The following is a 57,671-nucleotide window of genomic DNA, read 5'->3' on the forward strand; positions in this document are numbered from 1 at the left end:
TTTGCCCTGTTGCGGTTTAGTTTTATGCCGAAGATTGCCGAGCGCATAAATAACAATGAAATTTCTGCCGGTGTTATGCTTGCTGCCATGTCGATTGCCGTGGGTATTCTGAATGCCGCTTGCATGACTTATTAGGAGTTTTGCGATGAGCCATTCACAAAAACGTTCTAAAAGTATTCATCTGCATCAGTTACGCAAAGCTTTTGCATTAAAACCGCTGGCTGTGGGTGTAGCCGGAATTATGCTGACCGCCTGTGGTGGCAGCCGTGAACAGTCAAACATTTACGTATCGCCGGAAGATTGCCAGCAGGATAACCCGGAAGCGACCGGCCAGTGCCTGGCGGCATACGAGTCTGCGCTTGAGGAGCATAATCGCACCGCACCTAAATTCGATACGCAAAATGATTGTGAATACGAATTTGGTAATGACCGCTGTCAGTATGTACAAACATCATCAGGCAGCTTTTTTATGCCCTTTATGGCCGGTTATATGGTAAGTCAGCTGCTGCAGCCGCGACCATACTATTCGCAACCCCTATATACCTCCTTCTCGCCTTATTCACCGTTCCGCTCCCGCTGGGTTACCTCAAACGGCTATGTGTTTGACGGTGATATCAGAAGACGCTCTTATAATGCCCCGTCATCGGTATTTGAGAAAAAACCAACCGTAAATCGCACCATTAAACGCGGTGGGTTCGGTAGCAGCGTGCGGGCAAAATCGAGCTGGGGCAGCTCAGGAAGTAAGTCTAAGGGCTGGGGCGGCTAGCATGTTCAGAATGGCCAGTCAGCCGCGTCACAACTGGCAACAGTTAGCGGCTGAATATGGTTTTCATTTTCACACCATGTACGGCGAACCCTACTGGGATGAAAGTGCTTACTATCAGTTTACCCTGCGTCAAATCGAGCAGGACATTGAAGATCCCAGTGCCGAATTACACCAGATGTGTTTGCACGTGGTGGATAAGGTGGTTAATTCTGAGGCATTGCTCACCCAGTGCCAGATCCCCCAACCTCACTGGGATCTTATCGCCTCAAGCTGGCGTGAAAAGCAACCTTCTCTTTATTCGCGACTGGATCTGGTTTACGACGGTAAATCTCCCGCCAAGCTGTTAGAAAACAATGCCGATACCCCCACTTCCCTGTACGAAACCGGTTTCTGGCAATGGCTATGGCTGGAGAACCTGGTGGATGCCGGCCAGATTGCCCGCCACGCCGACCAGTTTAACTCCTTACAGGAGAAGCTCGTTTACCGGTTTGAGCAATTAAGACAGCAATACAATTATCAGCGTATTCACTTTAGTTGCTGTGAAGATTCGGTAGAAGATCGCGGCACCGTGCAATACCTGCAGGATTGTGCCAGTGCAGCGGGTATAGACGCACCGTTTTTGTTTGTTGAAGACATAGGCCTTAGCGACACGGGCTACTTTACCGATTTGGACGACAACGCTATTACCCATTGTTTCAAACTGTACCCCTGGGAGTTTATGCTCCGGGAAGAGTTTGGCGATGCCCTGGAAGCAGCTGATGTAGGCTGGCTTGAACCGCCGTGGAAGTCGGTGTTATCCAATAAGGCGTTGCTGCCGCTGTTGTGGCAGGAGTTTCCCAATCACCCTAACCTGTTACCGGCATTTTTTGAGCAGGATAAGCATCGGGCCACCGGCGGCAAGTGGATTAAAAAGCCGTTATTTTCCCGTGAAGGGGCTAATATCTCGCTGCTTAACGACGATGATTCACCAACTACCCTATCGGATGGGCCATACGGTGAAGAGGGGTTTATTCTGCAACAGTACCATCCCCTGCCCCGCTACGGCGATCAATACGTATTGATTGGCAGTTGGCTGGTAGACGATTTGCCGGCTGGCATTTCCATTCGGGAAGACCGTTCACTGATTACCCAGGACTTATCGCGCTATTTGCCGCACATTATTTTATGAGACAATTTACCTTATCCCAGCAACTCAGAATTTTAGGCGTATTGGCCCTCGGCCTGCTAGGCACCGAGTTTATTAATTTATTGCTGTCTAACTGGTTAAATCAATTCGGTATCCGGCCGCGCGTTCCTAGCAACCTGCCGGGTATTTTTCTGGCCCCCTGGCTACACGCCAACCTCACACACTTTGCCAGTAACTTTTTACCTTTATTACTGTTTATGTGGCTGAGTATGCAATGGGGCAAGCTGACCTTTCTGAAGTCAACGCTGTTAATTTGGCTTGGCGCCGGCCTGTTGGTGTGGTTATTTGGTCGTAATGCTATGCACATTGGTGCCAGCGGCATTGTTTATGGTTACCTTGGCTTTCTCATCCTCGGCGGCTTTTATAGCAAAAAATTACATTTATTAATTATTTCGGTAGTGATAGCCGTGCTATATGGCGGTATGATATTCGGCGTACTGCCCTTACAGCGATTTGTTTCTTTTGAATACCACCTGTTTGGTTTCATTATGGGCTTACTAAGTGCTCACCTGTGGGCGAAATCCTCTTAATATCAGGGCTTGTAGCCTGCTATTGTAAGTAAAGAAGTTATCTTATGTCAGACAGCACACAGTCAACCGCTAAGCCTCAGAATCAGGGGTTTCTGCCTAATCTGGCATTTAACATTGTCATCCCGGTCGTCCTCATGAGCTATGCCAGTTCGGAAGAGTATTTAGGTCCGGCCTGGAGTATTGTGGCAGCATTGAGCTTTCCGCTGGGCTATGGCTTATGGGATTTAAAGCAAAGCGGCAAGGTTAATGGCTTTTCTGTGCTCGGCATTGTCAGTGTGCTACTGACCGGCGGGATCAGTTTATTAAAGTTACCGGCGGAATATATTGCTATAAAAGAAGCAGCTATACCAGCTCTCATAGGCATAGCTGTGCTAGTAACCCAGGCAACAGAAAAACCGCTGGTAAAGATGCTTATTCTTAACGATCAGATCATTAACTGGCCGAAATTGAACGAAGTGCTCGATCAGCAGAATAAACAACCGCTGTTTAAGGAAAAAATCAGGCACTGCTCTTACATTGTTGCCGGTTCGTTTTTCTTATCCTCTACGCTTAACTACATTCTTGCCAAGGTAATTCTGGTGAGCGAACCGGGTACCACTGCCTATACAGAGGAGTTAGGGCGGATGACTGCATTGAGCTACCCGGTCATTGTTATCCCCTCTATGGTGTTGCTGATTGCTGCATTGTGGTATCTGTTCAGCCAGATTGGCAAAATTACCGGTGAGGATATCGAGAGCTTTATTAATCAGTAGTGAAAGGATAAAGGTGCGAATCATTACCATTAAGGCAAAGTGTCACAACTCCACCCCGCGCTGAATTACTGCTCGATAGCTTGCTTCAGCATCGGTTAATAAACCCGCTTTATTGTCACTATGGCTACAGGCCCCTGCCAGTCATACATCGCCTTACTCAAATCGGCCTCACCATGGATCCCGGCAGACGGGAAAATATAGCCTTCACCCAAATCCGTATCGGAAAATGCTTCACCGGAGCAGGTCGGCCCCGGAATAAATGCACATTCTTCCGAGTTAGTTTCGGTACCGGCGTCGTACGCCATGGCCAGATAGGTTGTTCGTGCCCGCATGCCTGAAGGAAGGTCAATAGCCTGAGCCGCATCGATATTATCGTTGGTGGGTAATAACATGGATACCAGACTCAGTTTATTTTTACCACCACGGGCGTCAATGGAAACTGTCACCGACTCGCCAGGGCCTAACAAACCTTCTGAGCTAACCGTTTGAAAAACCCCATTCGATGCATCCAGCTCAGCCTGCAACCCGGCAGTGTCTCCACCTTCCGCTACTCGCCCCAACGCTTCTGAAGCTGGCGCTCCCAACTCAAATAAGCTCACCCGTTTGTTATGCGTAGCCAATAAGAATGGTGTAAAACTAATTCCAGAAGTGACATTCTGAATAGTCACCTCATAGGTTTTTGCAGCGGCCATAGCCGGTGCGGTAAAAGCCAGTACTGCAGGTACCATCAATGAAAACACTATTTTTTTCATTTTCTTTTTCTCCGTAAAAGTCAGTAAATAGGAGGTTTAGCATGAAACCGCATCGACTCCTCCCCCTCGGAGGAAAAGACTAGAAGTTTTGTTTCACACCGAAATCACGGAATTATCACGAAATGATCACGGTTGAATAGTCATCACCTGAGCTCTGGATATCACTGCGAACCGTTTTCTCCGACATTTTCAGAGTCGACATAAAAAGCGAAAAAACTAACGAAAATAGTAACTTGACACCTGGTGTCGTATTGGTAACGTAAGCGTTACGGGTGTATAACGTCAGGAAAAGGGGCAACTCCTGTTAGCTTTAAATCGAGCCAACGGAGACCCTCAATGCAATTGAAAATTAACGCAAATAAACTTAAACAGCTCAGAGAAAGCCGCTGCTGGTCTCAGCAACAGCTTGCTGATATGTCGGGGTTAAGTTTAAGAACCGTTCAGAGAATTGAAGCAAAATCAGTGGCGTCACAGGAGAGTGTAAAATGCCTTGGCGCCGTGTTTGATATCGCAATTTCCGAGCTGTTTGCTGACGATGTGTTAACTGACAATCCGGCACCTGATTCTTCGCAACCCGACAAGGAAGCACTCTCTGCTTCCTCGTCGATTGAAAATGACCACAATAAATCCCTGCAAACTGAACAAGGCAAGCTGGAAATCAGAAAGTTACATATCGCGTTCTGGATTGTACTCGCCAGTCACCTGTTCGGTTTTTACGGTATTTTTAGCGCCTTTGGCGAACAACGCATAGATGAATCCACATTTCAGCTGTTGAAAAATACGGTTTCCATTGCGCTGGTCATTTCCGCTATCGTTTATTTCTTTAAGCATAATCGCCTGAAGAAAAAATACGGGCTTGGCTCATCTTTACTTTAAACCACCATTAACAGGCAGACTGCCGAATTGCTGCGCGCTTTGCCGTAGAAGGAAGAAAGATGAACACTCAACCACTTAGCGTAAAATCGTTAGTTATCGCATTCTTGATGTATGTTGTTACCACAGTCATTCTGGCTGTGGTGCTGTCGGTATTTTGGCAATCCGGTATTGATACCTCCGCCTACTCGCAGCAGCAATTAATCGACATGGCAGCGCAGTCAAAGCTGTTGACGGTCGGCTCAATGGTTATTGGCAGTACGATGGCGGTAATTTGCGCCTATTTTATTACCCGACGCACCGGTAGTGACAGTTATAAGCATGCTAAGTATTTTGCCGGAATACTAACCCTGTATGGCATCTTAGGCATTTTCCTGCATCCCGAACACCACGTCATTCAACAGGCTGCCAAACTACTCGCACCTCTACCTTTGTGCTTACTCGGCGCCTGGTTTGCAATAGCAAAAACGAATAACAAACACGATAAAATCTCGCACGAAGCGTGCTAATAAAGAAAAATGACGAACAGGTTCCTGTTCGTCATTTATTAAAGGCTCTAAGATTTGCCGCTGAAATAGCTATGGATTACTCACAGCGCCAGTCGGTTTCAAAATCGCACTGGCTTTTTTCTTCTTTAGGAGCCGGTGTGGTTTCTGTTTTCACCACTGGAGCGCTCTCAGGTAACAAACCGAATAACTTTTTGGCGATATCGGTATTGTCGTACTGCCCGTAAAACTGATTGCTACCAGCTCCGAATGCAAATACTTCCACATCTACCCCAGTATGACCGGAGGTGGTCCAGCCGGTATTTGAGCGGATATCGAGTAGGGTCTTGATACCAGCGAATCGCGCTTTAAGGTCGTCCTGTTTTGCCAGTTCTACTACCTGCTGTGATTCTTTTTCGTTTAGCTCAAAGCCCAGTGCGTCACTAACATACGTTACGGGTGAATCCACCTCGGTTATATTCTGGGCGATGGTTTCCGGCGACTGTTTTAGGTTTTGCAACCACTCAGGTGCCCAGCGATATTCACCACGCGCACCAATAGTTAATCCACCTGTACTGTGATCTGCAGTGAGAACCACCAGCGTATCCGGGTGCTCTTTCACATAGCTAACCAGATACTCCAGCGCAAGATTCAGGTCGTGCATTTCAGCCATTGCTGCGGCAATATCATTAGAGTGGCCAGCCCAATCTACCTGACTGGCTTCCACCAGCAGAAAGAAGCCCTTATCGTTTTCTAAATGCTTGATCGCATGCTCAGTAAGATAAGCCAGACGATTTTTGCGTAGATCATCAAGAGCCCAGGGCAGGCCTACTTCGGCAAAGAGTCCCAGCACATTTTCGCCGGCAGGCAGCGTGGCAAGTTTGTTGTAAGTATCCACATAAGCATAGCCCGCATCGATAAATTCGGCGGTAACATTGCGATCTTCTCGCTCAAAATAGCGGGTGCCGCCGCCCAGCATCACATCAGCAACAAACTGACCATTGATTCGATCTTCAAAGAAGCTGTCAGCCAGTTCATTATAATTCTGGCGGCTTTCATTATGCGCAACATAAGAGGCTGGCGTGGCGTGAACAATTTGCGATGTTACGGCTACACCAGTGCGCATCCCTAATTGTTTTGCCCGTTGCAGAATAGACGTTACTGGCTTTTTGTTTTTATCAACGCCAATGGCACCGTTATAACTTTTGACACCCGAGGCAAGCGCTGTTGCAGAAGCGGCCGAATCGGTTACAAAACCAGAAACCTGATCAGGATAAGTACTGGCATTACCCACAAAAATATCGTCCAGCACAACACCTTCCACCTCTGGCGTGTCGGGATTGTCACGGAAATTGCGATAAGCAGTGGTATAGGCTGGCCCCATGCCGTCTGACACAATCATAATGATATTTTTTGGCGTTGAGGGAATTTGTTTCTGAGTAGAAGCGGTATCGGCAGTATTCACGCAAGCCGACAACGCAAACGTTGCGGCCACTGCCACAAGCAATTTCTGTCGCACGATAGGTTCCTTTTTGTAATCTTAATATATCGCAGTGTATCGCTGCTATCTTACATCCGCATGAAAAACCGATAAGATGTTAAAACAACAGGATAATCATATCTTATGCAGAGTATACCGTTATCCGTTCCGGATGCCCATGCACCGGCCAACCGTTTACAGCAACTCCCGCATACGTTGCTGAACCACGTCGACCAGCATGTCTGGCTGAAATTTAGAAATAAAACGGTTACACCCTACTTTTTCAACCATGGCCTGATTAAAGCTGCCGCTGAGCGACGTGTTCAGCGCAATGAATAAGTCTGCCATGCGCGGATCGGCGCGGACTTCCGCTGTTAACCGATAGCCATCCATCTCCGGCATTTCGGCATCGGTAAACATCATTAAAATCTCATCGGTAACGGTTTTACCTAAATCAGCCCATTCTTTCAGCAATCCCAGAGCTTCAGCCCCATTGTGGCATTCAAGAATGTGCAACCCGAGTTGCTCAAGGGTATCGCGGATTTGCTTTCGGGCCGTTGAAGAGTCGTCCACGATCAATACTTTTCGCCCTTTCAGGTGCTCGACAACGGCCTGATCGAGGATTTCTTCAGAGATAGACACATCATATTCAATGATTTCGGCCAGCACTTTTTCCACATCGATAATCTCGACTAACTCTCGTTTACCCTGAATATCAATCTGAGTGATGGCGGTAAGAAAGTTTGTCTTACCGATGGATTTGGGCGGCGGCTGGATATCTTCCCAGGATGTATTAACGATACTGACGACATCACCAATCATAAAGCCCTGCACTGAGCGGTTGTATTCGGTGATGATAACATTGCGATCCGTGTTCCCATTCTCAGTGCTCACAGGGCGCATTCTAATAGCCTGCCGTAAGTCTATTACGGGGATCGTCAGCCCGCGGTAAATCGTTACACCCCGCAGATTACCATGGGTTCCCGGCATCATATTCATCTTCGGCACCGTGATGACTTCCTTAACCTTAAACACGTTGATAGCGTAGGTATGACGGGTTCCTAACCTGAACAACAATAACTCCAGGCGGTTTTCACCTACCAGCTTAGTTCGCTGATCAACTGACGAAAGTATTTCACTCATGATAAATGGCCTAACGAATATCCTTTCTTAATAATAGATTTTTTTTACTCACTTTGCGCGGAAAATCCTTAGTAATCACACTGTTCAGATTTTGCACATCAAACATTCACAGGGATTATTACGATAATGAGGATTATATATTTCTGTTATTGAGCTCACCGCTCTAGGATGAAATGGAAGTCGATGACAACCCAAGGGTGTTATCAGCAAAAGATTCATTCTATTTTCGGGAAGGAGAGACAGTCATGTCAGAATACCAAAATGCAATCGATCAGGTTGCCACGCTTAAGAGTCAATATAACGGTACTTGGGATGCCATCAGTCCAGATTTTGCTGCACGTATGGTTGTTCAAAACCGCTTCAAAACCGGTTTAGACGTTGCTAAGTATACGGCAAAAATTATGCGTCAGGACATGGCCGAGTACGATGCAGACTGTACTCAATACACGCAATCTTTAGGTTGCTGGCACGGGTTTGTTGGTCAGCAAAAAATGCTGTCTGTGAAGAAACATCAGGGCACTACCAGTAAGAGCTATCTTTATCTGTCTGGCTGGATGGTTGCCGCACTGCGTTCTGAGTTCGGTCCTCTGCCGGATCAGTCAATGCACGAGAAAACCTCAGTTGCATCATTAATCGAAGAACTGTACACCTTCCTGCGTCAGGCTGACGCACGTGAACTGGGTGACCTGTTCAAGCAGTTAGATACTGCTAAAGCAAATGGTGGCGACGTAGCTGCTATCCAGGCGCAAATCGACAACTACGAAACACACGTTGTGCCAATCATTGCCGACATCGACGCCGGTTTCGGTAACGAAGAAGCCACTTACCTGCTGGCTAAAAAGATGATTGAAGCGGGTGCGTGCTGTATCCAAATCGAAAACCAGGTATCTGATGCCAAGCAGTGTGGTCACCAGGACGGTAAAGTAACTGTTCCTCATGAAGACTTCCTGGCGAAAATCAACGCGGTTCGTTATGCCTTTTTAGAGCTGGGTGTAGACGATGGTGTTATCGTTGCTCGTACCGACTCTTTAGGTGCTGGCCTGACGCAGAAGATCCCGGTATCTACCAGCGAAGGTGACCTGGCTTCTCAGTACAACGCGTTCCTGCAAACTACCCCGGTTAACTCGGTAGCAGACCTGAACGAAGGTGACCTGGTACTGAAGCAAAACGGCGAACTGGTTAAGCCTGAGCGTCTGCCTAACGGCCTGTTCCGCTTCAAGCCTGACACTGGCGTAGCGCGTTGTGTACTGGACTGTATCACCAGCCTGCAAAACGGTGCAGACCTGCTGTGGATTGAAACTGAAAAACCACACGTTGGTCAAATCGGTAACATGGTTAACCAAATCCGCGAAGTTATCCCGAATGCGAAGCTGGTTTACAACAACTCGCCTTCATTCAACTGGACACTGAGCTTCCGTCAACAGGTATTTGATGCATGGACTGAAGAAGGTAAAGACGTATCTGCCTACGACCGAAATAACCTGATGTCTGCAGAATATGATGAAAGTGAACTGGCCGCCGAAGCAGATGCGAAAATCCAAAGCTTCCAGGCTGACGGTGCTCGTGAAGCCGGTATCTTCCACCACCTTATCACACTGCCGACTTACCACACTGCTGCGCTGTCTACTGACAACCTGGCAAAAGGTTACTTCGGTGAAGAAGGTATGCTGGCTTACGTTAAAGGCGTACAGCGTCAGGAAATCCGTCAGGGGCTGGCGTGCGTTAAGCACCAGGCAATGGCCGGTTCTGACTTAGGTGATACTCACAAAGAATACTTCTCTGGTGAGCAGGCACTGAAAGCGAGTGGTAAAGACAACACCATGAACCAGTTCGACTAATTCGACTCATTCCCAACTGAAACAAGTCGATTCGTGTTAAGCCTCCTTCGGGAGGCTTTTTTTATGCCCGTGTGAACTGAAATATTGGTGGTTCTATCGGTTTTATTCACCATAATTATTTATTTTCAACCATTCACAAAACACATCCACTCATCCAAAAAACCACATTCAACAATAATTTCAGTTAGTTAACCAAGAAACAACAATAAAGCACTACGACCAAAGGCCTATCTGACAAGCACTCAGACTATGAGTATAATAGCGGCGTTTAATAAAACTAATACAGGCTATTACAGTTATGAATATTGCAAAGGTTGATTTGAATTTATTGGTGTATCTGGATGTCCTTTTGCGAGAAGGCAGTGTTACCCGCGCCGCAAATCAGCTCAGCATTACCCAGCCGGCAATGAGTAATGGTCTGAAACGCCTGCGTGATTTATTTAAGGATCCGCTGTTGGTACGCACCAGTGACGGCATGACGCCCACCAAGCGAGCGCTGGAACTGCAACCGGTGATCCGCGATGTGCTTAGCAAACTCGAAAGCTCAATCCAGCCGGAAACCGATTTTAACCCAGCCACCAGTGCACGAACTTTTCGCATCATGACCAGTGACTATGCCGAATCGACGCTGCTACTGGAACTTCTTGGCAGGCTGGCCGACTGCGCACCTAATATTACGCTGGATTTAATTACCCCCAGCGACGTGACCTTCCACGATGTGGAACAGGGCAAAGTGGATATGGCCATAAACCGCTTTGACGAATTGCCGCTGTCATTCCACCAGAAAGTGATTTGGTACGATAACTTCGCCTGTGTAATGAATAAAAAGCACCCGCTCGCCAGTCATTATGATTTAGAAACCTATCTGAAAGCGCAGCATATCTGGGTCAGCAAAACCGGCTTTGGTGTGGGCGTCGGTATCGACCCCAATGAAGTACAAAAACTTGGCTGGGTTGACGCGGAGCTCACCAAACTGGGCAAACAACGTGATATCCGGGTATTTACCCGTCACTATCACGCCGCCCTGCAAATTGCTAAACGCCAGAGCCTGATTGCGACACTGCCCAGCAAAGCCGCCAAGATATTTACTGATGATCCGGATATTGTACTGCGCGAGCCACCGTTTGATATTCCGCCCATTGCGCTCAAAATGGCCTGGAGTGCCCTACTTCATCATGATGCCGGGCATATCTGGCTGCGTCGCCTGATTGGTGATGTGGCGGCCGAAATGCAATAGCTCACCTGATACCCTATTTAAGCAGTTTACCGGCGCAATGCCGGTAGACCCTGCTCAGTCAGCCCACCAGTTATTCACACCATTTATGGCAACAATAAAAACCATAAACTAAAAATTTACCTCGCATCCCTCTAGACTGGGGGCTACTAACCGTAGACAGGGGACTTCTATGCAGGATTATATTCAGCGCGGCCGAATGCAGGTTGCGACGATTTTAGACAAGTTTATCAATGAGCAAGCATTACCTGGCTCCGGCGTTGAGGAAACTGGCTTCTGGCAGGGCTTCGAGGCCATTCTGGCTGAGTTTGTCGGGCAGAACAAAGCTTTGCTGAACACACGTGACGAGCTGCAAGCCAAAATTGATGATTATCATAAAGCGGGCAATTCACCTACCGGCGCGCAGTACAAAATGTTTTTACAGGAAATTGGCTATTTACAGCCAGAGCCTGAAGACTTCTCCATTGAAACCGATAACGTGGACGCCGAAATGGCTACCATGGCTGGTCCGCAGTTAGTGGTTCCCATTAACAATGCCCGCTATGCACTTAATGCGGCAAACGCCCGCTGGGGCAGCTTGTATGATGCCCTGTATGGTACTGATGTGATCAGCACCGACGGCGGAGCTGAAATCAGCAAAACGTTTAATCCGGTACGTGGTGAGAAAGTCATTCAGACTGCCCGGGAATGGCTCAACACCATGCTGCCATTATCTACCGGCAGTCATCAACAGGCCGTTGGCTACGCCATAGATGGCAATAACATAGCTGTAAAATTATCTGACGGTTCTGTTTCCACGCTGGCAGACAACAGCCAGTGGCAAGGCTATCAGGGCAATGCTGATGCACCTACAGCACTGTTATTTGTGCACAACGGCTTACATTTTGAGATCCAGATTGACGATTCGCATCCTATTGGCAAAACCGACCCGGCGGGTGTTAAGGACATTCTGGTTGAAGCAGCCCTAACCACCATTATGGACTGTGAAGACTCTGTTGCCGCGGTAGATGCTGAAGATAAAACCCTGGTCTATTCAAACTGGCTGGGGCTGATGAAAGGCACGCTGAGCATCGAGATGCAAAAAGGCGATAAAACCTTTGAACGTAAAATGAATCCGGACCGGGAATACATCTCGCCAACCGGCGCTAGTTTAACTTTGTCGGGCCGTAGTCTGATGTTTGTGCGCAATGTTGGGCATCTGATGACCAACGACGCCATTTTGTTCGACGGTGAGGAAGTTCCGGAAGGTATTATGGATGGGGTAATCACCTCACTGATTGCCAAGCATGACCTGTTAGGTAACAGCACCTTTAAAAATACCCGTACTGGCAGTATCTATATTGTTAAGCCCAAAATGCATGGCCCTGACGAAGTTGCTTTCAGCAACGCGCTGTTTGGCCGCATTGAGGAAGTGGTTGGTCTAGAGCCTTTTACCCTTAAAATGGGTATCATGGACGAAGAGCGCCGCACCAGCGTTAACCTGAAAGCGTGTATTGCTGCAGCCAAACAACGCACAGTTTTCATTAATACCGGCTTCCTTGATCGCACCGGTGATGAAATTCATACCTCAATGCTGGCAGGGCCCTTCGCCGATAAAGCCAGCCTGAAAGCCATGAAATGGATCCAGGCTTACGAGAAAGCTAACGTAAGCACCGGCCTGGCCTGCGGCTTATCTGGCAAAGCTCAGATTGGTAAAGGCATGTGGCCGATTCCGGATCAAATGGCGCAGATGATGGAAGCGAAGATTGGCCATCCGAAGTCAGGCGCAAATACGGCCTGGGTGCCCTCGCCTACTGCTGCTACCTTGCATGCGCTTCACTACCATCAGGTTGATGTATTTGGCCTGCAAAAAGAGCTGGCAAGTGAGCGCTTTGACGGGATTGATGACATCATCACCCTGCCGTTACTCGAGGATCCTTCATCACTTACCGCAGAGCAGATCCAGCGCGAAGTAGACAACAACGTTCAGGGCATACTAGGCTATGTAGTACGCTGGGTTCACCAGGGCGTTGGTTGCTCCAAAGTACCGGATATCAATGATGTCGGTTTAATGGAAGACCGCGCGACGCTGCGTATTTCCAGTCAGCATCTTGCTAACTGGCTGGCTCATGGCATTATCTCTGAAGAGATGGTAAAAGCCTCGCTGGAACGCATGGCCAAACTGGTTGATGAACAAAATGCTAACGATCCGGAATACATTGCAATGACCCCGGATACCGCCAATTCAATCGGCTTCCAGGCGGCCAGTGAATTGATCTTTAAGGGTAAGGAACAGCCCAGTGGTTACACCGAGCCTTTATTGCATCAAAAGCGCAAGGAAATGAAAGCGGCACTGCGAAACCGTTAAGCATTCCCCCCTCCTTATCTGTAAAGCAGGCCTGAGGCCTGCTTTTTTATTTCAAGCCAGTGAATAGCCCTGGGCAGGTTTATTTCATTCCTGAAAGAAGGTTAAAAATCCAGCGTTATTAGTAAATTGGTATATGCTAATAACATCGGAAATTTTTTTAAGACACTATGGCAACACAACAAATCGTGCCCATTTTCTCAGGTGGTGGTACCCGACTACTTGCCCACATTGGTATCCTCAAAGCATTGCAGGAATTAGAAGTAAATTTTAATTCATTAGTCGGGATTTCCGGAGGCTCTATTGTGGCTTCATTGCACAGCTACGGGATGTCGAATAAAGCGTTATACGATCTGGCTGTAAATACCGACTTCAGACAATTCCGCGACTTTTCAATCCTCAGATTATTGCGCCATGGTGGCCTGTCATCCGGGATTAAATTTGAGCAATGGATGGATCAGCAACTCGATGGCATGACCTTTTCTGAAGCGCCCATCCCGCTGCATATTCTGGCCACTGACGTTAATGGTGGCGGGCCAGTAATATTCAGCAAGGAAACCAGCCCGAATATGAAGGTTTCACATGCCGTGCGCTGCTCAATGTCTATTCCGCTTTTATTCAGTTACACGGTATATGAGCAACACTTACTGGTGGATGGTGCGATATTATCTGAAGATGCGCTATTCAGGGACTGGCAGCAGGATGGTACCCCGAACATCTGTTTCCGACTTCGTAGCGAAGCCCGTGAACAGCCGTTTAATCCTAAACGCCGGTTTATGTTACCGCAGTACATAGGCATGCTTATTCGCACCTTTATGACTGCGCTGTCGCGTGAATACGTCCACGCAGAACACTGGCACAATACTCTGGTGATTAATACCGGTGCCGCTTCATCGGTAGATTTTGATATGTCTTGTGAAGACAAACTATCTTTGTATAAACAAGGCTATGAAACGGCGATGAACTTCTTACCGGTCAAACTCAGCAAACTCAATACGTCTCGGCCGGGCACCGGCTAATACTTTTCGCCCGGCTCACACCTTATAATATTCACGATACCATTTAACGAATTCGCCAATCCCATGTTCAATGCCAATCGATGGACGGTATCCGGTATCTTTCACCAGGCTTTCCACATCGGCATAGGTGTCGGGAACATCGCCTGGTTGCATGGGCAGTAACTCTTTATTGGCGGTCATTCCCAGCGCCTTTTCCAGAGTTTCAATGAAGTTAAGCAGATTCACCGGATTTTGTGCACCGATATTATACACCCTCCATGGCGCCTTACTGGTAGCCGGGTTAGGTGTAGTACCCTGCCAGCTTTCATCGGCCTGGGCGGGGCGGTCCAGCGTTCGGATAACGCCTTCCACAATGTCATCGATGTAAGTGAAATCACGGCGGTGGTTACCGTAGTTGTAAACCTGAATAGTTTCACCGGCCAGTATGGCTTTGGTAAATTTAAACAGAGCCATATCCGGTCTGCCCCAGGGTCCGTAAACGGTAAAGAAGCGCAGACCAGTGGTAGGCAGACCATACAGGTGACTGTAGGTGTGAGCCATCAATTCATTGGCTTTTTTGCTGGCGGCATAAAGACTTACCGGGTGATCAACATTATGCTGTTCTGAAAATGGCATGGTTTCATTCGCACCATATACAGAACTGGAAGATGCATAAACCAAGTGCTCCACCTGATTATGCCGGCAACCCTCGAGTATATTCATAAAGCCAACCAGGTTGGCATCAACATAAGCATTAGGATTTTCGATGGAATAACGCACACCAGCCTGGGCGGCAAGATGTACTACGCGGTCAAACTTCTCACAGGCAAACAGTTCCGCACACACATCGCGTTCTTCGACACCCATTTTCTGGAAGCGAAAACTACCGGCGAATTCGGCAGAATCTAGCTGACTTAGGCGGCCATACTTCAGATTAACGTCGTAATAGTCATTGATATTGTCGATTCCGACAACATCATCTCCACGTTGGGCCAGGTATCGGCTTACCGCTGAACCAATAAACCCGGCAGCGCCGGTGACTAAAACTTTCATGTAATTCTCCGCTTGATAGTAAGTTTCGACTTATCGCTTGAAGGCGGCGCCTAAATCGACCGGCTTTGCATCTGCCGTGGAGTCACCCCGAAGCCAGTTATATACGCCCAGCCATAGTTTAATGGAAAAATGCTTAAGCAATACTTTGAGTGGCATTTTCATACTATGACCGCGCACAAAAACAACAAACCTGGCAAGACCCGAGCGTACAGAGTGTAATGCAGGATGTTCCGGTATCAAAGCGTATTTATAAATTCGTACCAACAGTTGCAGCTTACCGCGCTTTAACCTTCCCTCAGGAGGCTTAACCGGATAAGTACTGCCAAACCAGGTATTTAGCAGAGTCACTACTACTTTTAACTCTGTCTCGAAATGACTCTCAGCGGCCAACTGCTCAACCCGCTGCCAGAACGCGTCACTATCATACTGTTGAGCCAGGCACTTTAAATCCACCATGTCGCGGAAACCATAAACGACTTCTTCATTTAGCATCAGGTGAATAATGCTATGCATAAACATTGCAGCAGGTTCCAGTGTATACAGCCCGCACTCCTGAAGCTGCACTCCCTGCCAAAACTGTTCCAGCGGCGGAGCCTTGCCACTAATAGGCAAGAACAGATTGTGGTGTAGATCGAGCACCGTTCCTCGGGTGAGATGGTAGAGAGGCGGAATTTCGTGAGCATATTCACGATAATACTTATCGTCGTACTCCGTGATAGTTTTGTGATACCAGAAGTTATTCAGCAGTGTCGTTTCACTGGTTGCCAAATCCCCCTCTTTAACCAACAAATCAATATCCGAGCATAACCGGCCCTGTGCGTTGTTTGTTGCCGCAACAATATATGCCGCCCCTTTCAGGAAAACCGGTGTCACACCCCGTTCTATTAACAAATCATGAATTTCCTGTCCTTCATGGAACACCTGGTCATTTTGTCGCTGGGCATAAACCATGGCGGCGCTCAGATGAGCCCGGACCTGCTCTGGAATACTGTCCCACGCTTCTGAGTCACGCAAAACAAAGGCTAAATAAGCCTCTAGACGTGAAGTTTTCAGCACAAATAACAGGGATTCCCACTCTTGTAGTGAGAGATGGGTAAGCCGCTCAGGCGAATTAATCGCTTGAACAAGGTTTTCAAAGCTGAATTTATTCGCCATGCCCTACGACCTCATCCAACAAGAATTCATCCATAAAGTCGAGGTTACTATAGTGCACTTCAAAAACCTTAACTTTATCAATCAAGCGCCAAACCGTATCGAAGGCCTGATAGCCTAATACATGATAATTAAAAGCATGCTGGCATAATTCTTCAAACACCTGCGATTCAGCGATGGTGTAGTATTGCTCTTCTGACAAGTTGCCGTCGTACTTGGGAAATACTATCCCCGCTATTTCGACAGGCTGTAAGCGGGAATAGTCCGCCCAGGTCTGGAACTTAGCATGAGCTACATCACCTTTCGCCGTATCACTGCATACCCTGGTAATGGTCGCGTCGGGCTTCCAGCCTCTTACCAATTCAATAGAACGGTTTTTAATACACGCCGGCCGGTAAAGTGGCTCTGCGGTAAGTGAATCGGTATTGATGACTGCCATTTCATCAGAGTAGAGCTTCCAGCCATTAATAGCGAGCCAGCAGGATAAGGTACTTTTTCCCGAACCAGGGAGTGCCGGAAATAACACCGCTTTATTGTTCTTTACCAGGACCGCTGAATGCAGCAGCAGGTGGTTGAAGTCATGCGTGGCCAGACACCAGTTAAGCCCCCACTCCAGCAGCGCATAGGCCTGGGAAAAGGGTAAGGGTTTAAATGGAATTTGCGTATTACTTTCGAATACTATTTGCGGCCGAAGATATTTACGGACAATGCTACCCGGAGCAAGGCTTACTGTGAAATCAGACATTTCTTTTGGCTGACAGTCACCGTAAATTTGATTGAGAGCAGGGCTTATTGAAGATGGATAGTCGTTTAGTTTCGCCTGGAACAGGCCCATATTGATAAAAAATGGCTTCACACGCGTACCAATAAACCCCGTGCTTCGAGCTCATTAACTATGGCCAGTTGCCCATCATGAAAATGGTCAATGAATTCATCGACTGACATTTCATCGGATGCTTCAACTAAGTTAACAGCGCGTTTTAAAGATTGGTGAACAAAGAAGGTATCACATGTCCGGGCTGAAAAAAAAACCAACCCGGACATATCGCTGAAAGAGCGACAATGGACGTTTTCCGAGAGCCTGACTACTTGCCCTTCCATGGCTTACCCAGTTCAGGTAGTTGGGCAAGAGGCGCTGAATACGTCGCTAAACTCAAATTCAAATGTAGATTGAATAATCTGGCTATGACCATCGGTGTAACCCAACTGAGAATCAGTTAATTCCGCACCACCATTTTGCTTAATTTGAACCAGTTGAGCCATAACAATTTCAGCCGTCTCCTGAGCTGCACTATGGTTCAGCGGTAACGTGACGCCGTTATACAAGCCAAAGTAAACGTTCATATAAACGATAGCTGTATGGCGCAGAATGCTCTTTCTGCTGTTCGGTACGCCTGTACCTTCCAAAGCAGCAAATAATGTTGGGCTAGTGTCGTAAGAGCTATCAGAATCATAAATATATTGCGCAGCGGCTTCGGTTAACGTCAGTTCGGTGTCTGCCACAAACTGATTGATTATCGTACGCATTTCCTCAATTCGGGCTTCCAACAGACAATCGTCACCATCTGGCACACCTACTTTTAACTGCGGAAAGATAGAAGCAGGAGCGTCACCATTACTTCCTGGTGTCCACGTATTCCCCTGAAACCATGAACCAGGTGAACGCCCTCCACTAGGCATTTGCACAGTTCCACATGTATCACCTGTACCGCCACCTGTTTGTGATAAGTTACCCGACATTACACCAGATACTGAACATGCACCCCAAACTGATTTCATGGGAAGTGACGATACCGCCACACCAGCACCGGCTTTTTTTATAAACTGACGACGTTTTGTCACTGATGATTGATTTTGTTCAATACCCATACTGATAACCTTTGTCTTCCATTGAAAAGCTGCCTACTAACATGTGCAGACCAATTTTAAAGCATCATGAATAAATCATGCCAACTATTTAACACTTTGATGATAAATGCTTTTTATTATTTCAGGGTACTGATTACTGTCTCTTTGTAAAAATTACCGACAGTAACAATCCAGGCGCCCTCTCACTAGAGCGCTATATTAGACTTTGCTGCCAGCTTTCGCAAATGTATAACCGGAACAGCGTATGAAATTCCAGACGGTTTGCTCAGTACAGACTCTTTGGTCTCTGCCACAAATACTTTGTTTATAACGCCAACGACTACTCCAGAGTCGCTAAGGTACATCGGGCTACCGCTATTTCCCGGATAGGCAGTCGCATCCAACTGATAGATTAGAAAAACCTTTTGTAATCTATCGAGCATGTTAATAGAAAGCTGATCAGAACGACGAGCAGGAATTGCATCGGGGGTTATCGCAGCAACCATGCCTCGATGAGAAGCAGGATACAATCCTAAAACCGCACCAATAGGAAATCCAGTGAAGGCAATGTGAGTGCCCTCTGGCACAAATTCATCGGGAGCTACTTTCAAAGGGGGCAACTTTGTATCTATTTTCAGGATAGCCAGATCATGGACAGGATCGACATCAACAACCTCGGCACGGAAAGTTTTGGTATTTTTAGCATTACCGGCATAAATAGAACGATACTGCACTACGTCCGGATCCAGGGACGCTGATACTACGTGATAATTAGTAGCTATATAATGGCCGTTTCCAATGACGAATCCCGTCCCCTGTAATTGATTCGCCGGCGAGTTCATTGGCGTTGTTATGCCTACCCCGACTACAGATGGTTTCACTTTTTTTATCACCTCCACCATAGACTGATTTGCCTCAAGGGTGGTTGACAAAAAGATAAATAATAAAAACAGACAGATATTCTTCATTGCAACTCGCTTTTAGATCATTGACTATAACGTTCTGTTAATCAGGGAACGATAATTGTGGATGTAGACACATTAAAATTTATTGTTAAACAACTCATCTCGCCAGTCGTTCTCTTTTTCGTTCTGCTGTTAGCCGCCCTGGCTTGCCATTATTCTAATAAGTTATCCAGATATACTTATCTGATATTTATTAGTGGTTTTACATGGTTGCTGCTTGCCAGTCAGTATACATTCAGTAATTGGTTACTTGCACCATTGGAATATGCCTACCCCCCAGTAAAAAAATCAGATAAAGCCTGGCATCATGTGGAGTATATTTTCACTCCTGGCTGTTATTATTATGGCAACGATTTACCCGAGGCCAGTAACTGGCATCAGTGTTCGTTAACCCGCTTAACCCAGACTGCCATAATGTCTGTGTACAAAAACAAACCGGTTATTGTTACCGGAGGTCATTTTTTAGAGGATAAAGACATATCCTATGCAGAGAGGGCCAGAGCATTTCTATCTCCCCTGATCTCGGCTCCTGTCACGGCCTTGCCCGCAGGCTTTAATACAGAGCAGGAGCTACAAGCATTGTTTAACCTTACCGGAGATGTTCCCATCGCAGTAGTGACTTCAGCAACGCACATGCGCAGATTAGTGTATCAGGCCCGGCAGATTGGATTTCACCATCTTGTCCCAGTGCCGGTTGAACATCTGAGCCCGCCAACATACGAAGTAACATTGAATATTCCGTCTATTGCTAGTATCTATCATACGGAGAGAGCATTATATGAATATATCGGTTTGCTTTATGAAACTGGAGACTGGCCGATAAGGTGACATAGTAATTAGTCTAAATAGCGTTGAGTGTATAATTTTAGTGCTATTATTAAGGAAAATCAGGGATATTAGATGCATTGCATCTATATACGAAATATGAAGCTTATAACAAGCCCGGACGGAAGAGGTAACGGTGTTTAAAAGTACGAGCGCGAAAATTTCCAAGCTATGGCAGTCTTACCAGCGCTTGCGTGAGGCTACGGCGATCTCAAAGCATTTTTCCACCTTTTTAACGCCCGTGGTGGCGAATGCCGACGAACTAAAAAAGGAAGTCTATAAGATTCGCCATAACGTATATTGCGAAGAGCTGGGCTTCGAACCGCTAAAATCCGATCAAATGGAAATGGATGAGTTTGATGCGTTTTCTCAGTATTGCCTTATTAAACACATTGGGTCCGACGCTTACGCAGGTACTGTCAGGTTAGTCACCCCTCGTGAGGAAGGACAGCTTTTGCCATTGGAAAAGTATTGCCTGCATTCCATATCTCATGACGAATTTACACCAAACCACTTTGATCGCAATGAAATCTGTGAAATATCGCGGCTAGCCGTGCCAGCTCATTTCAGACGACGGGCTATGGATAAGTTTGCAGGTGCAGCCACTGGTGCAATTAACGAATCGACTTATTCCGAGGCAGAACTACGGTGCTTTCCGTTTATAGCTATCGGACTTTATCTTTCTGCCGCCTCGCTAGCACTAACCCAGGGGATTCAGCACGCTTTTGTAATGATGGAGCCTCGTCTAGCCAGAAGCATGCGGTTTCTTGGAATTAAATATATTAAGATTGGACCAACGATTGAGTATCATGGCCAGCGCGCGCCGTATTATATCAATGCAGAAATTCTACTCCGTGACCTCGCTCCAAGCTTTAAGTATATGCTCCGCGATATACAGGTTCAGGTAAACAAGCAGATGAAAGAAAATAGCTAGGTATTTGCATAAGCCGTTCAATTTCTTAACAGTTGAAAGCGAACGGCTAATGAACAAAAAAACCATGTCAAAAAATTTTACACAACGTACTTACCACACCCAGCCAAAAACACACAAACTACTGATAAAAATAGACTTTTCATCTTTGGCACAGCGCATGCATTACCTTTATCGTGGTAACTTTCTTAGTACAGAGGACAGTAATATGAACAAATTTTCTAAATTCACTAAAGCTTTGTCTTTAAGTGCAGTAATCGGCTTAAGCTTTGCTGGTGTGTCTAACGCAGCAACAATTAATTTTAACAATGGTGTAGCGGCATCTGATGGCTCTGGTTTAACCAGTCAGTACATTGACCCAATCAACGGTGGTCTGCCAGATTACTTCATTGAAACTTTCGACGCGGGCACTGGTGTCCCTGGTTTCCCTGGTTCTACTGATTACACAGTTTCTGGTTTTGAAGACGAGTGTGCAGTAAACAGTGTTAACGATAGCGATATTGGTATTACTGTTAATGGTAACGCTGGTGAAATTGGCGTTCGTCAGGGCACAGTAAATAACACAGCCGCAGCGCCTGCAAATGATGATACCTGCTACGGTTACTTATCAAATAACGGTTCAGGCACTGCGACCGTAGAGTTTGATTATACTAATCTGCTCAACTACTTCAGTGATCTGGCTGATGATGGTATTCAGTTAGGTATTACTTACTTAGGTTTCTACTGGGGTTCAGTAGATACTTACAATGATTTCGAGTTCTATTCTGGTGGTTCATTAGTAACTGAGATCTCTGGTGTGAGCCTGCTTAATCAGTTTGGTGGTTCTTCTGGTGACCAACAAGCGCCAAGCTCAAACACTTATGTTGAAATTGAGTTCTCTATTGCAGAACAATTCGACACTCTGGTAATCAATGCTTCTGGCGTAGCCGGTGAGTTTGATAACATCGTTATCGGTCTGAGCTCTCGTGAAATCCCTGTTCCAGCTCCAACTGGACTTGCACTGTTCGCTTTTGGCCTGGTTGCTCTTGGTCTGAGATCTCGTTTAAAGAAATAAACGAAAGAGAAAGTTACCTCTAAAAAAGTCGGCCAAAGTGCCGACTTTTTTTACACTTATAACTTTCATTTAATTGACCATTTTTTAACCCGATGAATTTTTAAGTATTTTTTTATTGGTCTAGAAAATGCATTGCTCCGATTGTTGGTGACATTAATCAAGGAGCGACTTTATGAAACGTTTTCCCGTAGTCACTAAATCCCTTTTATTCAGTGTCGTACTGGTTTTTAGTGTTTCTAATCAATCTACAGCAGCATCGATCAGCTTTGGTGGCGCAAACGCCTCAGATGGTTCCGGGCTAACCAGCACCTTTATGGATCCCATAAACGGCGGGCTGTCAGACTACTTTATTGAAACTTTTGATATCGCCACTGGCGATCCTCTCTATCCGGGTTCTACAGACTACACTGTATCCGGATTTGAAAATGAGTGTGCTGTAAACAGTCTTAATAATGGTCCTATTGGTATCGATGTTACAGCCAATAGTTCAGAGATTGCCGTCCGTAAAGGTTCGGTAACCAATGTAGCGGCGGCACCGGCAAACGATACCACCTGTTATGGCTATGCAACTAATAATGGCCAAGGCACGGCCACTATTTCGTTTGACTACACAAACCTGCTTGATTACTACAGTACTCTGTATGGCTCCTCAACCCAATTAGGCATTACTTATCTTGGCTTTTACTGGGGCTCGGTGGATGTTTACAATGACTTTTATTTTTATTCTGGAGGATCGTTGGTTTCGTCAATCACAGGTTCTGCACTACTTTCGCAGTTAGGCGGTAGCTCAGGTGATCAAACCAGTCCGGACTCCAATGCTTACGTCAATATTGCCTTTTCGATTGCAGAACAATTTGACACCCTGGTAATCAATACCAGTGACATTGCAGGAGAGTTTGACAATATTGTCATAGGTCTGAGTACACGGGAGATACCGGTAAGTGCTCCCGGGGCTACCCTTATTTTGCTATTTGGTACTGTAATGGTCGCAGTCCGCAGGTCTCGAAAAAGATAATCAACCAAAACCAATTCAACAAGAAAGCCGGCTATATGTCGGCTTTCTTGTGTTTTCACGCTATAGTTTAGGCATATAAATACACTTCAAAACAACCAGAACTTATATGGATATCCACAACCAATTATCGCTTATTTGTCAACCAAGCATCGCCAGGCTGATAGCTTCAGAGGAGGCCGTGAGCCAATATGGTATCAACACATTTGGTAAACCACAGCAATTTTCCGGGGCAATCCAGGTACTGCAGGAATCAGCGATTCCGCAGTTACTTTCGCTGGCAAACTCCGTAGGAATTAAACTGCATCCGGTTAGTACTAACAATAACTGGGGATATGGCTCGATTCTGGTAGACAAAGAGCCGGTTTATCTCCTGGACCTGTCTGCACTAAACGCTATCACACCAACAAATAAAGAGCTGGGTCTAATAACTATCGGTCCGGGTGTTACCCAGCAACAGCTTCACGACTACCTGGTAGAGCATAACTGGCCCCACATGGTACCAGTTACCGGTGCAGGTCCTTCATGCAGCTTACTCAGTAACGCTTTGGAAAGGGGCTATGGCATTACGCCTTACACAGATCATTTTTATGCTTGCAATGCAGTGAAAGCCTATCTCCCGCACCCTGATTTGTGTGAACAAAAGCTATCTTCTGCAGTCTCGGCGTTGGATCAAAGTGGCAATGACTTTATCGATAAAACCTTCAAATGGGGTCTGGGCCCATATATTGACGGTTTATTTACGCAAAGTAATCTTGGCGTGGTTACAGAAATGACGCTAAGGCTGGCTAAAAAACCTTCGTCTTTTTGTGCCTTTTACATTCAGATCTTTGAGGAAGATAACTTTTCTGAGGCAGTTTCTTTTATCCGGGATTTACTTGAGTCCCAGAGCGGCATGGTCGGCTCTATCAATTTGATGGACAAACGTCGCCTGGTCTCTATGACCTGTGAAAACCCAAACGTCGAAAACAATCCCATCGAGCCGTTATCAGATGAACAGGTAAACAAGCTTGCAGCTTCCAAACGGCTCCCTGAATGGATGATCGTTGGCTCGATATACGGCGAACAACCAGTCGTCAATTTCGTTAAAAAATATATAAAGCAAAAGGGCAAAAAACTGGGACGAATTCTTTTTTCTGATTCTATATTACTCAAATTTGCTCGTCAGTTCGTCCGTCTGCCTTTGAATTTTATTCCTGCCTTTAAAGACGTAAAAGGCCAGCTAACTTCCCTCAAAGAGGGCGTAGATATAATGCTTGGCGAGCCAAACCAGGTAGCGCTGCCCCTTCCCTACTGGAGAAATAAGTCCTCTAAAGGCGACAAGTCCCGCCCGCTGGATCCAGCCAGCGAAAACTGTGGTTTACTTTGGTACGCACCGCTAATCCCCATGGACCCTAATTCCTTAAAACAGTTTGTGTCATTTGTACGCTCGACCATGCTGAAGTATGAGCTGGACCCGTTAATCACCTTTACTAATTTAAAACACGATTGTATCGATTCGACGGTTCCTCTGGTGTTTGATAAAAGTGACAGTAGTGAGGAAACCAGAGCACTCAACTGTTTGCATGAGCTAATAACTGAGGGGTGTAAGAACGGCTTTGTTCCTTACCGGCTGCCCATTCACGAACAACAACAAATCGATAAATCATCAGCGTACTGGCAAACCATTAAGGTATTAAAGAATGCTATGGATCCCAATAACATTTTATCGCCTGGCAAATACGATTCACAGTAATCAGTCTTAAGAGGTATAGTCAGAACCAAACCAAACTGGTATCTTTGCTTGCAGTATGAGGTATAAGCCATAAGGAATGGATGCAAATGAAACGGGCCACAGCACTACTTTGTGCATTAGTATTAACCGCTTGTTCACAGAAAACTGCAGAGCAACAAATCGCAGATGCAAAACGTCTCGTCCTGGAAGGTGAAGAGATTGCAGCCATTGTAGAACTGAAAAATGCAGTTGTCACAGAACCCAATAATGCGGAAGCGCGATTTCAGTTGGGGCTACTGGAATTTCAGCAAGGGCTGTGGGAAGAAGCAGAAAAAGAGCTACGTCGCTCACTTGAGTTAGGTTACAACAAGCTTCAGACCTATCCTTTGTTCATTAAGGCTATATTCTATCAAAACGACTTTTTACGGGTGTTGAACGAACTTGAAAAAGCGCCTGAGATAAATGACTCTCAAGTCGTCAGTACGATCGCTTTGTTTGAATATCTGGCTAAATTAAAGGCTGGCGAGCAAAACCCGGTTATACCAACCAAGCGTCTGCAGCGGGAAGATTTATTAATTGCTCAGGCTTACCAAACCCTTGAATCTGGTAAACCACAGGTGGCAAAAAATATTACAGAGCAGTTTATCAGTCCCGAAATAGAGCCTTTTGAGAAGTTGCTTCTTAAAGGTATGATCGAGTCACTAATGGGGAACCATGTTGAAGCTATAATAGCCAATTCTAAAGCCCTTGAAATTTACCCGACTTATCATGTTGCCCGATTTTTGCTCGCCGAGCAGCTTATAGAAGATAAACAACTCAAACGCGCAGATGAAGAAATTAGTAAGCTTTTGGCATTAAACCCAAATAGTGGGCATGCCAACTATTTAAAATCATTAGTATATTTTTACCAGAACGAGTACGAGCAGGCTTACAATCTGGCAAACAAGGCCTTACAACATAACGCCAAGCCTGCCTTAGCAAGCTTTATAGCCGGCACCAGTGCTTATTATACAAGTCGGCTGGAAAGCGCTTTAAGATTGCTATCTACCGCTGCGACAACACTCCCCCCAGCCCACCCGACACACCGAATGCTCGCACAGGTGAAACTGGAGCTAGGTTATGTTGACGAGGTTGCCGGAAGTCTCGACGATCTCAACATTGAGCCTGGTCAGGGCGCTGAAATTTACAGTCTGGCAGCACTGCAAAAGCTTCAACAAGGTGAAGACGCAGAGACAGAGTCATTGCTTAGTAAAGCAAAAGAGCTCGACCCTAATAATCCTGTAGGCTTGTTAAGAGAGGGTTACATTTTACTTGATGAGGATAAACCAGGCGCCGCGGACTCTCTGGCGCGAGCTCTGGAGCTGGCACCGGATCTCAGCGAGGCATGGATTTTATTAGCCCAGGCAAAGTATGAAGAAGAAGGGTTGAAAGCAGCGCTAGCGGTTGCCGACGAATGGGCTGAGCTGAACGAGCTCAACGGAGAGTTGCTAAGAGGTATTATTTACCTCCGCGACAACAACGAAAAGCAAGCGATAACACATTTTACCAAACTGGTTAAAAGAGATCCGGATAATGCAGGAGCCATACGTTACCTGATGATTGGTGAAGCGCGCTGGGATAACTTTGATAAAGCCATCGAATATGGCGAGAAGTTACTCGACCTAACGCCCAACAATCTGCAAAACCTGATTGACGTTGTAAACATTAAAATTGCGATGGGTCAGGAAGAAGAATTGGAAAGCTTTCTTAAACAACGGATTGCTAAGTTTCCGGAGTCAGATGCTGCCAATTCAGCGTTAGCCCTTATTTACTCGCGCGCCAAACAACCAGAAAAAGCGATTAACTTATTAAAAGGGGTTACGGAACCGCAAAGTTTTGGTGTGTACCAGGCGCTGGGCGACGCATATGTTTCTGTTAAAAACTTCGACAAAGCGCTCGAAACCTATCGTGACTGGACACAGAAGTTTCCTACTGATAGCAATAGTTGGTATCGTTTAATTGCGACTTACCAAATGGCGAATAACTTTGACGGTGCTTTAGAAGCGACACAGAATGCACGCCGATATCTCCCCAGAGACGAGCGACTGATTCTTGTCGAAGCTCACCTTGCAGCATCAACCGGCAGGTTTGCCCAATCCAAACGGGCTATCGAGCTGCTCTCTGAAGACAGCAGCGAACTGGTAAACCTGACTCATACCAAAGGATTGTTGGCATTAAACGAAAAACGTTTTAGCGATGCCGTTTCATTACTGTCTGCATACTACGAAACCAATCCGGGTTTTGCGGTTGCCCGGTTGCTGGCACTGGCGCATGCGGGTTTGGGACAGGCTGATAAAGGTCTTGAATACCTGCAAACAGAAGCTGCGAAAGAAAACGATACACTGGTGTTTAAACTGATTAGTGCAGAGTATGCCTCTTCCTACGGGATGTATGATGCATCAATTGAGTTATACAAACAGGTTTTAGCACAAAAGCCAGACGACTTTGCATCACTCAACAACCTGGCATCAGTTTATACTCAGGCTGGCGACTTAACTAAAGCTGCAGAGGTTGCCAAAAGGGTTATTGAAATTGCTCCAGACTCGCCCTATGCACTGGATACCTATGGTTACGTATTACTTAAACAAGGTAAGGTACAGGAAGGCCAGGCATTCGTTGAGCGAGCTTTAGGTAAAGCTCCCAATAACAAAGAGATACAGTTACATAACGTTGAAGCCCTGCTCCTTAATGACGAGTTAACCCAGGCGCGCTCAATGTTGTCAAGGATACGCCCTGCTACGCCATTACAGCTATCCTTACATAAGGAACTGAAAAGCCGTCTTGACGCGCAGAAATAGCCCTGGCGTTTTTACAGTGCTGACTCTTGAAGTAAGGGATAACTACACGCTGGATGAAGTGAGTTCAACACTCACCTCACTGGAAAATGCGAGCCCAGCGGTACCATTATTTCTGAGTCAATTCTGGCTCAGGCCCTGGCTCGAACGATGCGAAACGCGCCCCTTGTGGTTAACCTGTAGGGATAATGATCGAATAGTAAGCAGCATCTTTTTATCTACCACCAGTTACCGATTACCCAAAGAACCTTTCGGCTCAGGCTGGTTTAATAAAACCGGTGAAGCAAAGCAGGATCAAATCTGGATAGAGTACAACGATATACTGGCACTCCCTGAGTATCGTCAGGAGGCTATCAGATGCTTACTGGATTGGTGTCAAACTCAGTCACAGCAGAAGTGGATCCTCGAAATAACCGATAAACCGGCAGAGTGGCTGCAGCACCCGGCGTTCAGCGCTGAGGTGATGGATATACCCGCATTTCGAATTAAACTCACAGACGCATTTTCCGATTACAATGCTTTTCTGTCGCAATGTTCCAGTAACAGCCGAAGCCGAATCCGCAGAGCAATGAAGTACATGCAGCAGCGTTATGGTGAGCTATCCCAGTGTTCCCTTGGTTCACAACCGGATCCCGGCACATTATCTCATATGATGTCACTTCATCGTCGCAAATGGGGGAAGACCAGCGAAGGCAGTGGTTTTGATAATCCTTTTTTTGTCGACTTCCATAGAGCTCTCATGGCCAATGAGCAACAGCATGCTTGTCATTGTGAAGTGCTGGCATTTTATGCCGGTGATCTTTGTCTGGGCTATACCTATAATCTGCTGAATCACGACACTGTCTATTTCTACTTATCCGCTATTGAATATGCAGAAGAAAGCAACCGTTTTCAGCCGGGTCTGATAATGCATACTCTGGCAATCGCCTATTTTGCTGGCAAAGGGTTTAAAATTTATGATTTTATGGGAGGTGACAGTCAGTACAAGCGGTCATTATCCAATGAGCAATATTCCTTAACTGCCATTCACCTGTTCAAAAAAACCTGGCTTACGCGATTGTTAAGTATAATAAAAACCACTGTTCGCCGCTTTCGCTAAAAATAGCAGTCAATACGTGTAATCCGAGATTAATGTTTGCTCTGTGGCGCAGTTTAACGGTACAGTTACACTCAGTTTGACTCCCCATTAACGACAATAACTACAAATACCGACACATGCTGGAACCTAACTTTTTTTCGCTACAAACGCCTGCTAAGGACAACAGTTCAGGGGCATTGTTTTCTGTCGGTGTACCACTTCCCAAAGGCCGCTATTTCGCTCATCAGCAATTGCTATGCAGTCGTGAAGATGGAGAAGAAGTCAGCGCTGCCGTCGTGCCTAAGGCATTCTGGCCGGATAACTCCCTGAAATGGGTTCAGGTACATGGGGAAACGAAAAACGAAGGGTTGGACAAAACCGGCTTTACAGTTTGTGAATCCCCGCAGATCACCAGTCAATGTAAACAGCAATCACCTGACATCACTACAACACAGAACAAAGTCGAAATTCATTGCGCAGACACCATCTGGCTAATCAATACAGACCAACTGTTCTCGGGCACTCTCACCGTTGCCGGAAAGTTATTTCAGTTTGGCGTAAATTCTCATTTCATAGCCCCTTATGATGCCCCGCAAGTTAACTTGTCAGATTGGCATATCACCCCAGCATACGATAACAAAAGCAGCGGCGAAGCGGCTTTTATTGAGCTAACGCTGCATTATCAGCTTATCAGCCAGTCGCCAGTTACTCTGCCTCTCGAATTTACGGTAACGCTAAAATATTTTACTCATTTCGGCTACTGTGAATTGCATAGCACGCTTCTGAATCCAAACCCGGCCGAACATGCCGGAGGCACCTGGGACCTCGGCGAACAAAAAAGCTTGTTAATAGAAGAGCTAGCCTTTTTCATTAAAGCTGAATCAGGTACATCACACCTCAGTGAAAAGAGTTTATCAGTTACCGGTGAAGAGCCCATTCAGACCCAGTGCATCCTATGGCAGCGTTCCAGCAACGGTAAACACTGGGACAGCCCGGTACATGTTAATCATGAACGTAAGCTCAGCATTTCGAACCCATTAAGTGTTATCGACGTTAATGGCGAAAAGTCCGAACAACCGGTGAGACTTGCACCTGCCGGCAGCCTGAAACAGGATGAAACCTGCCTACGCATCGAGCCGCAAAAGTTCTGGCAGAATTTTCCTACAGCCTTCACGGCCAACTCAGCTCAATTATGCTGGCACTTGTTTAAAGCCGAAGCCAACCACCCGGTTGAATTACAACCTGGCGAACAAAAATCCCATTGTTGCGAACTGGCTTTTAGCGATAAGTCAGATAGCTATGTTAAAGCGAATGCCCGCCTCAACCCTGAGTGGATATCACACTGCAATGTCATCCCCTGGTTCTCTGAATCTCTGACTTCGGATCCGCTACAGTCTCTGATAAATCTGGGACAGACTGGCGAACAGAACTTTTTCGCCAAACGGGAGCGTATCGATGAATATGGCTGGCGAAACTTTGGCGATCTCTATGCTGATCACGAAACTGCAGAGCATCAGGGCGATGAACTGTTTCCATCCCATTACAATAATCAGTACGACCCGTTATACGGCTTTCTAAAGCAATGGCTGTTAAGCGGTGATGAAAAGTGGAAGGAACTCGCAGACGACCTGGCCAGGCACATTCTCGACATTGACATTTACCACTGTAACCATGACAAGCCAGAGTATAACAATGGTTTATTCTGGCATACCGACCATTACCTGCCCGCAGAAACGGCCACACATCGTACTTATTCCAGACATCATAAGAGTGATGCTTATCAGGACCATGCCGGCGGCGGTGGACCAGGGGGCCAGCACTGCTATACCAGCGGCCTGCAGTTGTATTATTTCCTTACTGGTTGTCTGCAGGCTAAAAAAGCGGTGCTCGGGTTAGCCAGCTGGATAACTCAGGTTTACGAAAGTGATGGCACGCTTTTCGGCTTACTGTTGCAATTCAAAAATCGACACCGAAAGGATTTAAAGCAGTTCAGTACGGGTTATTATCCGCTGGACAGAGGCACTGCCAATTACATGGTTGCCCTGCTCGACAGCTATGAACTTACAGGCAATACCCACTTACTGGAAAAAGTGGCGCATATCATTCGCCACACCGTCTCTCCTGATGATGATATTGATGGCGAAAGAGACCTGACCAACGTCGAAGAATGTTGGTTTTACACAGTATTCTTTCAAGCCCTATGCCGGTACCTCACGGTGCAGCAATGCGTCGCAGAAAACAGTGATTTTAATTACGCCAAAGCGTGTCTGCTGCACTACGCAGACTGGATGGCCGATAACGAATATCCGTATCTGGAAAAACCTGACATCCTGGAATATCCCAACCAGACATGGAGCGCTCAGGACCTTCGCAAAGTCCACGTTTTAGCCGTTGCTGCTACCTATGCAAAGCCCGACCAGGCCGACCGCTTTATGCAAAAGGGTAAAGCGCTGAAGGACTATATCGTCACCGCGCTATCTGACAGTAAAGAGCGCGAATACACCCGAATTCTGGCCCTCGTAATGCAAAATTATGGCGTGGATACCGTGTTAGCATCATCCTCTTCCAGCCAGGTTAAACAGACTACGGCCAACACGCTGGTAACTGAAGAGCTACATGTAGCGGGCTGGCAAGCAGAGCTGCTGCGGGTCATAAAACAGTTTTCGCCACAATATGAGTGGCAACAATTGCAAAAGCGTATTCCTAAATTACGCAGAAACCGGTGGCATTAAGCATGGATAGCGTGTCGTTTATAATCCCCCACAAGGGGCGTGAAAACATGTTGATTGAAACCATTGGTTCAATCGCCGCACTGGAGTATCCGCACGAGAAGCTGGAAATTGTACTGGTGTCGCAGAACCCTGCCGTTTCTGCAGATGTTAAACAGGCTGCCGGCAACATAACACTGCAAGTTATTGAAAGTACGCCGGACAACACTATTTCAACCTCACGAAATATCGGTGCCAGGCAGGCTAAAGGCAACTACTTTGCTTTTCTCGATGCCGACATCGCCCTGTCTGCTAACTGGTTGAGCACGTGTTTACAGCTATTGCAAAGCCGCCGGGACACCAAGCTGGTAAGTGCCATGCAATTGCCATCTGCAACGCCCACACCTTTGGAGCACATCCGGGTTGCGCTGAGCAATGCCGACCTCGATTGTACGGTCAGCTTTTTACCTGGTCGAAATTTGCTGCTAAGCAAAGAAACCTTTTATCAGGCCGGCCAGTTTCCGGATGATTTGGTGACCTGCGAGGACTACTATTTTACCGACAAAGTTAACCAGCTGGGTGAACTGTATTACACGAGTCAGGCGCAGTATGTGCACATTGGCGAAGATAAACAGCTCGCCGCCATGTTCAGTAAGGAAATCTGGCGCGGCCAGTCAAATCTTGCCTCCACCAGGGATCGCCGCATCCCGCTCAGAGAGTGGCCAAGCTTTATCGTACCGGTTGCAATACCAGGACTGCTTTTATGCGCCCTGTTACTGGCTATCGCCGGCTATAGCGGGTTAAGCCTGATGGCTCTCGGTCTGGCGGTGTTGCCGGTCATCCTTTACAGCCTGCGCTTGTTCAAACTGGTCGCCGGCACAACCTCTTTCTGGCAGGTCTTAAAATTTTACAGTGTTTATTTCCCGGCCCGGGCCATTGGCACCGTCGGCGGTATTATAAAAACCATCGGAACTTCTTCACATGGCAAATAAAAAAATAAAAATTCTGCAATTTATCTGTTCAACTGGTTTTTATGGTGCTGAACGCTGGGTTCTGGCTTTGGCCAGCCATTTACCCAAAGATAAAACCGTCTCGCTGCTCGCTACCACATTGGAAGATAACTCCCAGGATCTTGAATTGGTGCGCCAGTTCAAAGAACGGTGCGGAGACACTTTCGAACTGCCTATGAAGCATAAATTCGATTTCTCAGTAGTAGATAAGCTGGCCGAACTCATTAAGCGTGAAGACATCGATATTATCCACACCCATGGTTATAAGTCGGATATTCTTGGTGTCTGGGCTGCCCGAAAGGCCGGAATTCCCTGCGTAGTTACGCCACACGGCTTTGAGAATGCCAGCGACATTAAACTCCGCATGTTTATCTGGCTGGGTTGCCAGGCAATGAAATACGGTGATGCGATAGTGCCTTTATCCCGCCAGTTGCTTGCCGACATGCAACGACTGGGAGTGAAAGCAGAAAAAACGCACTATATCCAAAATGGCGTTGATTTGTCTGAAGTTGAGTCAGTGCGCACGGACGAGAAGGTCCCTGCCAGCACCGAAAAACTCCGCGTAGGCTTTATTGGTCAAATGATCAGCCGCAAAAATATCGATGACATTCTGACCATTTTTGATGACCTGCATCAGGAAGGAATGAATATTGAACTGCTGTTCCTTGGTGATGGTGACGATCGTGCCCGACTGGAGCAAATCGCTGCTACTTTGCCAAGCAAAAGCGATATTCATTTTCTCGGTTTTCGAGACGACCGGCTGGCGCTGTTGAAAACCTTTGACTTGTTTGTCATGACTTCCACTCTGGAAGGGGTGCCACGCTGCCTTATGGAAGCCTGTGCCATGGGTACCCCCGTAGCGGCCTATCAGATTCCTGGGATTGACCAGCTCATCACCCACAAGGAAACCGGTTTACTCGCGCCCCTTGGCGAGCGTGAAACCCTTAAAGGCTACTGGCGCGATATGTTATCTGATACTATCAAGGCTAACAAATACGGCTTACAGGCAAAAGCCTATGTCGAAGAGCACTTCTCGGCGCAACGCATGGCCAATGAGTATATGGTTCTTTTTGAGGACTTACTGAGCTAAGGAAATGGCATGGTAAACCAGCTTTCACCCAATACTACACTGTTTGTACTGACTATCGATACCGAAGAAGAATGGCATTGGGACGGGCCTTTTCCGCAACACAACTGTCAGGTCGAGAATATTCAGCGTATTCCTGAATTTCAGCAGTTTTGCGCAAATCTCGGCATCAGACCAACCTATTTTGTTGACTATGCTGTCGCTGATAATCAGCAGGCTGTAGACGCCATTCAACAAGCCAGGCAGCACAACCAGTGTGAAATAGGCGCTCACCTGCACCCGTGGTGTAATCCGCCCTACTTCGGTAAAACCGGTGAGGCTGAATCTCACGTTGTAAATTTGCCACCAGAGCAAATTGAAGCCAAACTTGATGCCCTTATTGAATTAATAGTTAAACGCTTCAACACTCAACCGCGCTCGTTTCGAACCGGCCGTTGGGGAATTGATAGCAAAGTACTGAAGCTCCTGGCTGATCGTGGATTTCGCGTCGACAGCAGCGTTTATCCCTATTATCGGAATGAGTTTTTCACCTGCGAAGGGTCTCCACTGACCCCTTACTGGCCAGATTTTGACGATCCGCTTACAGCCGGTAATCAGCGTCAGATAATGGAGCTGCCTGTCACCGCAGGCTTTAATCGTCAGAATTACGAAACCGTGGATAAAATTCACCGTCTGGGCGAATCTGCACCGCTTAAAATGCTCCACACTATTGGTTTAATGTGGCATACGCGAATATTAAGAAAGCTTTATCTGAGCCCTGAGTTAAATGACAGCGAGAACCTTTGTTTGCTGGTCGACTCCGCATTAGGTCGGGGACATAACGTCATTCATATGTACTTGCACAGCTCCAGCCTGATAGACGGTGTTACCGGATTATTTGATAAGAAAAACTCTCTTGAGGTTATTTGTCAGAGGATTAAAACCACTGTAGAACACCTTAAAAAGTCGGGCCCTGTGCAGTTTTGTACAATCACAGAAGCCTGTGAAATACTTAATGTGAGAAATCCGGAGGAAGCCGTTCTTTTATGAACATCAGACGGGCAACACCCACCGATGCAGCAGCCTGGGATAACTATGTTGCACAGCATGCTGAAGCAACGCCATACCATAAATTTGGCTGGGGCATGGCCTGTGAACAGGCATACCATCAGTCAATGCACTACCTGCTGGCTGAAGATACCAACGGTAACTTAATCGGTGTGCTGCCGGCCATCGATTTTAAACGCCCGCTTAAAGGCGAACATCTGGTAGCCCTGCCCTTTTGTGATACCGGCTTTGCCCTGGCAGACAGCCAGGATATAAAAACAGCTCTGTTATCACATCTTAATGCGCAAAGTGATTACCGGGATTTACGTCAGGATCCGGCGGATACCAGCACCCTGAACCCCGGCCAGAAAGTGATATTGCGCTTACCATTGCCAGACAGCAGTGAAGCATTACTGAGCCAGTTCAAGTCCAAGTTACGCAGTCAGATCCGTAAAGCCGAAAAGAACGGCCTGACCATGAAAATGGCAGATAACTTTACTCAACATAAAGCGTTACTAGGCGACTTTTACGACGTGTATAAACAGAATATGCGCCAGCTAGCCTCACCGGTTCACTCCCGCAAATGGTTTGAACGAATAGTAGCTAATTACGATGATGCCGCCCGGGTTTGTGTTGTTTACACCGGAGATTTAGCCATCGGCGCCGGCATTGTGTTAATCAACGGGCAAATGGCGGCCATTCCCTGGGCGTCGACTTTGAGTCAGCATAACCGGCTGGCGCCAAATATGTTACTTTATTGGTCACTACTGGCTAACGTCACCGATAACGGCCAGCGGATGTTTGATTTTGGCCGCTCCTCTTTCGGTGAAGGTACTTATAAGTTTAAAACTCAGTGGGGCGCTGTGCCCTATGCATTGCACTGGCATGACGGTGCAACACCTGAGCTGGCGGCAGCAGTTGAAACGGGTCCTCCGGGTACAATAAGGCAGTTAGCGGAAACAATCTGGCCCAGACTTCCGCTGGGTTTAACAGTTTCAATGGGGTCGGCTATACGACGCTATATTAGTTTATAAGGCAGGATTTATATGTGCGGGATTGCCGGCTTCAGCCGCTATCAGTTTGAATCGGGTGATGAGTCTCTGTTGGCAGACATGGGTCAGGCCATTTATCACCGGGGGCCGGACGCGGGCGGTACTTATCTGGATACCGGAGTGGGTCTGTGCCATCGCCGCCTGAGTATTTTGGATTTGTCCGCAGCGGGTAACCAACCGATGTTCAGCCCGGATCGCCGTTACGTGATCGTGTTTAACGGTGAAATATACAACTTCCTCGACATTCGCGCGTCGTTAGAAGCACAAGGCCATCAGTTTACGACCCATACCGATACCGAAGTTATCCTGACACTTTATGCACTGGAAGGCCCTGCCTGCCTCGATAAGCTCAATGGCATGTTTGCGCTGGCTATCTGGGATACTGCTGAGCAAAGCGTTTTTCTTGCCCGCGACCGGATTGGTAAAAAGCCACTTTATTACACTCATCAGCACGGCAAGTTCGCTTTTGCCTCCGAAATAAAAGCGTTACTGCCATTACCTTTTATCAGCAAGTCCATCCGCGACGATGCGGTGTACGACTTTTTTGCTTACCAGTACGTCCCGGACCCAAAAACGATTTTCACCGATATTCAAAAGTGCCCTCCCGGTCATTATATGCTGTTTAAAGGGGGCGAACTGACTATTAAACGCTACTGGGACGTTGATTTTAGTCGCACCAGCAACACTTCAGAAGAGGCTCTCACCAATCAGTTGAGAGAGCTTACTGCGCACTGTACTAAACAACGCATGATAGCGGACGTGCCACTCGGCGCATTTCTAAGTGGTGGTGTTGACTCCAGTGGCGTCGTTGCCATGATGGCAAATCAATCTGAATCGCCAGTAAAAACCTGCTCTATCGGTTTTGATGAAAAGCGTTTCAATGAAACGGAATTTGCCAAGGCGGTGGCCGATCAGTATCACACCGAACATCACGAATTTATTGTTCATGACAATGTCAGCGACAACCTTGAGCATATTGTCAGTTTTTTTGATGAACCCTTTGCGGATCCGTCGTTGGTGCCAACCTATTTTGTGTCCAAGCTGGCCCGTCAGGAAGTCACAGTAGCTATTGCCGGTGATGGTGGCGACGAAGTATTTGCCGGCTATGAGAAATACAGTGTCGACGCAGTAGAGAATAATCTGCGTAATAAAGTACCGGGCTGGATACGCAAGAATGTGTTGCCCGGGCTGGCGAACCTGCTTAGCGCAGGCTCATCGATTACCGTGTTGCGTAAGGCTAAATCCCTGTGTGACAGCTTATCCTGCGATCCGGCGATGGGCTTTTACCTTTCCAATGCACAAATCGACCAACGCCACTGGCAACAGCTGGTAGATCCGGATTTTGCCAACCGTCTGGGCGATTACCACCCGAGTAAAATAACCCTGGACGCTTATGCCAGAGCCAACGGACCGGATCATCTGGCCAAAATACTCTATACCGACCTAACGACGTTTTTGCCCGGCGGTATTCTGGTTAAAGTCGACCGCATGAGCATGGCCAACTCACTGGAAGTTCGCGCTCCAATTTTAGACCGCGAGGTCATTGAGTTTGCAGCCACAGTGCCGTCAGCCTTCAAATTTAAAGACGGCGAGAAAAAACACATCCTCAAGGAAGCCTTTAAACCACTGCTACCAGACGACATTCTGTACCGTAAAAAAATGGGCTTTTCCGTACCGCTCGACAGCTGGCTCAGAAATGAAATCAAAGCCATCGCCGAAAGTTACATCCTGAAAGACAACAACGGCCTGTGCCGGTACTTTAAACCGGCAGTGATCCGTCAGTTCTGGCAGCAACATCAAAGTGGCAGTTACCAGCATGGCACGCTGCTATGGAGTATGCTGATGTTTGAAATGTGGTATCAACGCTATATTGGAAGTGAGGCAGAGGCTGCGTGAGCGGAATTACCAGGGTCATGCATATCACTTATGATATGCGAATTGGCGGTACCGAGATGGTCATTAAAAACCTGATTGAAGGTTTTGCTGCGACCTCGGTTGAAATGTCGATATTCTGTATCGAGAGCACTTTAGGCCCATGGGGGGAAATGCTCAAGCAAAACGGCATTCAAATTACCACTCACACCCGCCAGCCTGGTTTTGACAAAGCGCTGATTAAAGCCATTAGGGCCCATATCCGACAACACAAAATCAATATTATACACTGCCATCAGTATACTCCGTGGGTCTACGGGGTAATTGCTGCAGCCGGCCTTAAAACTAAGGTTATATTTACCGAACACGGTCGTTTCTACCCCGATTTTGGCACCTGGAAGCGTAAGTTAGTCAACCCTCTACTTCAGATTATGACAGACAGCATGACGGCTATTTCCGCTGCCACCAGGCAAGCGTTGGTCACCCACGAAAATCTAAGCGCGAAAAAGATATCGGTGATCTACAACGGCATCCAGGCGCTGTTGCCCGCTGAGCAGTCATCACTGAGCGCCTTACGCGAGCAATTAAAGATTCAGCCAGACGCTATTGTGTTAGGCACCATTGCTCGTTTTGACCCCATTAAAAATCACCTGATGATGTTAAGCGCTTTCAGGGACTGCCTTGATAGCGGACTAAATGCTGTGCTGGTAATAGTGGGTGATGGCGAAATGCGCTCCGCTATTGAGCAACGAATCACCGAGTTGGGTATTACTGATGCAGTCAGACTTACCGGCTATCAGCCACAGCCATCGCAATATCTCTCTCTCATGGACATTTTTCTTCTGTCTTCCTTCAGCGAGGGCACTTCGATGACGCTGCTGGAAGCTATGTCTATCAGCAAACCCTGTGTTGTCACTGACGCCGGCGGTAATAAAGAAGTGATAGGCCACAACGAAAACGGCCTGGTGGTGGACAATGACGATCAGACTGCCTTTGCCCTCGCGATTCAACAAGTAGCCAGCGATAAAGCGCTTTATGATAAATTTGCCAACGCGGCCAGAAGCCGGTTTGCCAAACGCTTTAGCGTAACGTCTATGTGTGATGCGTTTAACAGCATCTACCAACGGCTAGCCTCGTAAACGACGAACAGTAAAACGGTCAGTATTATGCCTAACCAGTCTCCCACACCGGCAAGCAAGCCAAGCAAGAAGCCCTTCTGGCGCAAAGGGCGGATCATAAAATACAGCGTAATTCTTATCCTGCTGGCGTTAATTTTTTCGTTTTCGCCGTTGGTTATCCCCACCAGCAACCTGACACCAAGCCAGGCTGCACAGGCGCGCTCAGGTGCCGCCAAGATTCTAAAGCCGTTAATGTCATCCCGGGAAGACGTTAGTATTTCGGTAACTGCCGACCACCTTGAAGCTATTTCAAATGCAGTCAGTTATACCGTGCCGGCAGTACAGTTACGGTTGAACAGCAGCAGCTATGGCATTCTTATCGCTTCTTCCCTGACCACTATCCCTGGTTTGGTGTATGTAAATTTCAGTTGCTGGCTGATGCCTGATTTCAATGGCACTATGACATTTTCGCAGTGTAAGCTGGGTAGCATGCCGGTACCCGGTAAACTTATCGAGTACTTCGCGAAGGGCCTAGCCCGACTGCTTTTCGGTGAAGAAGCACTGACCACCCTGAATAATATCTTATCCAATACGCAGCTGGAAAATAACCAGGTCGTGGTACGTTTTAAAAAGCCAGGTAACCTTAAGGCAGCGGTTGAGCAACGACTAACCGACACCTTTAAGATGGTTCAGGATTTACGGCAGATCAATGGCGTAGAAACCGAGACCATTCAAACTTATCTGGACTACATTCAATCTCATTCAGAGCGCACTACGACGACAGCAGAGATGGTAGGTAAAACCTTTTTGCTGGCAAAAACCCGATCGGCATCTGAAGATCCTACCGACGAAAATTTCGCGGCCTTATGGGCACTGGCAATGTCTTTTGGCGCTCCGGACTTTGCGCGAATTGTTGCTATGCCAGTGGATTACTCATTAATGCAGCCGAAAAAATATGTCCTGCGTGGTCGGATGGACCTTCGTCTACACTTTTTTTACTCAGTAGCATTGCGGCTGGCCAGCGAAAAGCAAATGAGTATTAACATAGGTAAACTCAAAGAAGTGATGGATTCTGCTAAAGGCGGCTCAGGCTACAGTTTCCGGGATCTTACCGCTGATAAAGCTGGTGTTGAACTGGCCGATTTCGCCATCTCCAGTGACTCCAACGCTCGCCGTGTGCAGGAAGTTTTAGCCGGTATCGACAGTGAAAGTCAGTTTATTCCTTTACTCCATGACCTCCCGGAGGGACTCAGTGAGGAAACCTTTGCCAGTGTATTTGGCAGTGAATCCGATCCAAGGTATCAGGAAATGGAAGCGCGGATAGATAGCCGTATTCAGGCTTTACCCGTTTACTCCAATGATACGCCACAACGCCAACAAGCGATTACGACTGCCACCTATGACAGACCAGTTAAAGCCGGTCAGATTACCCAAAGTGGTAACTGGTATCAGGTAGATACCCATACCCATACCAGGTTTTCTGATGGTCGTTTCAGCATTACTCAGTTGGCAGAAAATGCCAGTAAATTTGGCTGTGATGCTGTTGCTATTACCGACCACGGCGATCATAACCTGAAAGGGGTCTTTTCTGCAGAATACTGGCAGGATTTCGCCAATGCTTCGTCTCAGTTCAGTGATTTAACCCTGATTGCCGGCCTGGAGTGGAATATTCCACCGTTTGCCGGTCGCGAGCATATGACATTACTGCTTCCTGAATCGATGAATCATGACCGGCTTATCAGCCTGTTCAGAGACCGGTATGATCATTATGGCAAAACTAAATCCACCACGATTGATGAAAGCCAGGCACTGGAATGGTTGAATAACCAGTTTGAAAATAGCGAGACGCCGCCGGTTGTTATGTATAACCATCCCAGCCGCAAAGATTTAGAACCCGGCGAAAATGCCCACGATATGCAGAAATGGCGCTCACAGACTCCTTACGTCATCGGCTTTTCCGGTGCGCCGGGCCATCAGAAAAAGCGTGGTGAAGATAACGGGTCTTATAATAATCGCTTTAAAACCCGCCATGGCTGGGATCCTGCCGTGGCTATTCCAGGCAATGATTGGGACACCCTGCTGCAGGCCGGCTTACAAACCTTTGCGGCTCGCGCGCCATCCGATTTCCATAATACCCGTATGGACTACTGGCCATGCGAGTTTTCAACCACGCACGTCTACGCCAGCAGTCGCCGCACCAACGATCTGCTAAACGGATTCGCTAGCGGTATTTACTGGGCCCAGCATGGTAAATTTGTCGCCTCATTGAGTGCGCAGGTACAGAATGACAATGGACAGACACTCGCTCAGGCAGGAAACGTGATCGACAGTCCACGTTTACCGCTCACCGCCAAACTTACCGTGACGCTGAATGAGGAAGACTGGCAGGGCTTTAAAACGTCACTGGACGAGGTTACGGCGGTGATAGTGACTGAGAGTGGTGTGCAAACAGAAGTATTTTTCCCTGATTCACAGCGCCGGGAACATAGCTTTGAGGTACGCCTACCCGCCAATGCTAACATTACGGCGGTGCGTTGGTTTGGACGCAGTATTCAACCTGAGCAGCATCACTATCAGTTCTTTACCAACCCGGTGATGATCCACTGGCAGTAAACGTTGGTTAAAACCGGATCACCTTCGTCCGGTTTTACGCCAGATTATCATTGCAATGAGCAGCAGAATAACAGGGAAAGCCCACTTGACCACATAAGCTACCTTCTCAAAGTAATATTTTTTGGTAATAAAGTGCGACGTGCCGTTCCAGTATTTAAACCCGTCTTTAATCAGATTACCGGCAATCATAAGCTCACCGTCATTCACCCGTCCTAATTGCTGCTGGTATGCACTAATCAGAGCTTGTGGGTTTTGCTCATAAAACATTATCCCCTGCTCTAGTACCACACCAAAGTCAGCATCCAGAAGCAATGGCTCCCCATCAAAGTAGGCCTCTACCATTACATGGCCAGGTACAGTAATAATCTTGTTGGCAATGCCCTGCTCATCAAGCAGGCCTGACAGAGTCATAGAAGCATCACCGCAAATCCCAATGCCACGCTCTATACTGCGATAAGGGTTTGCGTAATGGTAGCGCTGGTACTCAGGTATGCTGGTCACAACGCCCATCAGATGGAGGATATAGTTTTCCCATACCGGCACGCGCTGGTGAAACAAATCGGGATCGAAGGCTTCCCACTCCACATGGGCAATGCCTGCGGCTAAGTCGAGGGTCAGGCGCTTAGCATATTGTCGATCCGTTTCATCGGACAAACGAAATATTGCCTGCTCTAACTCAGGCGGCGTTAAGCTGAGATCCTGATCACCAAACCTTAGTACTTCCGGTGTCAGCCCATCAGGCCTTAAATCCTGGGTAAAACCATAGAGATTCAGGGCTAACAATGCCAGGCCAGGCAATGCCAGAACCGCTGCAAGCCATCTCATTAGTTTGTTTGTCGTTGTCATTCTATTCTCTGGACCAGTTTTTAAGCCTGAATACTGATATTACCAAACTTGATCTTTTACGCACTATCCACCATACGCCGGCATTTTTGCCAGGCAGGCATCATTAATTTAACTGTGTAAGCAAAACAATAAACCCGGCCTTGCAGCACTAAAATCAACATAAGCTGCATGATACCGAATAAGGCGGCCGTGATTAATGAATGCCCGGCCAGCGTCAAGAATGAATCAACGGTGGGTATTACCATAAAAGCCAGATGTCCGCTTAGTGATATTGTCAGGACAGACGGTACTAACGGAGCTACCAGCGCAAAATACGCATGCTTGCCAACAAAGGCCCATATTACGATGGTGAAGAATAACACCACAGAAAAGACATCAAGCGCCACCTTGTATTCCGCCAACTGGTTAACGCTGGTGAAATCGACCGAAGCAAACATTATCGCCTGGGCAATTGTGGAATATATGGAATAACCAAACAATAACCTCGTACGATCTTTTAACATCACGATTTGGCTGAGGATATTGTTGAGCGTCATCACGATGGTAAAGAAAGCAAATATTGCCAGCAGATCTGAATATTCAACCCATTTCTGCCCCAGAATTAATTCCACGACATAAGCGGCATGGGCGTTCATCAAATAAATTATGGGCGCGGTAATCATAGACATGAAAAACAATACAACCTGCAACTGCTTTTCAAAATAGCCTGGATTGTTCTTGAATTGGGAGAATTGAGTCAGCAATGGGCCACTGGCCGGATTGATAAACATGGTGGTAGGTATGTTCGCGTAGTAACGCATTGAGTTATATCCACCAACGATGGCCTTTTCAAAGGTGACCGTCACAAACATCGCATCGAGCTGACTTCTGAAAAAATTAAGCACCGACTGAGGTAAAACCCATTTTGAAAACTCCCACTGTGGACGAATATTTTTTAACGAGAATCTTGGCATCTTTGGCGCGATGACATAGCCTGATAATACCTGACTGACCGTTACCATAAACTGGCCCAGTACCAGCGCCCAATAGGTTTCGTAGATAACCGCAATGCCGATAGTAATCCCTGTCGTTACAAATCTGGATATTATTTGCCATTTGGTAATAGCACCCAACTCTTGCTTTTTAATCTTATAAATCAGTCCTGGGCTGCCCAGTTGAGCAATAAAAGATTGTAAACTGAAAACCAGAATTATAGGCATCAGTCGCGGGTCTTCATAATACTGAGCAATTGGGTAACTGGAGAGAGCCATTAATAAAGCCAGACAGCCTTTTAAGATAAAATTAAGCGTCCAGTTGGTATAAACTAATTCGTCTGTCAATTCTTCTCTACTCAACAGATAATTTTCCCCGCCGGTACTTGAAATAACATCTATAAAATTAAGGAATAATAGCGCAATAGCAACAAGACCATAGTCTTCGGGAGTCAGGATCCGAGCCAGAATAATCAGGCTTACAACACCAACCATACGCCTTGTCACCTGGGTTAGGACTGACAATGCGCTGGCTATAATTCCGGAGCGGGCAGTTAGCATAGGGTAATAACTCGAACTAGGAACTCAATAAAACTAAAAAAAAAAAGATCAGAAAGTTAGATTGAATTCCGCGCTTTATTCAATAAACGTGTAAGGCGTTTACGCACCATTCGTTTTTTTATGGGCCCAAGATGCTTTGTCAGCGCATCAAAATCAGCGTCAATCTGCTCATTAATCGGGGTCATATCCCTCGGCCACTGTTCGCTGGGCAATCGATCCAGAAACACTTCCTGAATTTTACCTAATTCATATCGGGCTATACGGTTTATATACAGACGGATATCGCTGAGCTTAAATACAGACAACTTTTCGAAGTCATACCCCACCCCATCTAGCCAGGTGGTTCTATTGGGCAGGTTTTCTTTACCGAAACTTAAATCTGTATTCGCCGCTTTTGTCAAAAATGAATCGATCCAGTTCAATCCTATCGGCAGGTAAAACGACTTCTCACGTATGCGTTGTATGTATGACCATTTCATGCCGTAAAGATTGCCAAAGAAACAAGACCGCTCAATTACCAGGCTGCGATAAAAATCCAGGTTTCTGCCACTAAGGGGCATGCCGGCTATGATAACGGTTTGATCCGGCGTGGCGTGAAGCTTTTCGGCCATTTTCGGAAAGCAGTCTGGTGAGAAACGTACATCAGCATCTACGAAAAAATGCACCGTAACTTCATCTGCAAGCTCGTGCACATAGGTATTCCATGCATTACATTTATCCCCAAGTTCAATCTCATGCACTGTTAACTTGTCAAAATTGAGTTTTTGCTTAACCCCCTCGGCTACACTAACTGTGTTGTCGGTACACCCATTCGCGATAACGTAAAAACGATGCAAATATTCATCAGTGCTGTTAAAAACACTTGTTATTGAGGTTTCAATGTTATCCTGCTCGTTGTAAGCGAACATGACAATATTGTATTTAAGTTCATTCATGCCGTGACCTTCTGAGTGTTACTGGCATCATCCTCACTGAGGTCCGCCGCTTTGATCCCCTCTATTCCGGTATTATTCTCTACCGCGTTCTTCACCAAGTAGTAGTTCGCTGTGATTAGAATCAGTAAAAAGTAAAACGGCTCGAAAATAATTAAATCGAGGAAGAATGCCCCTACAAAAAAACCAACCAAACCTCCCATACAAGACAGGTTAACATAATCAAAAGTCGAATTTTCTTCTGCGAATCGCCGCACAAACCTGTATTGTTTAAAAGAAAGCCAAAAGAAGGATAAATAAATAAAACCTGCTATCAGCCCGGTATTCGCAGAAAAGTTAATTAATGTGTTATGCGCAACATGGGGGGATTTCCCCGGGTATAACTGTTGCGACGCATATTGGAATCTCTGTGGCCCAGCTCCTAACAGAGGATATTCAAACGCAATTCCCAAACCGACAGACCAGGAAACCAGACGTGGGTTTAATGGCTCGTCACTGCTCTGCGACTGGACCTGACTCACCGTTGCGGATGTTCTTTGTAACAGCATTCCTCCCTGATAAATCAGCATTGCTACAAAACCAACCGCCATGACTACGTTAAGGGATTTTGACTTGACCACTAATGCAAAAAATAACGTGACGCAAGCTGCACTCAGTAAAGCCCCGCGCGAAGCGAACAATATCAGCGCGTGCCAAATAAAAGGTAACGTCATAATCAGGAAGTATTTTAACCACTTCTGCTTGAAGTAGCGAATACCAAACATTACAAACGCTAACCCGCTGGTGAGTACTATTGATGTAACATTTCCATCCTTATAAGGGCTTTTCCGGGGACCAAGTAAGCGTCCGTTTTCGAACTGAGACCAGTTACCGCTCAGATAATGATCATTAGCCCAATATGCGTAGTAAACGGTTATGAAAATAAACATAAACCCGAAAAACTTAATCGTGTCCTCTTTATTAATCAAAGGCAGTACGAAAAAATACATAATCGTGATAGTGGTAAATATATCTACAACCATATCACCGCTCACCGTAGAGAAGTAATTATCGTAAGGGGATAACAGGTTAGAAAGATGAAAAATAGTCGTGAGCGCAACCATGCCTTTAAATTGACCTGAACCATATACTTCCCAGCGAATATTGCCGTTAATGACATGCCAGGCCCAGGCAATGATGGTAATCCCTGCCGAGACCCTGAATGCTGAGAAGTCCTCAAACGCCCAAAACCATATATATTGGGGTTGCATGACGGATACAATGGAATAAACCAACGCCGCCACCCAGGGCGCATTGAATACCATGAAAAAACTGACTATCAATGCAAGATAAAGCGCTATTTTTACCATTTCTCAACCTGCATAACGGTGAAGGCTCCATGTTGACTCAGCGATTGCGCTAAGTAGTATTCAATTGAGTATTTACGAGTATCATTGGGTAATACACTGGTGAGCTAACTCACGATTGTCATATTCAACCTTAGACGGCCTCAAGTAGCAACGAATTATTCCCACAGATGCGCAATTTAAGGTATTACCAGGAAATTCTTAGTATTATTTCAGATATTTACATGTCAATTTCACGCTCTTTACGTTTAGTAATAGAGTGTTACACTAGCGGCTCATAATTTGAGTTTAAAAAAATGAATAAAACCTCACCTCACTTTATTGGCATTGGTGCACAACGTTCGGGTACCAGTTGGATGTTTGAGTGCTTTCTTGAGCATCCTGAAATTTATATGCCTCGCAAGGAAATGCAGTTTTTCAATAAACGCCCACTTTCTGAACTACCGGAATACCTCAGCCAGTTCAAAGAAACTGACAAGATATCCGGTGAAATTACCCCGGACTACCTGTCATCGAGAGAGGCTATAGATGGCATCGCAGAAGCATTCCCGGACATAAAGTTAATAGTTATTTTAAGAAACCCGGTAGAACGTACACGGAGTTCCCATAACCTGTATAAAGAGCGAGGGGTAACCAGTGATAACACATTACTTGAAGCTATTGAAAATCATTCAGCCGCTTATGAGAAAAGTCTCTATGGTGAGCAAATAGAGTATTTATTCTCGAAAATAAATCGGGATAACGTAAAAATAGTTTTTTTCGAAGATCTTAAAACCGATCCAATAGGATTGATACAGAACATATTTTCATTTATCGGTGTGGATTCATCATTCGTTCCATCCGCCGCCAACCGTAATTTTAATGCTTCTTCTATTGGCTTCGGCAGCAACAGAATTGCGAAAACTTTAACTCTGATACAGAATTACCTTTTCAAGAGGAGCTGGGGAAGAGCGATTCTTCAAATTAAAAAAACTGAGTTTTTTAAACGTTTTAAAAGTTCTTTGATTGAAAAAAAGAAAGTAAAACCTGAAGAAAATGCTAAATATTATATCCATTTCAAAAATGACATAGACAAATTAGAAAAAGAGATTGGTTTTAAGGTACCGGATAGCTGGAAATATAACGCCCGTTAAGTTGGCTTTATAATGCCACGGGCTAATATTGTAATAAATGTACAGGAAATAAATTAGAAGCCAGCAGTGACCATGATAAAGAAAATTCAACCAATACTAAAGAAGTTCTATCCCGTACAAAGCTTCAGCCTGGATGTTGAAATCGATAACCGATTTTCCACCCTGGATTCAGAGTTAAAACAACAATTATCCCAAACTCATCTTCAACTCGAAGATTATTACAATGTTTTAAACTATTTCATTGAAGGTATCGACGCTTACAAACTCGCTGAAAAGAGTGGTGTTCTTTATCCCGGTGTGGCAGGCACGAGAGGTGTCGGTGTTGAAGCATTCGAGGGCTTTGCTCGCACAGCTCCAACGTTAGCTCTGTTTTTATCTAAAGGCCATGGCGAATCGGTAACGCTAAATAATGGCAAGAAATTTAATATCAATAGTCACCTAGTAGATGGTATTTCAAGCGGAGTTGATCCCAATAGTGAAGGCTATTGGGGGAAAATACAGGATCTCGATCAACGGGCTGTCGAAGCTGGCGACATCGCGCTGACGACAATGTTACTTACAGAAAACAAGCCGGATTGTTTTAATCAGCAACAGCTCCATCTTATTTATCAGTGGATAGACGATATCAATAACGTCGAACTATACGGCGGAAACTGGGTTTTATTCAGGCTAATGGTCAATGTTTTTCTTCATTCCCATTGTCAGAATCGCCAGTTGAAAATAGAACAAGACTTCGCAAAGTTTAAATCTTTTTATCGGGGTAATGGGTGGTTCGGTGATGGCGAGAATGGCCTGTTAGACTACTACAATGCCTGGCAAATGCACTACTACTTGTTCTGGTTTAACAAGTTTTACCCCGACCATGAAGCAGATTTTATCCGACAAGCATTAAAAGAGTTTACTGACGGTTATCAGTATTTCTTTGCTGCCGAAGGGATCCCAATTTTTGGTAGAAGCGCTATGTATCGCTATGCTGCACCTGCGCCTTTAGTTTTGCAATGTGAATATGACCCTTCTACGGCGCCTGTGGCCAGAAGAGCACTCGAGGTTATATGGCAACACTTTACTTTAAACGGCGGTATTAAAGGGGGAAACTTTACTCAGGGTTACTATGGTAACCATCCGGATCTTATGGAAAACTACAGTGGCAGAGGAAGCGTTCTCTGGTCTATACGTTCACTTACCACGGCGTTTTTTTTCCCACCCGATTCACATTTTTGGCAAGTAGAGCCTGGAAAACTTCCTATAGAAACCGGCGACTACGCTATAAGTTTGGATAAAGCCCAGCTATTAGTGGAAGGTGATAACAAAGCGGGCGTTACGAAAGTAACTCAGCTCCACCCTCCATTTCAGAATCTGCGTAGTGAGTCTAAAAAATTCGCTTCTCGAGGTATTCTTCTGAAACTGGCAGAAACTCTTTTACGCCGCCCATTGCGAAAAGAAAACCTTGCTGTGAAATACGGAAGGAAAACCTATTATTCAGATAGGCCTTTCTATAATCACGACATAGATTAAGTCAGGTTCTTTACACTTTTTCCTTCGACTTGTCCGTTTTAATCCAACCAAGGTAAGACTGTAAGCTTTTTATTTTTGCTTTAACCCATGTTATCGGGGCGTTTGTTTTAATGCTGGGTTCTATACTGCTAATCCCGAACGTCCCGAGAAATTCTTTCGACAGTTGAAGCCCGTCATTTCCTGGGTTCTGTGCTGAATGGTTTTCTCCGGTATTAAGAATCCAGGCTACCACGGGAATTTTTAACTCTGTAACGGCGTAATTGTTATTACTAAACGCGTAAATCTGATGCCGGTGGTTACCGATAATATGCTTTAAAAAGAACTCATCAACCACGGCAAAGAAATCTTCTTTCTGCAGATTATCGTGATATTCCATTCCAGATAATCCTGATAACTCCATTAATGCGCTGTATTTGTAGATATAAGCAGATCCACAGTAACGACATATGCCGTATTTTTTCAGATAGGTGTTGTTAGCCAGGTTCACCACGAACCCACTGTTAGCATAATAAAGATCGTTTGGCTCAGACTGGTAAATGTAATCGACGGTTGCAACATTGAACCAGTCATCGCCATCAATAACAAATACATAATCAGGGGCAAACTGTTTCGCATACAACAAGCCAACTGAAACCTTACATCCCTTGTCTTCTTTCACCAAATCAAATGGTACGCCGGAGCCTTTATTGGCGTCAGGCGGTGCAAAATCAACTTCAACGAAAGATGTATTTGGGTAAAGCTCCGGTTCATTAGGTGCCTGATTGCAAACTACAATAATCTTGTAAGGCCTGGATGTTTTTTGATTACTCAAAGACTCAACAGTTTTGCGCAAATAAAACAATACGTCGTTGTAGTTATGTGATGAAGCAGGGTGGCGAATTGGACAAACAAAAACAAACATTTTAAACCTTAATTAAATGACAAAAGCCTACAACAATCCCTGGCTTGCACATTAGCTTCTCAATTTTCGAAGCATAGCTAATGTAAACAATGGGTGCTTCACAATAAAACTCCAGAATAATGATAATTGCTCGGTCACTTTAAAGTTTCGTTGTAAGTTGGAGTCCGCAGCATTACCTCCATGTTCGAGGCAATTAGCAGAGGCCAGGTGTTCACAAGCAATTGCTGTGACTTTCAACTCTAAAATTCTCCGGTCAAAATCTTTGTAAGGCTTGGAACCATACCAGCCTCCCGAAAAAAGCCAGCTACCAACATAATAAGCACCAGATTCACTGAAAAAATGGCTGAGCAGTTCAAAACTGCTTTCCGTAACGAATGCCGAGTCAGCCAATTCGAACACGTCATGACAGCCTGATATAAAGAGCTCGCTTGCTGGTTGATTCAGGTAAAAAAATGCAGAACGAATAAAATGTTGATGCGACATTCCCATAACGGTCGAACGACAAGGCAAATTCACCTTTTCACCCAATTGAACAGGCTTATCATAATGAGAATAGTATCTGATTTGCCAGAGGAAATTTATAATTTTCCAGTAAAACAGTTTAAAATGACTAAACACTGTGTCATTAAACAAGATAAATGATTTTGCGCCATACTCACTTTTTACTTTTTCCATGCCTTCAACCCAGGCTGAAAATTCTCCGTAAGTATTGGAGCCTTTGAGCGTATATATTTTGGAAGACAGGTTGGTGAACCGGGCAATATGTGAGTCTAAATCCTGTTGAGAATTATCAACAAGAACAATGCCTTCAACACGATTTTTAAGCAATATTTGTAAAAGTGCTTCCAGCTTTCGTTGATTTTTCGTCACTCGATCCTTCGAATATAGACAAAAAATCACCCAAATATTGCCTGAGGTTGGGGGAGCCAAAATCAATTTCCTGGAAAATGGACTATATCAATGCATATTAAGCTCTTTTATATCTCTCTGTAAACCTTCAACCTAAGGCAAATATTTCCAACGCCAAAAGTTTGATAAATATAATTAAAAGTATTGTTAATTATTCAGACATTCGTAGCCTGCCAATGATTTTACGTTTGTTCTGATTAGGCACAGAACAAACTCGCTCTTATAGCAAATTTAGCATCGTTTCAACGAGCGACATCACTGTGGTATTCCTTTCCGATACAACGTATTATCAATTCAATAGTTAGATACAAGGCTGATTATAGTGGCAAAAGTGATTGCCTTTGTGCACAGTGTTTCAGAAATTGGCGGGGCTGAGAGGATGTCTGAAGCCCTAATCGATGGGCTCCTCACCAGCACTACTTATATCCCGGCTCTGCTCATTCCGGAAAATGGCCCGTTTGGCGATTTAGTCGAAAACAAAGGCTGTAAGGTTATTGTGACCCAATTAGCGCAGCCTGAACTTACTTCGCCGATTGCAACAATTCGCAATATTATCAGGCTTGTTAAGGTATTTAAAAAGCATCAGATTAAATTACTGCATTGTGCTGATTTAAGGTGCGCCCGAGCAGTATTACCTGCTGCCAGAATGGCAAATATACCCGTTTTATGTCACATGCATTTCCCGGTTAGAGACGATTATGTCAGTTGGCTTTTCAGATGTATTCCAAAGCCAACCGCATTTGCATACTGCAGTAAAGAGTTAAAAACAGCCACCGGAGATTCATTGTCGAGCGTTTGCCCGAAAGCAATACATCAAGTCATTCATAATGGCGTCGATATCCATAGATTTTTACCAGTTGCCTGTCATAACGACAGCCCGAGAATTGGCATAGTGGCAAATTTGCAGGAGAGAAAAGGTCATATAGATTTTCTTGATATGGCCAAAATAGTTCTTGCTCAGCGACCAGAAACTCAGTTTGATATCATCGGCGGTGACATTTTAGCAGCTCCCCGGGAACAATTATTAAAAGCGTATGCAGAAGAGACTGGTGTGGGAAATTCAGTTACTTTTCATGGTCAGGTAAATAACGTAAGAGAGTTATTGTCAAAAATTGATGTGCTCGTCTGTGCCTCGCATCAGGAGGCTTTTCCGGTCTCTATACTGGAAGCAATGGCTATGCAGAAGCCAATCGTAACGACTAATGTAAACGGTATACCCGAAGCTATTACAAATAATGAGCATGGTTTATTGGTAGAAGCAAAAGAGCCTGAGCAGTTAGCTAAAGCCGTTTTGCAGCTTTTAGACTTTCCGGAAAAAGCAGCTAAGCTGGCTAAAAATGCGAGAGAACGAGTAGTCAACGAGTTTAGTTTCAATGCTTATTTAGACAATTTTACCCAATATTACAGTCGTATATTATCGCCCGATAGCAACAAAGGTTGATGTGCGAATCCTGTGTTACTTTATAGTCAGTTAAAAACACTTAATGAATTAATAAAGATGAGAAGAATTAAATTTACACACAAATAAGCATCAATCGGATAACTATTTAAGCTTGCCTTTATTCAGTTAACTAATTCCTACTAAGCAAACACCGAGCGGGCTTTTATTGCCGCATTGTCCCAGTCGAAGGCCTCAACCGAATGTTTTCGACCTGCTTTACCATAGGCTTCACAGCGAGCCGGATTTTCTATAAATGAAATGATAACGTCGGCCAGGGCACTTACCTTAGTGGCATCCACAATTTCACCAGTTTCACCGGCAAGTAATGTTTCTTTAGTGCCACCTGAGTCACCGGCAATGACCGGTTTTGCACAGGCCTGCGCTTCCACAAGTACCATACCAAAACCTTCGATGTCTTGCCCCTCTGTTCGATTGGGCAGAATAAACACATCACATTGCTGATAGCATTTGATCATGGTTTCATCGTCACAATCCGTTAGCATTTGAACGTGATCCTGCAATGCCAGTGACTCAATCAAGTACTCCAGGTGAGGACGGCTCTCGCCATGGCCAATGATCACATAGTGAGCCTGTGGACAGCGCTTTAAAATCTCAGGCATGGCTTCAATCATTTTGTCCTGCCCCTTACGAGCCTGCAATCGACCAACCGTCAGAATGACACTTTTCCCATCCCACCCCATGGAGGAGAGAAAATCCTCATCTTTATTTTCAACCGGATAAAACTTGTTTGTGTCAGCGCCCGGATGCATTACTGTGACTTTATGATTCACACTGTCATCCACGCGACTAACAATATTGGCACTGTTGTGGCTGTTGCAGATTATCTTATCGGCACTGCGCATCACCAGTTTGGTCAGGCTGTTTAATTCGCGGGATAAAGCGCTGGCTTCCAGATCTTCACCGTGCACGTAGCACAGGTAAGGTATGCCCAGAGTTTTCTTCAGCATCCATGCCATCAGCCCCTCAGGCAGGACTCGGCCACAATGGATATAGCTGATGTCCTGCTCTTTCACTAATCGCCTGAGCGATCTGAACGACTGCCAGTAATATTTTAAGCCTTGCAGATTAGCTACGCCCCATTGTGGACTGTAAAGCGGCAGACGATGAATAGCCATTGGCGCGTTGGAATCAAATACCTCAGAATTGGTCATCTCGTCGGCGGCAACAATGTAATCGCTGCCTAAACGTGAATAGAGTTCCCAGAACCAACGACCACTGCCTCCGGATGCAGGCGGAAAGTTCTGAGTTAGTACCAGCGTCTTCAATTGTTACTCCGAAAAATGATTGAAATACCAACTCTTTGCAGAATAGCGTTGGCTCGGGAAAGTGTAAATAAGCATTTGCTTCGCAAGGGCATTTATAGACCGCTTGCGACGCAATCGGCAATCGTTCAGATACTGCCAATGTCAGAAATGTTATTCACATGCCGTTATGGCTTTTTATTCACCAGAAAGCATAATACACTAATCAAAACATATGCCTATAACAACTAAACGAGATCACTCTTGCACTGTTTGTACCTTGCCCAGCGGATACCTTTTCCGCCAAATAAAGGAGAGAAACTACGCTCTTTCCACCAGATAAACTTTTTGCGCAGTAATGGCATAGAAGTAACTGTAGCTGCCCCTTACGAACAATCGGACGAACTCGATTACTTCAAAAGACTGGAGCAAGAATATGGCTGCCACACGCTTAGTCAAGCGCTTAGTCACAAACTGCTTCGTTATATGAGTGGTATCGCCGGTAACACCTCTTTGAGTGAAGCGCATTTTTACAGTAGCGGATTACAGAAACAAATAGATGATTTACTAGAGCGGCAAAATATTGATGCCATTGTTTGTACTGCTTCCAGTATGGCGAATTATGTTTTCCGTTCCACGGCATTAGCAAAAAAAGCCAGGCGGCCCCGCCTTATCATGGATTTTATGGACATGGATTCTCACAAGTGGCTTCAGTATTCACGCAACACCAAACCGCCAATGCGTTGGGTTTATCAGCGGGAAGCCAGTTTAGTCAGACGCCTTGAAAATCGGGTTGGAGAACAGTTTGATGCTTGCTTTTTTGTTGCCGAACCAGAAACTAATTTGTACAAACAGCAAGCGGGAAATCCTGCAGCCGAGGTGTTATCTATTGGCAATGGAATTGACCCGGCTGAATTTTATCCGGCGACTCAAGCAGCTGAGGTAAAAACACCACATTTGTTGTTTGCCGGTGTAATGGACTACACGCCTAACGTAGATGCTATGTTGTGGTTTTATAACGAGGTCTGGCCGAGCGTGTTAACTCATTGGCCCGACGCTACGCTGACTATTGCCGGCATGAACCCAACCCCGGCTATCGCCAGGTTGCAAGGCGTAGACAATGTCAGAGTCACGGGATTTGTAGAAGACATATTGCCCTACTTCCATGAGAGCAACATATTTGTTGCGCCATTTCGGATAGCCCGAGGTATTCAGAACAAAATCCTGCAGGCCTTTGCGTGCGGGTTACCTGTGGTCAGTACCTCAATGGGAGCTGAAGGTATAAAGTGCACGCCGGGGCAAAATATTGAGGTCGGTGACGAGCCAAATGATATGTTTGATGCCATCAAACGATTAATGGCAGCCCCTCACCACTACCAGACTGTTCGCAATAGTGCCCTGGCAACTATCGACGAACACTATTCCTGGGACGGCATTCTGACCCCTTTGCTACAACTGCTCGACAACGATAAGGCGACGCCTCAATGAAAGCCTTTGTCAAAATGCTCTTACGGCTATTGTTCGTGTTCCTTTCCTTGCCCTTTTATCTGTTATTTAAGCTACAAAGTGCATTGATGGGGGCCGATCAGGCGACTACCAGTTGGTCACAGTTAATGAGCCTGTGGCCGGGTATGCTGGGTGTCTATTTAAGAGCTGCGTTTTACTCACTCATCTTTAAGCACACCAGTCAGGAATTGGTTATCGGTTTCGGTACCTTATTCTCCCAACACGACACACAAATCGGCGCAGGTACCTATATCGGACCACAATGCAATATAGGCAAATGCGCCATAGGGAAAAACTGCTTATTAGGCAGCGCCGTGCATATTATGAGCGGCAAAGGTCAGCATAACTTCTCAGACCCGGATACCCCCCTACGTGAACAAGGTGGCGTTTTTACTCAGGTGACTATTGGCGAGGATAGCTGGCTGGGTAACGGGGCCTTGGTGATGGCCGACGTTGGTAAAAAGTGTGTGATTGGTGCAGGGAGTGTGGTTATCAACCCCGTACCTGACTACGCTATTGTGGGTGGTAATCCGGCTAAAGTTCTCGGCAGCCGTAAGCCCCCGGGGGAGTCATAGTATGCAACGCTTATTCCGCCTGGCTTTTCTTATGTTATTCGCTTCTTTTTGCCAGGCTGATGATTTAACTATCTCTCAGCAATATCAATATACCGTCAAAGTTGATACTGAGCAGGGGCTTTACAAAGCCGTCAAACAAGCCAACCAGCGAGGCAATACACTTATCCTTATTGCCGAGGGTATCTATCAGCTCAGTTCGACCCTGAATATCACTGGCAATCATGTTGCATTGAAGTCAGCTTCTGGCGATCCCACCACCACGATTCTGCGTGGCGCGGGAATGGTCCCATCCAAACGGGTTAAAAACCTTATCAGGGTAACCGGGCAGCACTTTACATTTTCAGGCTTAACCGCGGAATCAGCTCCCCATCATATTATCCAGATCGTGGGCGAAGCCAATGCCGACTATGCTGTCATTGAGCACTGTGTGTTACAGAATGCTTATGAACAGTTACTTAAAGTCAGTCACCGGGCTAATAGTCCAACTGCGGCAGACCACGGTATTATCCGTCACTGCACCTTCGGCTATACAGAGGGTATTGGACCGCAGTATTATATTGGTGGCGTGGACTTACACCTTGGTCAGCACTGGTTAATTGATTCCAACCAGTTTTTTGGTATAGCCAGCCCCGCAGACAGAGTAGCTGAGCATGCTATTCACTTGTGGAATAATAGTGGTCACAATCAGGTAGTCGACAATGTTATTATCAACAGCGACCGCGGTATAGGTTTTGGTATGGGAGGCAGAGGTAATCAGGGCGGGTTGATTAGCGGCAACATAATTTATCACGCCGATAACAATCATCCTTATGCCGACGCCGGCATCATTCTTGAATCCTCCCCTGACACCACTGTTAAGCAAAACTGGGGGCTCCAACATCATGGGTATCCCAACGCCATTGAATACCGCTTTGAAGCTACCCAAGGCGTTTTGATTGCAGAAAACGGGACGAATAAAAAAATCCGCAAACGTAATAGCGGAAGTGCAGAGTTAGAAGATAATTATCGCTTAACCGAACTGCCACCGGCCCTTAAAAGAACCATCATCGAACGCTTCCCCGCGCACTATCAACAACAAGTGTTTGATACGCTTTACCCGGCTCGTAATTAAAGCAAATGCTGCAGGGATGGTGTTAATGCTATCACGTCGTATTGCTGCGCCGGAAACTGATTGAAAAAAGGTTGCAGTCTGTCAACCTTCCGCTGACCGAACATCGGCACAAACCAACTCACATCGAGTATCGATTCAATTTCGCCAAACATATCTTCAGGCGTTTGCTCTTGGGAGGCTAGTACCTCGGGATGTATCTCCAGCAGAAGCACTACGCCAGAGGCACGCTGAATACTCGCCAGAGCCCCTTTTACAGCAGGAATTTCCTGGCCTTCCACATCAATTTTAAGCACCAGTATATCCGCCAGGGTTATAACATTGTCAGTCAGATAGCTATCAATGGAAGTTACTCTGGTATCTCCAATAGAGCCTGGCGTAATATGGCCCTCATGGTCGCCGGTTTGACTGTTACTGGTAGTGAAACTCACCATGCCGTCAAAGTCAGAAACCGCCTGATTTACTGGCATTGCGGGGACTTTGAGGCCGGCAAGGTTATGACGAAGCATGGCGTGAGAGCCAGGATTGGGTTCAAAGGCCACAATGTTCTGCAGCCTTGCGCAGTTTCGCGATACCAGTGCACTCACAGTGCCTATGTCAGCCCCCAAATCAAAAAAAGAAAAGGGACCGAGGTTGTTGAGCAAATCGCAAAATGGGCCGAATTCATCCGGATAATAATTATCCGGCCCGCCCTCGAGCCAAAAGCACCACTCATCGACCGGCAGAACGAAACTGGCCTGCTCGAACTGATAACATACATAGCAATCTGAATAGTGCTTACACATCCACCGATAAAAAGCATACTTGCCTTTTACGTCATGCAACTGGCTCCACACCACGAGCCGGTTTAACCAGCCAGGCAAGGCTCGCAGACTGCCAATGTGTTTGGACACAGTTAGTTACCGGCCAGACGCGATTGCTGTGTGAGTTCAGGGTATAACTGAGACACTTTATCCATGAACCACTGTTGCTGTGCTTGTAGAAAACGGCGTTCCACTTCCATCGACATAATTACGACTGCGCCATGAGATGGCTCTCCACCCAATGTGGTAGCGATTTGTTGAAGTTTAGTTTGTTGTTTACCGGCAAAGGTATCTTCTGCTAATACATACCAACTGGCTATCAACCGCAAGTTACCGGCTGGTGAGGAAAGCAATTCCACAGCGAACGGATACTCCGCAGAAGTCGGCACGTCAATTACCTCTACCCTGGTCCAACTGTCCTGATCATAAAGACGGTTTAACGAGCTTACCAGTTCACCGTCCCCCGCAGCATAAAAACCCTGGTAGACAGTGATCGGAGAATCATAAGGTGTGGTGAGTTGCTGATACT

Annotated in this window: 49 protein-coding genes (2 of these 49 running past the window's edge); 32 read left to right on the forward strand and 17 right to left on the reverse strand. The window is 46.1% G+C overall.

What is annotated here, in order from left to right; all coding sequences use genetic code 11:
• The 5 genes in view from D9T21_RS07290 to D9T21_RS07310 are tightly spaced (at most 44 nt apart) and all read left to right on the forward strand, a layout consistent with a single transcriptional unit that may run on beyond the window.
• Positions 1 to 135: the 3' portion of a DUF350 domain-containing protein gene (locus tag D9T21_RS07290; RefSeq protein ID WP_123324376.1), read on the forward strand. Its footprint begins 282 nt before the window's first position; the window shows 135 of its 417 coding nt (coding positions 283–417); its start codon lies beyond the left edge, outside the window; it ends in the stop codon at positions 133 to 135.
• A gap of 10 nt (positions 136 to 145) precedes the next feature.
• A complete protein-coding gene (locus D9T21_RS07295; protein ID WP_123324377.1) occupies positions 146 to 766 on the forward strand; it encodes a DUF1190 domain-containing protein in 621 nt (206 codons plus the stop codon).
• Between the two features lies 1 nt (position 767).
• The gene (locus D9T21_RS07300) at positions 768 to 1,934 is read left to right on the forward strand and encodes a glutathionylspermidine synthase family protein (RefSeq protein ID WP_123324378.1); all 1,167 of its coding nucleotides are present in this window, start codon (positions 768 to 770) and stop codon (positions 1,932 to 1,934) included.
• On the forward strand, positions 1,931 to 2,482 hold the full coding sequence (locus D9T21_RS07305; RefSeq protein ID WP_123324379.1) for a rhomboid family intramembrane serine protease: 552 nt from the start codon (positions 1,931 to 1,933) through the stop codon (positions 2,480 to 2,482). The genes D9T21_RS07300 and D9T21_RS07305 overlap by 4 nt, the downstream gene beginning before the upstream one ends.
• Positions 2,483 to 2,526: 44 nt before the next feature.
• A complete protein-coding gene (locus D9T21_RS07310; protein WP_123324380.1) occupies positions 2,527 to 3,234 on the forward strand; it encodes a VC0807 family protein in 708 nt (235 codons plus the stop codon).
• Between the two features lie 95 nt (positions 3,235 to 3,329).
• Here D9T21_RS07310 and D9T21_RS07315 read toward each other — a convergent pair whose 3' ends face one another.
• Positions 3,330 to 3,986, reverse strand: a complete 657-nt coding sequence (locus D9T21_RS07315; protein WP_123324381.1) for a spondin domain-containing protein — start codon at positions 3,984 to 3,986, stop codon at positions 3,330 to 3,332.
• 336 nt (positions 3,987 to 4,322) lie between these two features.
• On the opposite strand from D9T21_RS07315, the gene D9T21_RS07320 reads away from it, so the two are divergent.
• Both D9T21_RS07320 and D9T21_RS07325 read left to right on the forward strand, forming a co-directional pair.
• On the forward strand, positions 4,323 to 4,862 hold the full coding sequence (locus D9T21_RS07320) for a helix-turn-helix transcriptional regulator (RefSeq protein WP_123324382.1): 540 nt from the start codon (positions 4,323 to 4,325) through the stop codon (positions 4,860 to 4,862).
• Between the two features lie 59 nt (positions 4,863 to 4,921).
• On the forward strand, positions 4,922 to 5,368 hold the full coding sequence (locus D9T21_RS07325) for a hypothetical protein (protein WP_123324383.1): 447 nt from the start codon (positions 4,922 to 4,924) through the stop codon (positions 5,366 to 5,368).
• A 76-nt stretch (positions 5,369 to 5,444) separates the two neighbouring features.
• Here D9T21_RS07325 and D9T21_RS07330 read toward each other — a convergent pair whose 3' ends face one another.
• Positions 5,445 to 6,821 (reverse strand): alkaline phosphatase, encoded by a 1,377-nt coding sequence (locus D9T21_RS07330; protein WP_241155660.1) that lies wholly within the window; start codon positions 6,819 to 6,821, stop codon positions 5,445 to 5,447.
• A 198-nt stretch (positions 6,822 to 7,019) separates the two neighbouring features.
• Positions 7,020 to 7,967: a chemotaxis protein CheV gene (locus tag D9T21_RS07335; protein WP_206427242.1), complete on the reverse strand. Its 948-nt coding sequence runs from the start codon at positions 7,965 to 7,967 to the stop codon at positions 7,020 to 7,022.
• Between the two features lie 245 nt (positions 7,968 to 8,212).
• Here D9T21_RS07335 and D9T21_RS07340 point away from each other — a divergent pair, with 245 nt between their 5' ends.
• The 4 genes from D9T21_RS07340 to D9T21_RS07355 all read left to right on the forward strand — a co-directional run bounded on the left by D9T21_RS07340 (position 8,213) and on the right by D9T21_RS07355 (position 14,402).
• On the forward strand, positions 8,213 to 9,805 hold the full coding sequence (locus tag D9T21_RS07340; protein WP_123324385.1) for an isocitrate lyase: 1,593 nt from the start codon (positions 8,213 to 8,215) through the stop codon (positions 9,803 to 9,805).
• A gap of 298 nt (positions 9,806 to 10,103) precedes the next feature.
• A complete protein-coding gene (locus tag D9T21_RS07345; RefSeq protein ID WP_105933880.1) occupies positions 10,104 to 11,042 on the forward strand; it encodes a LysR family transcriptional regulator in 939 nt (312 codons plus the stop codon).
• A gap of 169 nt (positions 11,043 to 11,211) precedes the next feature.
• Positions 11,212 to 13,386: a malate synthase G gene (locus tag D9T21_RS07350; RefSeq protein ID WP_123324386.1), complete on the forward strand. Its 2,175-nt coding sequence runs from the start codon at positions 11,212 to 11,214 to the stop codon at positions 13,384 to 13,386.
• Positions 13,387 to 13,553: 167 nt separating this feature from the next.
• Complete coding sequence (locus D9T21_RS07355; protein WP_123324387.1) at positions 13,554 to 14,402, forward strand: patatin-like phospholipase family protein; 849 nt, start codon at positions 13,554 to 13,556, stop codon at positions 14,400 to 14,402.
• Positions 14,403 to 14,417: 15 nt separating this feature from the next.
• Here the strand turns inward: D9T21_RS07355 and D9T21_RS07360 are convergent, their stop codons facing one another.
• The 5 genes from D9T21_RS07360 to D9T21_RS07385 all read right to left on the reverse strand — a co-directional run bounded on the left by D9T21_RS07360 (position 14,418) and on the right by D9T21_RS07385 (position 19,402).
• Positions 14,418 to 15,434: an NAD-dependent epimerase gene (locus D9T21_RS07360; protein WP_123324388.1), complete on the reverse strand. Its 1,017-nt coding sequence runs from the start codon at positions 15,432 to 15,434 to the stop codon at positions 14,418 to 14,420.
• Positions 15,435 to 15,464: 30 nt separating this feature from the next.
• Positions 15,465 to 16,589, reverse strand: a complete 1,125-nt coding sequence (locus D9T21_RS07365; protein WP_123324389.1) for a nucleotidyltransferase domain-containing protein — start codon at positions 16,587 to 16,589, stop codon at positions 15,465 to 15,467.
• On the reverse strand, positions 16,579 to 17,442 hold the full coding sequence (locus D9T21_RS07370) for an HprK-related kinase A (protein ID WP_241155654.1): 864 nt from the start codon (positions 17,440 to 17,442) through the stop codon (positions 16,579 to 16,581). Before D9T21_RS07370 ends, D9T21_RS07365 begins: the two co-directional genes overlap by 11 nt.
• A gap of 257 nt (positions 17,443 to 17,699) precedes the next feature.
• Complete coding sequence (locus D9T21_RS07380; RefSeq protein ID WP_123324391.1) at positions 17,700 to 18,455, reverse strand: hypothetical protein; 756 nt, start codon at positions 18,453 to 18,455, stop codon at positions 17,700 to 17,702.
• A gap of 185 nt (positions 18,456 to 18,640) precedes the next feature.
• Complete coding sequence (locus tag D9T21_RS07385) at positions 18,641 to 19,402, reverse strand: S1 family peptidase (protein WP_164464604.1); 762 nt, start codon at positions 19,400 to 19,402, stop codon at positions 18,641 to 18,643.
• Positions 19,403 to 19,459: 57 nt separating this feature from the next.
• Here D9T21_RS07385 and D9T21_RS07390 point away from each other — a divergent pair, with 57 nt between their 5' ends.
• From D9T21_RS07390 to D9T21_RS07460, 15 genes are all read left to right on the forward strand, one after another.
• The gene (locus tag D9T21_RS07390) at positions 19,460 to 20,227 is read left to right on the forward strand and encodes a YdcF family protein (RefSeq protein WP_123324392.1); all 768 of its coding nucleotides are present in this window, start codon (positions 19,460 to 19,462) and stop codon (positions 20,225 to 20,227) included.
• 133 nt (positions 20,228 to 20,360) lie between these two features.
• On the forward strand, positions 20,361 to 21,158 hold the full coding sequence (locus D9T21_RS07395) for a PEP-CTERM/exosortase system-associated acyltransferase (protein WP_123324393.1): 798 nt from the start codon (positions 20,361 to 20,363) through the stop codon (positions 21,156 to 21,158).
• 49 nt (positions 21,159 to 21,207) lie between these two features.
• Positions 21,208 to 22,209, forward strand: coding sequence for an Npun_F0296 family exosortase-dependent surface protein (locus D9T21_RS07400; protein ID WP_241155655.1), 1,002 nt, complete (start codon positions 21,208 to 21,210; stop codon positions 22,207 to 22,209).
• 172 nt (positions 22,210 to 22,381) lie between these two features.
• Positions 22,382 to 23,224 (forward strand): Npun_F0296 family exosortase-dependent surface protein, encoded by an 843-nt coding sequence (locus tag D9T21_RS07405; protein ID WP_123324394.1) that lies wholly within the window; start codon positions 22,382 to 22,384, stop codon positions 23,222 to 23,224.
• Between the two features lie 178 nt (positions 23,225 to 23,402).
• Positions 23,403 to 24,956 carry an FAD-binding protein gene (locus D9T21_RS07410; RefSeq protein WP_241155656.1) on the forward strand — a complete coding sequence of 518 codons (1,554 nt, stop codon included), beginning with the start codon at positions 23,403 to 23,405 and terminating at the stop codon, positions 24,954 to 24,956.
• 86 nt (positions 24,957 to 25,042) lie between these two features.
• Positions 25,043 to 27,772, forward strand: a complete 2,730-nt coding sequence (prsT, locus tag D9T21_RS07415; protein ID WP_164464605.1) for an XrtA/PEP-CTERM system TPR-repeat protein PrsT — start codon at positions 25,043 to 25,045, stop codon at positions 27,770 to 27,772.
• Between the two features lie 16 nt (positions 27,773 to 27,788).
• Complete coding sequence (locus D9T21_RS07420; RefSeq protein WP_123324397.1) at positions 27,789 to 28,868, forward strand: GNAT family N-acetyltransferase; 1,080 nt, start codon at positions 27,789 to 27,791, stop codon at positions 28,866 to 28,868.
• Positions 28,869 to 28,984: 116 nt separating this feature from the next.
• Entirely contained in the window at positions 28,985 to 31,579 is a 2,595-nt protein-coding gene (locus D9T21_RS07425; RefSeq protein WP_123324398.1) for an RIFT barrel domain-containing protein, read from the forward strand.
• 2 nt (positions 31,580 to 31,581) lie between these two features.
• A complete protein-coding gene (locus D9T21_RS07430) occupies positions 31,582 to 32,547 on the forward strand; it encodes a glycosyltransferase family 2 protein (protein WP_123324399.1) in 966 nt (321 codons plus the stop codon).
• Positions 32,537 to 33,655: a glycosyltransferase gene (locus D9T21_RS07435; RefSeq protein WP_123324400.1), complete on the forward strand. Its 1,119-nt coding sequence runs from the start codon at positions 32,537 to 32,539 to the stop codon at positions 33,653 to 33,655. The genes D9T21_RS07430 and D9T21_RS07435 overlap by 11 nt, the downstream gene beginning before the upstream one ends.
• 9 nt (positions 33,656 to 33,664) lie before the next feature.
• Entirely contained in the window at positions 33,665 to 34,681 is a 1,017-nt protein-coding gene (locus D9T21_RS07440) for a polysaccharide deacetylase family protein (RefSeq protein WP_123324401.1), read from the forward strand.
• Positions 34,678 to 35,712 carry a GNAT family N-acetyltransferase gene (locus D9T21_RS07445; RefSeq protein WP_123324402.1) on the forward strand — a complete coding sequence of 345 codons (1,035 nt, stop codon included), beginning with the start codon at positions 34,678 to 34,680 and terminating at the stop codon, positions 35,710 to 35,712. Before D9T21_RS07440 ends, D9T21_RS07445 begins: the two co-directional genes overlap by 4 nt.
• Positions 35,713 to 35,724: 12 nt before the next feature.
• The gene (gene asnB / locus D9T21_RS07450) at positions 35,725 to 37,626 is read left to right on the forward strand and encodes an asparagine synthase (glutamine-hydrolyzing) (RefSeq protein WP_123324403.1); all 1,902 of its coding nucleotides are present in this window, start codon (positions 35,725 to 35,727) and stop codon (positions 37,624 to 37,626) included.
• A gap of 17 nt (positions 37,627 to 37,643) precedes the next feature.
• Positions 37,644 to 38,741: a glycosyltransferase family 4 protein gene (locus D9T21_RS07455; RefSeq protein WP_123324404.1), complete on the forward strand. Its 1,098-nt coding sequence runs from the start codon at positions 37,644 to 37,646 to the stop codon at positions 38,739 to 38,741.
• A 27-nt stretch (positions 38,742 to 38,768) separates the two neighbouring features.
• Positions 38,769 to 41,333 (forward strand): PHP domain-containing protein, encoded by a 2,565-nt coding sequence (locus D9T21_RS07460; protein ID WP_123324405.1) that lies wholly within the window; start codon positions 38,769 to 38,771, stop codon positions 41,331 to 41,333.
• 18 nt (positions 41,334 to 41,351) lie between these two features.
• On the opposite strand, the gene D9T21_RS07465 is transcribed toward D9T21_RS07460, so the two are convergent.
• From D9T21_RS07465 to D9T21_RS07480, 4 genes are read right to left on the reverse strand one after another with little or no spacing between them, the layout of a single operon-like run.
• Positions 41,352 to 42,179 (reverse strand): hypothetical protein, encoded by an 828-nt coding sequence (locus D9T21_RS07465; protein ID WP_164464606.1) that lies wholly within the window; start codon positions 42,177 to 42,179, stop codon positions 41,352 to 41,354.
• 56 nt (positions 42,180 to 42,235) lie between these two features.
• The gene (locus tag D9T21_RS07470; RefSeq protein WP_123324407.1) at positions 42,236 to 43,711 is read right to left on the reverse strand and encodes an oligosaccharide flippase family protein; all 1,476 of its coding nucleotides are present in this window, start codon (positions 43,709 to 43,711) and stop codon (positions 42,236 to 42,238) included.
• A gap of 56 nt (positions 43,712 to 43,767) precedes the next feature.
• A complete protein-coding gene (locus tag D9T21_RS07475) occupies positions 43,768 to 44,646 on the reverse strand; it encodes a glycosyltransferase family A protein (RefSeq protein ID WP_123324408.1) in 879 nt (292 codons plus the stop codon).
• On the reverse strand, positions 44,643 to 45,992 hold the full coding sequence (locus D9T21_RS07480; protein WP_123324409.1) for an O-antigen ligase family protein: 1,350 nt from the start codon (positions 45,990 to 45,992) through the stop codon (positions 44,643 to 44,645). Before D9T21_RS07480 ends, D9T21_RS07475 begins: the two co-directional genes overlap by 4 nt.
• Positions 45,993 to 46,285: 293 nt before the next feature.
• On the opposite strand from D9T21_RS07480, the gene D9T21_RS07485 reads away from it, so the two are divergent.
• Both D9T21_RS07485 and D9T21_RS07490 read left to right on the forward strand, forming a co-directional pair.
• Positions 46,286 to 47,122, forward strand: coding sequence for a sulfotransferase family protein (locus D9T21_RS07485; protein WP_123324410.1), 837 nt, complete (start codon positions 46,286 to 46,288; stop codon positions 47,120 to 47,122).
• A 72-nt stretch (positions 47,123 to 47,194) separates the two neighbouring features.
• Entirely contained in the window at positions 47,195 to 48,637 is a 1,443-nt protein-coding gene (locus D9T21_RS07490; RefSeq protein ID WP_123324411.1) for a DUF2264 domain-containing protein, read from the forward strand.
• Positions 48,638 to 48,647: 10 nt separating this feature from the next.
• Here the strand turns inward: D9T21_RS07490 and D9T21_RS07495 are convergent, their stop codons facing one another.
• Positions 48,648 to 49,538 carry a hypothetical protein gene (locus D9T21_RS07495; protein ID WP_123324412.1) on the reverse strand — a complete coding sequence of 297 codons (891 nt, stop codon included), beginning with the start codon at positions 49,536 to 49,538 and terminating at the stop codon, positions 48,648 to 48,650.
• Positions 49,539 to 49,589: 51 nt separating this feature from the next.
• Positions 49,590 to 50,408, reverse strand: a complete 819-nt coding sequence (locus tag D9T21_RS07500; protein WP_123324413.1) for a hypothetical protein — start codon at positions 50,406 to 50,408, stop codon at positions 49,590 to 49,592.
• A gap of 361 nt (positions 50,409 to 50,769) precedes the next feature.
• Here D9T21_RS07500 and D9T21_RS07505 point away from each other — a divergent pair, with 361 nt between their 5' ends.
• Positions 50,770 to 51,888, forward strand: coding sequence for a glycosyltransferase (locus D9T21_RS07505; protein ID WP_123324414.1), 1,119 nt, complete (start codon positions 50,770 to 50,772; stop codon positions 51,886 to 51,888).
• A gap of 140 nt (positions 51,889 to 52,028) precedes the next feature.
• On the opposite strand, the gene D9T21_RS07510 is transcribed toward D9T21_RS07505, so the two are convergent.
• Positions 52,029 to 53,174 carry a glycosyltransferase family 4 protein gene (locus D9T21_RS07510; RefSeq protein ID WP_123324415.1) on the reverse strand — a complete coding sequence of 382 codons (1,146 nt, stop codon included), beginning with the start codon at positions 53,172 to 53,174 and terminating at the stop codon, positions 52,029 to 52,031.
• A 249-nt stretch (positions 53,175 to 53,423) separates the two neighbouring features.
• Here D9T21_RS07510 and D9T21_RS07515 point away from each other — a divergent pair, with 249 nt between their 5' ends.
• Genes D9T21_RS07515 through D9T21_RS07525 form a run of 3 tightly spaced genes read left to right on the forward strand, consistent with a single transcriptional unit; the run spans position 53,424 to position 56,342 of the window.
• Positions 53,424 to 54,638, forward strand: a complete 1,215-nt coding sequence (locus tag D9T21_RS07515) for a TIGR03087 family PEP-CTERM/XrtA system glycosyltransferase (RefSeq protein ID WP_241155661.1) — start codon at positions 53,424 to 53,426, stop codon at positions 54,636 to 54,638.
• Positions 54,635 to 55,231 carry an acyltransferase gene (locus tag D9T21_RS07520; protein WP_123324417.1) on the forward strand — a complete coding sequence of 199 codons (597 nt, stop codon included), beginning with the start codon at positions 54,635 to 54,637 and terminating at the stop codon, positions 55,229 to 55,231. The genes D9T21_RS07515 and D9T21_RS07520 overlap by 4 nt, the downstream gene beginning before the upstream one ends.
• Before the next feature lies 1 nt (position 55,232).
• Entirely contained in the window at positions 55,233 to 56,342 is a 1,110-nt protein-coding gene (locus D9T21_RS07525; protein WP_123324418.1) for a right-handed parallel beta-helix repeat-containing protein, read from the forward strand.
• On the opposite strand, the gene D9T21_RS07530 is transcribed toward D9T21_RS07525, so the two are convergent.
• Positions 56,339 to 57,232 (reverse strand): FkbM family methyltransferase, encoded by an 894-nt coding sequence (locus tag D9T21_RS07530; protein ID WP_123324419.1) that lies wholly within the window; start codon positions 57,230 to 57,232, stop codon positions 56,339 to 56,341. The genes D9T21_RS07525 and D9T21_RS07530 overlap by 4 nt on opposite strands.
• Positions 57,233 to 57,234: 2 nt before the next feature.
• On the reverse strand, positions 57,235 to 57,671 hold the end of the coding sequence (xrtA, locus tag D9T21_RS07535; protein WP_123324420.1) for an exosortase A. 1,102 nt of this gene lie beyond the right edge of the window; the window shows 437 of its 1,539 coding nt (coding positions 1,103–1,539); its start codon lies beyond the right edge, outside the window; its stop codon occupies positions 57,235 to 57,237.

Origin of the sequence: Marisediminitalea oceani (assembly GCF_003731635.1) — a bacterium.
Classification (GTDB): Bacteria; Pseudomonadota; Gammaproteobacteria; order Enterobacterales; family Alteromonadaceae; genus Alteromonas; species Alteromonas oceani.

Excerpts from the sequence above, each read along its gene's own strand:
- D9T21_RS07475 (WP_123324408.1), bottom strand. The coding sequence starts at position 44,646 with ATGAATGAACTTAAATACAATATTGTCATGTTCGCTTACAACGAGCAG.
- D9T21_RS07385 (WP_164464604.1), bottom strand. The coding sequence starts at position 19,402 with ATGAAGAATATCTGTCTGTTTTTATTATTTATCTTTTTGTCAACCACC.
- D9T21_RS07490 (WP_123324411.1), top strand. The coding sequence starts at position 47,195 with ATGATAAAGAAAATTCAACCAATACTAAAGAAGTTCTATCCCGTACAA.
- D9T21_RS07315 (WP_123324381.1), bottom strand. The coding sequence starts at position 3,986 with ATGAAAAAAATAGTGTTTTCATTGATGGTACCTGCAGTACTGGCTTTT.
- D9T21_RS07405 (WP_123324394.1), top strand. The coding sequence starts at position 22,382 with ATGAAACGTTTTCCCGTAGTCACTAAATCCCTTTTATTCAGTGTCGTA.
- D9T21_RS07350 (WP_123324386.1), top strand. The coding sequence starts at position 11,212 with ATGCAGGATTATATTCAGCGCGGCCGAATGCAGGTTGCGACGATTTTA.
- D9T21_RS07435 (WP_123324400.1), top strand. The coding sequence starts at position 32,537 with ATGGCAAATAAAAAAATAAAAATTCTGCAATTTATCTGTTCAACTGGT.
- D9T21_RS07460 (WP_123324405.1), top strand. The coding sequence starts at position 38,769 with ATGCCTAACCAGTCTCCCACACCGGCAAGCAAGCCAAGCAAGAAGCCC.
- D9T21_RS07305 (WP_123324379.1), top strand. The coding sequence starts at position 1,931 with ATGAGACAATTTACCTTATCCCAGCAACTCAGAATTTTAGGCGTATTG.
- D9T21_RS07360 (WP_123324388.1), bottom strand. The coding sequence starts at position 15,434 with ATGAAAGTTTTAGTCACCGGCGCTGCCGGGTTTATTGGTTCAGCGGTA.
- D9T21_RS07320 (WP_123324382.1), top strand. The coding sequence starts at position 4,323 with ATGCAATTGAAAATTAACGCAAATAAACTTAAACAGCTCAGAGAAAGC.
- D9T21_RS07425 (WP_123324398.1), top strand. The coding sequence starts at position 28,985 with ATGCTGGAACCTAACTTTTTTTCGCTACAAACGCCTGCTAAGGACAAC.
- D9T21_RS07480 (WP_123324409.1), bottom strand. The coding sequence starts at position 45,992 with ATGGTAAAAATAGCGCTTTATCTTGCATTGATAGTCAGTTTTTTCATG.
- D9T21_RS07445 (WP_123324402.1), top strand. The coding sequence starts at position 34,678 with ATGAACATCAGACGGGCAACACCCACCGATGCAGCAGCCTGGGATAAC.
- D9T21_RS07400 (WP_241155655.1), top strand. The coding sequence starts at position 21,208 with ATGAACAAAAAAACCATGTCAAAAAATTTTACACAACGTACTTACCAC.
- D9T21_RS07310 (WP_123324380.1), top strand. The coding sequence starts at position 2,527 with ATGTCAGACAGCACACAGTCAACCGCTAAGCCTCAGAATCAGGGGTTT.
- D9T21_RS07345 (WP_105933880.1), top strand. The coding sequence starts at position 10,104 with ATGAATATTGCAAAGGTTGATTTGAATTTATTGGTGTATCTGGATGTC.
- D9T21_RS07495 (WP_123324412.1), bottom strand. The coding sequence starts at position 49,538 with ATGTTTGTTTTTGTTTGTCCAATTCGCCACCCTGCTTCATCACATAAC.
- D9T21_RS07365 (WP_123324389.1), bottom strand. The coding sequence starts at position 16,589 with ATGGCGAATAAATTCAGCTTTGAAAACCTTGTTCAAGCGATTAATTCG.
- D9T21_RS07380 (WP_123324391.1), bottom strand. The coding sequence starts at position 18,455 with ATGGGTATTGAACAAAATCAATCATCAGTGACAAAACGTCGTCAGTTT.
- D9T21_RS07485 (WP_123324410.1), top strand. The coding sequence starts at position 46,286 with ATGAATAAAACCTCACCTCACTTTATTGGCATTGGTGCACAACGTTCG.
- D9T21_RS07300 (WP_123324378.1), top strand. The coding sequence starts at position 768 with ATGTTCAGAATGGCCAGTCAGCCGCGTCACAACTGGCAACAGTTAGCG.
- D9T21_RS07335 (WP_206427242.1), bottom strand. The coding sequence starts at position 7,967 with ATGAGTGAAATACTTTCGTCAGTTGATCAGCGAACTAAGCTGGTAGGT.
- D9T21_RS07525 (WP_123324418.1), top strand. The coding sequence starts at position 55,233 with ATGCAACGCTTATTCCGCCTGGCTTTTCTTATGTTATTCGCTTCTTTT.
- D9T21_RS07340 (WP_123324385.1), top strand. The coding sequence starts at position 8,213 with ATGTCAGAATACCAAAATGCAATCGATCAGGTTGCCACGCTTAAGAGT.
- D9T21_RS07470 (WP_123324407.1), bottom strand. The coding sequence starts at position 43,711 with ATGCTAACTGCCCGCTCCGGAATTATAGCCAGCGCATTGTCAGTCCTA.
- D9T21_RS07355 (WP_123324387.1), top strand. The coding sequence starts at position 13,554 with ATGGCAACACAACAAATCGTGCCCATTTTCTCAGGTGGTGGTACCCGA.
- D9T21_RS07325 (WP_123324383.1), top strand. The coding sequence starts at position 4,922 with ATGAACACTCAACCACTTAGCGTAAAATCGTTAGTTATCGCATTCTTG.
- D9T21_RS07440 (WP_123324401.1), top strand. The coding sequence starts at position 33,665 with ATGGTAAACCAGCTTTCACCCAATACTACACTGTTTGTACTGACTATC.
- prsT (WP_164464605.1), top strand. The coding sequence starts at position 25,043 with ATGAAACGGGCCACAGCACTACTTTGTGCATTAGTATTAACCGCTTGT.
- D9T21_RS07465 (WP_164464606.1), bottom strand. The coding sequence starts at position 42,179 with ATGACAACGACAAACAAACTAATGAGATGGCTTGCAGCGGTTCTGGCA.
- D9T21_RS07430 (WP_123324399.1), top strand. The coding sequence starts at position 31,582 with ATGGATAGCGTGTCGTTTATAATCCCCCACAAGGGGCGTGAAAACATG.
- D9T21_RS07455 (WP_123324404.1), top strand. The coding sequence starts at position 37,644 with ATGCATATCACTTATGATATGCGAATTGGCGGTACCGAGATGGTCATT.
- D9T21_RS07520 (WP_123324417.1), top strand. The coding sequence starts at position 54,635 with ATGAAAGCCTTTGTCAAAATGCTCTTACGGCTATTGTTCGTGTTCCTT.
- D9T21_RS07295 (WP_123324377.1), top strand. The coding sequence starts at position 146 with ATGAGCCATTCACAAAAACGTTCTAAAAGTATTCATCTGCATCAGTTA.
- asnB (WP_123324403.1), top strand. The coding sequence starts at position 35,725 with ATGTGCGGGATTGCCGGCTTCAGCCGCTATCAGTTTGAATCGGGTGAT.